The organism is Sediminicola luteus, assembly GCF_002514735.1.
GTDB lineage: Bacteria > Bacteroidota > Bacteroidia > Flavobacteriales > Flavobacteriaceae > HQA918.
In genome coordinates, this window is record NZ_NBWU01000005.1 from 403,699 (window position 1) to 461,369 (window position 57,671).

Annotated in this window: 55 protein-coding genes and 1 pseudogene (1 of these 56 running past the window's edge); 16 read left to right on the plus strand and 40 right to left on the minus strand. The window is 44.3% G+C overall.

The features are described from left to right. Window positions 1-85, minus strand: the beginning of a protein-coding gene (locus B7P33_RS16950) for a hypothetical protein (protein ID WP_097443408.1). The gene continues 614 nt to the left of window position 1, outside the view; 85 of the gene's 699 nt are visible here — the first part of the coding sequence; the start codon lies at window positions 83-85; its stop codon lies beyond the left edge, outside the window. Between the two features lie 86 nt (window positions 86-171). Between B7P33_RS16950 and B7P33_RS16955 the strand changes: the two genes are divergently transcribed. Continuing rightward, window positions 172-714: a ClpP family protease gene (locus tag B7P33_RS16955; RefSeq protein ID WP_172435984.1), complete on the plus strand. Its 543-nt coding sequence runs from the start codon at window positions 172-174 to the stop codon at window positions 712-714. Between the two features lie 75 nt (window positions 715-789). Continuing rightward, window positions 790-2,130: an FAD-dependent oxidoreductase gene (locus tag B7P33_RS16960; RefSeq protein WP_097443410.1), complete on the plus strand. Its 1,341-nt coding sequence runs from the start codon at window positions 790-792 to the stop codon at window positions 2,128-2,130. A 112-nt stretch (window positions 2,131-2,242) separates the two neighbouring features. Here the strand turns inward: B7P33_RS16960 and B7P33_RS16965 are convergent, their stop codons facing one another. Next, window positions 2,243-3,028, minus strand: coding sequence for a zinc ribbon domain-containing protein (locus B7P33_RS16965; protein WP_097443411.1), 786 nt, complete (start codon window positions 3,026-3,028; stop codon window positions 2,243-2,245). Window positions 3,029-3,030: 2 nt separating this feature from the next. Beyond that, window positions 3,031-4,125, minus strand: a complete 1,095-nt coding sequence (locus B7P33_RS16970) for a Nif3-like dinuclear metal center hexameric protein (protein WP_097443412.1) — start codon at window positions 4,123-4,125, stop codon at window positions 3,031-3,033. A 232-nt stretch (window positions 4,126-4,357) separates the two neighbouring features. Here B7P33_RS16970 and lpxK point away from each other — a divergent pair, with 232 nt between their 5' ends. Next, window positions 4,358-5,359, plus strand: a complete 1,002-nt coding sequence (lpxK, locus tag B7P33_RS16975; protein WP_097443413.1) for a tetraacyldisaccharide 4'-kinase — start codon at window positions 4,358-4,360, stop codon at window positions 5,357-5,359. Here the strand turns inward: lpxK and B7P33_RS16980 are convergent. The 9 genes from B7P33_RS16980 to B7P33_RS17020 form a co-directional block, all read right to left on the minus strand. Beyond that, complete coding sequence (locus B7P33_RS16980) at window positions 5,356-7,467, minus strand: tetratricopeptide repeat-containing hybrid sensor histidine kinase/response regulator (RefSeq protein WP_245871821.1); 2,112 nt, start codon at window positions 7,465-7,467, stop codon at window positions 5,356-5,358. The genes lpxK and B7P33_RS16980 overlap by 4 nt on opposite strands. 107 nt (window positions 7,468-7,574) lie before the next feature. Beyond that, complete coding sequence (gene gap, locus B7P33_RS16985; RefSeq protein WP_097443414.1) at window positions 7,575-8,585, minus strand: type I glyceraldehyde-3-phosphate dehydrogenase; 1,011 nt, start codon at window positions 8,583-8,585, stop codon at window positions 7,575-7,577. 11 nt (window positions 8,586-8,596) lie between these two features. After that, the gene (gene lipA, locus B7P33_RS16990; protein ID WP_172435985.1) at window positions 8,597-9,463 is read right to left on the minus strand and encodes a lipoyl synthase; all 867 of its coding nucleotides are present in this window, start codon (window positions 9,461-9,463) and stop codon (window positions 8,597-8,599) included. A 68-nt stretch (window positions 9,464-9,531) separates the two neighbouring features. Continuing rightward, on the minus strand, window positions 9,532-10,101 hold the full coding sequence (locus B7P33_RS16995; protein ID WP_097443415.1) for an RNA polymerase sigma factor: 570 nt from the start codon (window positions 10,099-10,101) through the stop codon (window positions 9,532-9,534). A 13-nt stretch (window positions 10,102-10,114) separates the two neighbouring features. Further along, the gene (locus tag B7P33_RS17000; protein WP_097443416.1) at window positions 10,115-10,318 is read right to left on the minus strand and encodes a membrane or secreted protein; all 204 of its coding nucleotides are present in this window, start codon (window positions 10,316-10,318) and stop codon (window positions 10,115-10,117) included. A gap of 148 nt (window positions 10,319-10,466) precedes the next feature. Further along, window positions 10,467-11,225 carry an anti-sigma factor gene (locus tag B7P33_RS17005; RefSeq protein ID WP_097443417.1) on the minus strand — a complete coding sequence of 253 codons (759 nt, stop codon included), beginning with the start codon at window positions 11,223-11,225 and terminating at the stop codon, window positions 10,467-10,469. 17 nt (window positions 11,226-11,242) lie between these two features. Beyond that, a complete protein-coding gene (locus B7P33_RS17010) occupies window positions 11,243-11,776 on the minus strand; it encodes an RNA polymerase sigma factor (RefSeq protein WP_097443418.1) in 534 nt (177 codons plus the stop codon). Window positions 11,777-11,986: 210 nt separating this feature from the next. Continuing rightward, window positions 11,987-13,003: a UDP-N-acetylmuramate dehydrogenase gene (gene murB / locus B7P33_RS17015; protein ID WP_097443419.1), complete on the minus strand. Its 1,017-nt coding sequence runs from the start codon at window positions 13,001-13,003 to the stop codon at window positions 11,987-11,989. Window positions 13,004-13,007: 4 nt separating this feature from the next. Next, entirely contained in the window at window positions 13,008-14,201 is a 1,194-nt protein-coding gene (locus B7P33_RS17020) for a pyridoxal phosphate-dependent aminotransferase (protein ID WP_097443420.1), read from the minus strand. Between the two features lie 168 nt (window positions 14,202-14,369). Between B7P33_RS17020 and B7P33_RS17025 the strand changes: the two genes are divergently transcribed. Continuing rightward, window positions 14,370-15,701: an aspartyl protease family protein gene (locus tag B7P33_RS17025; RefSeq protein ID WP_097443421.1), complete on the plus strand. Its 1,332-nt coding sequence runs from the start codon at window positions 14,370-14,372 to the stop codon at window positions 15,699-15,701. Between the two features lie 73 nt (window positions 15,702-15,774). On the opposite strand, the gene B7P33_RS17030 is transcribed toward B7P33_RS17025, so the two are convergent. Beyond that, window positions 15,775-16,161 (minus strand): DUF1573 domain-containing protein, encoded by a 387-nt coding sequence (locus B7P33_RS17030; protein WP_097443422.1) that lies wholly within the window; start codon window positions 16,159-16,161, stop codon window positions 15,775-15,777. A 176-nt stretch (window positions 16,162-16,337) separates the two neighbouring features. On the opposite strand from B7P33_RS17030, the gene B7P33_RS17035 reads away from it, so the two are divergent. Next, window positions 16,338-18,968 carry a valine--tRNA ligase gene (locus B7P33_RS17035; protein ID WP_097443564.1) on the plus strand — a complete coding sequence of 877 codons (2,631 nt, stop codon included), beginning with the start codon at window positions 16,338-16,340 and terminating at the stop codon, window positions 18,966-18,968. A 72-nt stretch (window positions 18,969-19,040) separates the two neighbouring features. Then, window positions 19,041-20,312, plus strand: a complete 1,272-nt coding sequence (locus tag B7P33_RS17040; RefSeq protein WP_097443423.1) for a sterol desaturase family protein — start codon at window positions 19,041-19,043, stop codon at window positions 20,310-20,312. A gap of 60 nt (window positions 20,313-20,372) precedes the next feature. Here B7P33_RS17040 and B7P33_RS17045 read toward each other — a convergent pair whose 3' ends face one another. From B7P33_RS17045 to rsfS, 6 genes are all read right to left on the minus strand, one after another. Then, entirely contained in the window at window positions 20,373-20,645 is a 273-nt protein-coding gene (locus tag B7P33_RS17045) for an acyl-CoA-binding protein (RefSeq protein ID WP_097443424.1), read from the minus strand. After that, complete coding sequence (locus tag B7P33_RS17050) at window positions 20,642-21,301, minus strand: phosphatidylserine decarboxylase family protein (protein ID WP_097443425.1); 660 nt, start codon at window positions 21,299-21,301, stop codon at window positions 20,642-20,644. Before B7P33_RS17050 ends, B7P33_RS17045 begins: the two co-directional genes overlap by 4 nt. After that, complete coding sequence (locus B7P33_RS17055) at window positions 21,291-22,112, minus strand: phosphatidate cytidylyltransferase (protein ID WP_097443426.1); 822 nt, start codon at window positions 22,110-22,112, stop codon at window positions 21,291-21,293. Before B7P33_RS17055 ends, B7P33_RS17050 begins: the two co-directional genes overlap by 11 nt. A 120-nt stretch (window positions 22,113-22,232) precedes the next feature. Continuing rightward, window positions 22,233-22,841 (minus strand): LUD domain-containing protein, encoded by a 609-nt coding sequence (locus tag B7P33_RS17060; protein ID WP_097443427.1) that lies wholly within the window; start codon window positions 22,839-22,841, stop codon window positions 22,233-22,235. A gap of 57 nt (window positions 22,842-22,898) precedes the next feature. Next, a complete protein-coding gene (gene ftsH / locus B7P33_RS17065; protein WP_097443428.1) occupies window positions 22,899-24,872 on the minus strand; it encodes an ATP-dependent zinc metalloprotease FtsH in 1,974 nt (657 codons plus the stop codon). A gap of 9 nt (window positions 24,873-24,881) precedes the next feature. Next, window positions 24,882-25,259, minus strand: a complete 378-nt coding sequence (rsfS, locus tag B7P33_RS17070; RefSeq protein ID WP_097443429.1) for a ribosome silencing factor — start codon at window positions 25,257-25,259, stop codon at window positions 24,882-24,884. A 98-nt stretch (window positions 25,260-25,357) separates the two neighbouring features. Here rsfS and B7P33_RS17075 point away from each other — a divergent pair, with 98 nt between their 5' ends. Beyond that, complete coding sequence (locus B7P33_RS17075) at window positions 25,358-26,086, plus strand: biotin--[acetyl-CoA-carboxylase] ligase (RefSeq protein ID WP_097443430.1); 729 nt, start codon at window positions 25,358-25,360, stop codon at window positions 26,084-26,086. Between the two features lies 1 nt (window position 26,087). Here B7P33_RS17075 and B7P33_RS17080 read toward each other — a convergent pair whose 3' ends face one another. Both B7P33_RS17080 and pyrE read right to left on the minus strand, forming a co-directional pair. After that, window positions 26,088-26,480 carry an orotate phosphoribosyltransferase gene (locus tag B7P33_RS17080; RefSeq protein WP_097443431.1) on the minus strand — a complete coding sequence of 131 codons (393 nt, stop codon included), beginning with the start codon at window positions 26,478-26,480 and terminating at the stop codon, window positions 26,088-26,090. A 3-nt stretch (window positions 26,481-26,483) separates the two neighbouring features. After that, window positions 26,484-27,125, minus strand: coding sequence for an orotate phosphoribosyltransferase (pyrE, locus tag B7P33_RS17085; RefSeq protein ID WP_097443432.1), 642 nt, complete (start codon window positions 27,123-27,125; stop codon window positions 26,484-26,486). 22 nt (window positions 27,126-27,147) lie between these two features. Here pyrE and B7P33_RS17090 point away from each other — a divergent pair, with 22 nt between their 5' ends. Then, complete coding sequence (locus B7P33_RS17090) at window positions 27,148-27,729, plus strand: NUDIX hydrolase (RefSeq protein WP_317042832.1); 582 nt, start codon at window positions 27,148-27,150, stop codon at window positions 27,727-27,729. 56 nt (window positions 27,730-27,785) lie between these two features. Here B7P33_RS17090 and B7P33_RS17095 read toward each other — a convergent pair whose 3' ends face one another. The 6 genes from B7P33_RS17095 to B7P33_RS17120 form a co-directional block, all read right to left on the minus strand. Next, entirely contained in the window at window positions 27,786-28,277 is a 492-nt protein-coding gene (locus B7P33_RS17095) for a hypothetical protein (RefSeq protein WP_097443433.1), read from the minus strand. Window positions 28,278-28,328: 51 nt separating this feature from the next. After that, entirely contained in the window at window positions 28,329-30,074 is a 1,746-nt protein-coding gene (locus B7P33_RS17100) for a M14 family metallopeptidase (RefSeq protein ID WP_097443434.1), read from the minus strand. 78 nt (window positions 30,075-30,152) lie between these two features. Continuing rightward, complete coding sequence (locus B7P33_RS17105) at window positions 30,153-30,557, minus strand: response regulator (RefSeq protein WP_097443435.1); 405 nt, start codon at window positions 30,555-30,557, stop codon at window positions 30,153-30,155. Continuing rightward, entirely contained in the window at window positions 30,544-32,007 is a 1,464-nt protein-coding gene (locus B7P33_RS17110; protein WP_097443436.1) for a sensor histidine kinase, read from the minus strand. Before B7P33_RS17110 ends, B7P33_RS17105 begins: the two co-directional genes overlap by 14 nt. A gap of 179 nt (window positions 32,008-32,186) precedes the next feature. Then, a complete protein-coding gene (gene coaD, locus B7P33_RS17115; RefSeq protein ID WP_097443437.1) occupies window positions 32,187-32,645 on the minus strand; it encodes a pantetheine-phosphate adenylyltransferase in 459 nt (152 codons plus the stop codon). A 37-nt stretch (window positions 32,646-32,682) separates the two neighbouring features. Continuing rightward, window positions 32,683-33,660: a D-alanine--D-alanine ligase gene (locus tag B7P33_RS17120; RefSeq protein ID WP_097443438.1), complete on the minus strand. Its 978-nt coding sequence runs from the start codon at window positions 33,658-33,660 to the stop codon at window positions 32,683-32,685. Between the two features lie 154 nt (window positions 33,661-33,814). Between B7P33_RS17120 and B7P33_RS17125 the strand changes: the two genes are divergently transcribed. The 7 genes from B7P33_RS17125 to B7P33_RS17155 all read left to right on the plus strand — a co-directional run bounded on the left by B7P33_RS17125 (window position 33,815) and on the right by B7P33_RS17155 (window position 43,218). Next, window positions 33,815-34,402: a PASTA domain-containing protein gene (locus B7P33_RS17125; protein ID WP_097443439.1), complete on the plus strand. Its 588-nt coding sequence runs from the start codon at window positions 33,815-33,817 to the stop codon at window positions 34,400-34,402. A 2-nt stretch (window positions 34,403-34,404) separates the two neighbouring features. Next, window positions 34,405-35,430: an RluA family pseudouridine synthase gene (locus tag B7P33_RS17130; RefSeq protein WP_097443440.1), complete on the plus strand. Its 1,026-nt coding sequence runs from the start codon at window positions 34,405-34,407 to the stop codon at window positions 35,428-35,430. Window positions 35,431-35,520: 90 nt separating this feature from the next. Further along, window positions 35,521-36,282, plus strand: coding sequence for a peroxide stress protein YaaA (yaaA, locus tag B7P33_RS17135; RefSeq protein ID WP_097443441.1), 762 nt, complete (start codon window positions 35,521-35,523; stop codon window positions 36,280-36,282). A gap of 345 nt (window positions 36,283-36,627) precedes the next feature. Continuing rightward, window positions 36,628-39,183 carry a phosphoenolpyruvate carboxylase gene (locus B7P33_RS17140; RefSeq protein ID WP_097443442.1) on the plus strand — a complete coding sequence of 852 codons (2,556 nt, stop codon included), beginning with the start codon at window positions 36,628-36,630 and terminating at the stop codon, window positions 39,181-39,183. Window positions 39,184-39,314: 131 nt separating this feature from the next. Next, a complete protein-coding gene (locus tag B7P33_RS17145; protein WP_097443443.1) occupies window positions 39,315-40,034 on the plus strand; it encodes a hypothetical protein in 720 nt (239 codons plus the stop codon). Between the two features lie 173 nt (window positions 40,035-40,207). After that, the gene (locus B7P33_RS17150) at window positions 40,208-42,499 is read left to right on the plus strand and encodes an FdhF/YdeP family oxidoreductase (protein WP_097443444.1); all 2,292 of its coding nucleotides are present in this window, start codon (window positions 40,208-40,210) and stop codon (window positions 42,497-42,499) included. A 110-nt stretch (window positions 42,500-42,609) separates the two neighbouring features. Next, on the plus strand, window positions 42,610-43,218 hold the full coding sequence (locus B7P33_RS17155; protein WP_245871822.1) for a uracil-DNA glycosylase family protein: 609 nt from the start codon (window positions 42,610-42,612) through the stop codon (window positions 43,216-43,218). A 65-nt stretch (window positions 43,219-43,283) separates the two neighbouring features. Here B7P33_RS17155 and B7P33_RS17160 read toward each other — a convergent pair whose 3' ends face one another. The 4 genes from B7P33_RS17160 to B7P33_RS17175 form a co-directional block, all read right to left on the minus strand. Beyond that, a complete protein-coding gene (locus B7P33_RS17160; RefSeq protein WP_097443446.1) occupies window positions 43,284-44,450 on the minus strand; it encodes a heparan-alpha-glucosaminide N-acetyltransferase domain-containing protein in 1,167 nt (388 codons plus the stop codon). 2 nt (window positions 44,451-44,452) lie between these two features. Then, complete coding sequence (locus B7P33_RS17165; protein WP_097443566.1) at window positions 44,453-46,954, minus strand: glycoside hydrolase family 9 protein; 2,502 nt, start codon at window positions 46,952-46,954, stop codon at window positions 44,453-44,455. A gap of 134 nt (window positions 46,955-47,088) precedes the next feature. Further along, complete coding sequence (locus B7P33_RS17170; protein ID WP_097443447.1) at window positions 47,089-48,576, minus strand: M20/M25/M40 family metallo-hydrolase; 1,488 nt, start codon at window positions 48,574-48,576, stop codon at window positions 47,089-47,091. Between the two features lie 35 nt (window positions 48,577-48,611). Further along, the gene (locus B7P33_RS17175; protein WP_097443448.1) at window positions 48,612-48,839 is read right to left on the minus strand and encodes a hypothetical protein; all 228 of its coding nucleotides are present in this window, start codon (window positions 48,837-48,839) and stop codon (window positions 48,612-48,614) included. 267 nt (window positions 48,840-49,106) lie between these two features. On the opposite strand from B7P33_RS17175, the gene tnpA reads away from it, so the two are divergent. Next, complete coding sequence (gene tnpA, locus B7P33_RS17180) at window positions 49,107-49,565, plus strand: IS200/IS605 family transposase (RefSeq protein WP_097443449.1); 459 nt, start codon at window positions 49,107-49,109, stop codon at window positions 49,563-49,565. 198 nt (window positions 49,566-49,763) lie between these two features. Here tnpA and trpA read toward each other — a convergent pair whose 3' ends face one another. The 9 genes and pseudogenes from trpA to B7P33_RS17220 all read right to left on the minus strand — a co-directional run bounded on the left by trpA (window position 49,764) and on the right by B7P33_RS17220 (window position 57,639). Beyond that, the gene (trpA, locus tag B7P33_RS17185; RefSeq protein WP_097443567.1) at window positions 49,764-50,528 is read right to left on the minus strand and encodes a tryptophan synthase subunit alpha; all 765 of its coding nucleotides are present in this window, start codon (window positions 50,526-50,528) and stop codon (window positions 49,764-49,766) included. A 41-nt stretch (window positions 50,529-50,569) separates the two neighbouring features. Beyond that, window positions 50,570-51,754, minus strand: coding sequence for a tryptophan synthase subunit beta (gene trpB / locus B7P33_RS19690; protein ID WP_245871831.1), 1,185 nt, complete (start codon window positions 51,752-51,754; stop codon window positions 50,570-50,572). A gap of 33 nt (window positions 51,755-51,787) precedes the next feature. Next, window positions 51,788-52,456, minus strand: a pseudogene (locus B7P33_RS19695) (phosphoribosylanthranilate isomerase); the annotation flags it as partial. After that, the gene (gene trpC / locus B7P33_RS17195) at window positions 52,446-53,237 is read right to left on the minus strand and encodes an indole-3-glycerol phosphate synthase TrpC (RefSeq protein ID WP_097443451.1); all 792 of its coding nucleotides are present in this window, start codon (window positions 53,235-53,237) and stop codon (window positions 52,446-52,448) included. The pseudogene B7P33_RS19695 and the gene trpC, both read right to left, overlap by 11 nt. 44 nt (window positions 53,238-53,281) lie before the next feature. Then, a complete protein-coding gene (gene trpD / locus B7P33_RS17200) occupies window positions 53,282-54,274 on the minus strand; it encodes an anthranilate phosphoribosyltransferase (RefSeq protein ID WP_097443452.1) in 993 nt (330 codons plus the stop codon). 4 nt (window positions 54,275-54,278) lie between these two features. Next, on the minus strand, window positions 54,279-54,848 hold the full coding sequence (locus tag B7P33_RS17205; RefSeq protein WP_097443453.1) for an anthranilate synthase component II: 570 nt from the start codon (window positions 54,846-54,848) through the stop codon (window positions 54,279-54,281). A 10-nt stretch (window positions 54,849-54,858) separates the two neighbouring features. Further along, the gene (locus B7P33_RS17210) at window positions 54,859-56,274 is read right to left on the minus strand and encodes an anthranilate synthase component I family protein (RefSeq protein WP_097443454.1); all 1,416 of its coding nucleotides are present in this window, start codon (window positions 56,272-56,274) and stop codon (window positions 54,859-54,861) included. A gap of 316 nt (window positions 56,275-56,590) precedes the next feature. Continuing rightward, the gene (locus B7P33_RS17215; RefSeq protein WP_097443455.1) at window positions 56,591-57,166 is read right to left on the minus strand and encodes a YceI family protein; all 576 of its coding nucleotides are present in this window, start codon (window positions 57,164-57,166) and stop codon (window positions 56,591-56,593) included. A 26-nt stretch (window positions 57,167-57,192) separates the two neighbouring features. Further along, complete coding sequence (locus tag B7P33_RS17220) at window positions 57,193-57,639, minus strand: MarR family winged helix-turn-helix transcriptional regulator (protein ID WP_097443456.1); 447 nt, start codon at window positions 57,637-57,639, stop codon at window positions 57,193-57,195. Window positions 57,640-57,671: the final 32 nt, after the last annotated feature.

Genomic DNA, 57,671 nt, shown 5'->3' on the forward strand with positions numbered 1-57,671 from the left:
CTGAGGATGTAGTTGACTTAGCCTCTTTTTTTTCTTGGCAGCCTATAAAAAGTGTTATACTTAAAATAAAAAGGATTCGTTTCATTATTACGGTTTTCGTAAAGGGTTCGTAGCCCTTAAAAATAGGGCGAAAATCATTACATTTGATTTCATAAACCTAAAATTTCAATTTTGGAAAAAGGAAAGATCCAACATAAAATAGATGAGCGCTTACTCGAAGAACGAAAAGTATTCCTATGGGGTATGGTAGACGACGATTCGGCCAAGCATGTGATCGATAGGTTGCTTTATCTCGATCTTCAGAATAACGAAGAGATTCAACTTATCATAAACAGTCCGGGAGGTTATGTTACCTCTGGTTTTGCCATTTACGATACCATTAAGGCGCTTAAAAGTCCGGTATCTACCGTATGTTCCGGTTTAGCCGCTTCCATGGGGTCGCTTTTGTTATCGGTGGGTGCTAAAGGCCGTCGTTTTATACAGCCGCATGCCCAAGTAATGATACACCAGCCTAGTGGTGGTGCGCAGGGTCAGGCCTCTAATATAGAGATTCAAGCTCGGGAAATTCTTAAGACCCGCGAGCTGAGTGCCCGTATCTTGGCCGATAATTGTGGTCAGGATTATGATAAGGTGCGAAAAGATTTCGATCGCGATTATTGGATGAACGCCCAAGAATCTTTGGATTACGGTATCGTTGACGGTATTTTGGAGTAAACATCGGTAATGAACGAAACAACTTTAGGGGCATACGTAGAGTAATGCCCTTTTTTGTTCCCCAAAAACACAGATATGCCAGCTACAAAAAATATTGCCATTATTGGGTCCGGACTCGTGGGTTCGCTTTTGGCCATATACCTTCGAAAACGAAACCATAAGGTAACCGTCTTTGATCGCCGCCCCGATATTCGCACGATTAAGTTCTCGGGTCGTTCTATAAACCTGGCCTTAAGTAATAGGGGGTGGAGTGCTTTGGAAAAGGTGGGAATAGCCGATGCTATTAGAGAGATCGGTATTCCTTTACATCAACGCGCCCTGCATGTTGTTGGTAAACCCGAATATTATCAAAAATATGGTGTGGAAGGTGAGGCCATTTGGTCTATTTCGCGTGGGGTGCTCAATAAAAAGATGATCGATCTGGCAGAAGCGGCCGGGGCCGAATTCCGTTTTAATGAAAAGGTGTGGGACGTAGATCTGCCCGAGGCTACCATCTATACCGGGGAATCGGAAAAGGGGGAGTGGAAAGCTTACGGTTTTGACCATGTTTTTGGTTGCGATGGAGCCTTTTCAAGGGTACGCCATAAAATGCAACGACGCTCCCGTTTCAATTATTCCCAACATTTTGTAGATGTAGGCTATAAAGAGTTGACCATACCGGCCAATGCCGATGGCAGCCATAAATTGGATAAGAATTCGTTTCATATTTGGCCTAGGGGCAAGTTTATGCTCATTGCCATGGCCAATTTAGATGGTAGTTTTACCTGTACTTTGTTCTTGCCCTTTGAAGGGGAGGTTTCATTCGAGAAAATTAAAACCGAACAAGATGCCAAGGATTTCTTTACGGCCTATTTTCCGAATGTCATGGACGATATCGAAAACCTGACTCAGGATTTCTTTTCGAATCCGACCTCGGCCTTGGTGACCATGAAGTGTTTTCCTTGGACCTATTGGGATAAGGTGGCCTTGGTGGGCGATGCGGCCCATGCTATCGTACCTTTTTATGGCCAGGGTATGAATGCCGGTTTTGAAGACATTTCGGTTTTGGATAATCTAATGGAGGAATTTGGTGCCGATTGGGACGGGCTTTTTAGGGCTTATGAAACTAGTCGTAAACCCAATGCCGATGCCATTGCCGAACTCAGTTACCGCAATTTTATGGAGATGAGCCAAAAAACGGCGGATCCCCTTTTTCTGTTGCAAAAGAAAATAGAACGCAAGTTTGCCGATACCTATCCCGAAAAATGGGTGCCCGTATACAGTCGGGTAACCTTTTCGGATAGGCCCTATGCCGAGGCCTTGGCCATTGGCGATGCCCAAGAGGCGATTATGCAGGGTATTATGCAGCGCCCCGATATTACCGAAAACTGGGATAGTCCCGAAATAATGCAAGCCATTTATGAGGCTTTGGGGTAATCTAACCATAGGTTTGTTTTTAGGGCTCTGAAAAATAAGGTCAACACATATCGCATAAAAAAAAAGCCACGATTTTATCGTGGCTTCTCTTTTTTATTGGGAATGGAATTTTCTATTTGCTGTACTTAGCAAATAATTTTTCCATTTTTTCGATTTCTTCCTCAGCAAGGGTAGGATCTACCAAGATACGACCACTGTGCTCGTCGGTAACGATCTTTTTTCTACTGGCGATTTCAACCTGTACCTGCGGTGGAATGGTAAAGAAAGATCCACCGGAAGCACCTCTTTCAATTGGTACTACGGCCAAACCGTTCTTTACATTGGTACGGATACGGTCGTAAGCCTTTACCAAACGCTCTTCGATATTGCCTTTGAACTCCGCAGATTTTTCGATCAAAACCTCTTCTTCTTTCTCGGTCTCGGCCAAAATATCGTTCAACTCGCCTTTTTTGTGCTTTAAGTGGCTCTCCCTTTCAGAAAGATGTTCTTTAGTTTGGGAAATCACTTGTTTTTTCTGCTCGATCTGGGCTTTGAACTCTTTTATGTTCTTTTCGGCCAATTGAATCTCCAGTTCTTGGTATTCTACCTCTTTAGATAAAGAGTTGAATTCACGGCTGTTTCGAACGTTCTTTTGCTGCTCGGCATATTTCTTGATCAAGGCCTTGGCCTCTTCGATCAAATTCTTTTTGGCACCGATCTCGTAGTTGATGGTCTCAACATCGGTCTTCAATTTATCCATACGGGTCTTAAGACCTAGTACTTCATCCTCAAGGTCTTGAACCTCCAAAGGCAACTCACCACGAACATTCCTAATCTGGTCGATACGCGAATCGATCAGTTGTAAATCATATAATGCCCTAAGCTTGTCCTCTATGGTCGCTTCCTTTTTCTTTGCCATACTTATGAATAATTGATGGGATTCGTTTTACTTTGCGATAAACAGACTGCAAAATTAGGAATTTTTTTCGTAAGATAATCGACCAATAGGTTTTTTGTAAACTGCTCGGTTTCATAATGTCCGATGTCCATCAAAACCATTTTTCCTTCAGCTTCATAAAATTGATGATACTTTAGGTCGGCCGTAACGAAAACATCGGCTCCAACAGCTTTAGCCGCTCCTATGGCAAAAGAACCACTACCGCCCAATACCGCAATGCGTTTTACGGGCTTACCTAATAGGTCGGAATGCCGTACACAACTTGCGTTCATTTGGTCTTTTAAAAGGTCAATGCATGCTTTTTCTGAAATGGTTTCGGGTAATTCGCCGTACATACCCATACCAATATGTTGGTTGGTGTTCTCCAAGCTTGTAATCTCATAGGCCACTTCTTCATAGGGGTGGGCTTTAAACAAGGCTTGGGTTACTTGCGATTGCACCATTTTTTCAAAAGTGATCTGTAGCTGGGTCTCTCCTTCAAGATGTAGTTGACCAGGTTCACCCAAAGTTGGATTGGCCCCGGCTTCCGCTAAAAAACTTCCGGTGCCAGAATGGGTAAAACTGCAATGGCTATAGTTACCGATATTTCCGGCCCCGGCTTCGAATAGCGCTGTACGCACTTGTTCCAGATGGGCATGGGGCACATAGGTGGTCAGTTTTTTTATGGTTCCTTTTTGGGGAATGAGTACCTTAAGATTTTCCAAGCCCAATCGTTCACATATTTTAGCATTGACGCCCGAAAAACAATTGTCCAAGGCGGTATGCATGCTGTAGATGGCGATATTGTTTTGAATAGCCTTGATTACCACCCGCTCCACATAGGTGCGCCCGGTTAGTTTCTTTAAACCCGAAAACACGATAGGATGAAAGCTAACGATAAGGTTGCAGTTCTTTTCTATGGCCTCGTCCACCACATTTTCCAAAGTGTCCAGGGTCACCAAGACCCCACTTACGGTTTGGTTGGGTGAGCCTACCAGAAGGCCGACATTGTCAAAACCTTCGGCATAGGTTAAAGGGGCCAATTCTTCCAATACGTTGGTAATATCTTGTACCGTCATTTAAGAGCCTGTTTAAGTTTTATCCTTTAGTTTTGTTATGGCTCTTCCCGCCTGCCGGACGGGCAGGTTCTTGCCACTTTTCGTTATAAAAATACTCATTTGGCTCTGCCAATCTCCGTTTTTCAAGCCTCAATTGGCAAAAAAATAGCGAATAACTAATTCTAAAAACAAAATTTAAACAGGCTTTGTATCTTTCTTGGGTAACCAAAGATAAATATTATAATTTCGTTCTATGCCTTGGTACCGAAGAATACTTTTTCCCTTTTCATGGGTTTACGCCATGATCGTTTATATGCGCAACCGCTTTTACGACTGGGGCTGGTTTTCTTCCCAGACCTACGATTTTCCATTGATTGGTATAGGTAATCTAAGTGTAGGGGGTACTGGTAAAACACCTATGGTAGAATATGTGTTGCGCGAATTGGCCCAATTTCGGGTAGCTATGCTGAGTCGTGGTTATGGTAGAAATACCAAAGGCTTCGTTCGTGCCCATGAAGGGACTTCTATTTTAGATATTGGTGATGAGCCGTTTCAGATACATCAAAAGTTTCCCGAGGTAACCGTGGCGGTCGATGGCGACCGAAGACATGGTATTGCCACTTTGCGAAACGATTCCGAACTTGAGGCTTTGGTTTTGGACGATGTATACCAGCACCGCAAAGTAAAACCCGGACTATTGATTCTATTGACCATGTATGGCGATTTGTATGTAGATGATGGGTATTTACCTTCGGGGAACCTTCGCGATCATAAAAAGGAAGCTGGGCGTGCCCATGTGGTTATCGTTACCAAGTGTCCTGAGGATTTGGAGGCACAAGAAAAGGAATTGATTAGACAGAAGTTGGCTTTGCAGCAGAACCAGCGTCTGCTTTTTTCCCATTTACAATATGATGACAGGGTAGTGGGGCCTAATGGCAAAGTTCCACTCGATACCTTGAAAACTCCATTTTGTTTGGTAACCGGAATCGCAAACCCAGAACCTTTGGTGCGATATTTAAAAGAAAAAGGCCACGAATTTGAACATCTGGTCTATGCTGATCATCATTACTTTAGCGATGCGGAAGTGGAACAATTCAATGCAAAAGAGCTGGTGCTAACGACCGAAAAAGATTATGTGCGCTTAAAAGGACGGGTCAAAAACTTATATGCCTTGGGTATACGACATGCTTTTTCAACTGACGATGCCCGGTGGTTTTCGAATACCTTGCAATCGTATGTTAAGGATGGTGCCTAGGAAGCCGCGTTCTTAAGGTTGCGGTCAAAAATATTCTCGCCAATTTTCTGGTAGAACACTTCAGGGTCGAAGGGTTTGGTTACCACATCGTTACAGCCAGCAGCATAAAAGGCTTCCAAACTATCATCTAACGAAATGGCGGTCAAGGCTATTATCGGGGTCTCCTTATCGAATTTACGTATCTCTTTGGTCGCTTCATCACCACTAATGCCCGGCATATGTATGTCCATTAGAACGGCATCGTAGCGGTTGGCCTTGGCATGGTCGATGGCCTCATAACCATTGTTGGCGATATCGCAGGTAATTTCGCGCTTCTTAAGCATTTTTTTGGTAATCACCTGGTTGATTTTGTTATCTTCCACGACCAAAACATGTAATCCGGCCAGTTGGTAATCTTTTTTGGCTACTTCGAACGGGGTGTCGTCTACAACTTCATTCTTGCACTTCATATTCAGGTTGAAGAAGAAAGAAGAGCCTTTGCCCAATTGACTTTTTACCTCAATCTTACTCTCAAACAGGCCTAGCAAACTTTTAACGATGGTCAAACCGAGACCGGTACCGCCATATTTACGGTTGATCTGTACCGAACCTTGCTCAAAACTATCGAAAATGGAATCTATTTTTTCTTCCGAAATACCGATTCCGGAATCTTTTACCTCAAAATAAATGGTGGCTTCTTCATCTTTTTGCTCTACCAATTTGGCGATGATATTCACTTGGCCTTCCTTGGTAAATTTGATGGCATTACCCACGAGGTTCATAAAAACCTGACTCAATTTTATCGGATCGCTCATAAGTCCGGTCGGGATCTTATTGTCGAAATCGAGTATGAGTTGGGTGTTGTTCTGGTTCGCACTTTGGCGTAGTGAATCGATAACCTCGGTCAATACTTTTTTAAGACTGAACTCTATGGATAGGATCTCTAGCTTATCGGCATCGATTTTATTGATCTGTAGGATATCGTTGATAAAGTTCAAGAGGTAATCACCTGAAAACTTTAAGGCGTTAAGGTGTTCAAGCTGTTTACTGGTTGGGTTTTCCTCTAAGAGTAAATGCGTGAGCCCGGTTACCGCATACAAAGGGGTGCGTAATTCGTGGCTAACCGTAGAAAGGAAATTGGTTTTAGCCTCTACGGCCTGTACCGCGGCATCACGGGCCGATTCCAACTCTTTGTTCTTGGTGTGCAAGAGGTCATTGGTCTTCAGCTTTATTTGGTTGTTTCTGTATAGCGAAATGGCCAGAATGGAAATAATGGTCAAGAAAGCCGAGGTTAGGATGGCTGTAATCTCCGAGCGGTTCTGTGACTCACGTAAATCTGAGATTTCAGCTTCTTGCCTCTTTATTTCTTCCTGCATGAATTCGTATTGGATCTTATCTGCGGTTTTGGCCTCGGCCTTTACCTTAGCCGTAGTAAACACCGAATCCTTGATGTTCATGATGTTCCGTTGATGGATAATTGCGGCTTTAAATTCACCTATTTCCTCATTGCTGTAGCTCAACAATTCATTGGCCTGTAAAATCTCTGCTGCAAATTTGTTTTTACGTGCAATGGCCAAGGCTTGTTCACCATGCTTTATACTTTCCTCTAGGTCTCCCATGGCAATGTTAACCCGGGCCAAACCTAAATATCCCCTAGTCTTCAAATAATCTTGTTCGTAGAGGTCGTTGTTAGATAGAAGGAAGTTGAAGTTTTTTATGGCACTGTCAAACTTTTCGATTTTGGCATAGATTTCGGCCTCGGCCAGAACGATATTGTTGGAGAGGTTTCTATCGTTGCTCAGTTTACGTGACTCATTAAATGCGTAAATACCTTGGAAGTTCTTACCTTCTTTGAATAAAAACAAGGCTTCAATATACTTGTGCATCGCCTTACCATATGGGTATGATAAGTTATCTAACAAGACTTTGGCGCGGTCCCAATAGAATTCGGCCGCTCTGTCTTTATTAATCCTTAAGTTCAATATGGCAATTTGATGGTAGGTATCGGCCAAGGCCTTTACATCTTCCATCTCCTCGGCTTTTTCAGTGGCCTTTTTTAAGGTGTCGAAAGCCAAATCTATTCTGTTCTCATTTCGTAGGGTAAGTGCCCTTACAAAATAAGACTGCAAGTTGCCATCCGAAGGTTCCGTAGGTTGGGGCCTAACGTGAAGGAAAAGCAAAAAACAAGCCAGGACAAGCCAAGTCGTCCGGTGTTGGTTGGGTCGTTTCTTTTGTTTTATTGAGTCGATGTTCTACCTAAATAATCGATTAAATCCAATAATCTATGGCTATAACCGGCTTCGTTATCGTACCAGCCGACTATTTTGACCATTTTTCCAATGACGGAGGTCATCAGAGAATCAAACGTACAAGAATACGAACTATTGTTTATATCGATAGAAACTATGGGGTCTTCGGTATAAAAAAGGATATTTTTTAGGCTAGACTCCGATTTTTCCTTAAAAACAGCATTGATTTCGGCGATCGTGGTTTCCCGTGCCACATTAAAAGTAATATCCGTCAACGATCCGTTAGGCACGGGTACCCGAATACCACAACCCCCGATTACATCTGATAATTCGGGGAAAATTCGGGTCAAGGCCTTGGCCGCTCCCGTGGTAGTCGGAATAATCGACTGTGAGGCCGCGCGGGCCCTGCGCAGGTCCCGATGGGGCTGATCGTGAAGATTTTGATCTGAGGTATACGAATGAATGGTAGTAATATAGGCTTGTTCAATACCACAAAGATCTTGAATTACTTGAATCATGGGGGCGGCATTGTTTGTAGTACATGAGGCATTGGATACAATGCGGTCCTCAGGGCCTAATATATGTTCGTTAACCCCTAAAACCACCATTTTAATATCGTCTTGTACCGGGGGTACCGATAAGATGACCTTTTTTACCCCCGGTTTTAAATGGGGTTCCAGTTCAGGTTTGGTCTTGAATTTTCCGGTACATTCAACCACCATGTCCACATTCCATTCGTGCCATAGAATATCGGCAGGGTCTTGATGGTTACCAAGCGGGGTTAGCTTACCGTTTACTTCTATTCCGTTTTCCCCGCCTTTGATATTGGCATTAAAAGGGCCGTGGATACTATCGTATTTTAGTAAATGGGCTAGGGTAGAGGCATCGGCCAAATCGTTAATGGCTACCACCTCTATTCTGGGGTGGTCATGGGCCAATTTAAAGAATGTACGGCCTATTCGGCCAAATCCGTTGATGCCGATTCGAATGCGGTTCATGTGTAGAAGTACTAAAGTATGTGTTTGTGGGCCTTGTACGAAGAGCGGACCAAGGCACCGCTTTCTACATGTCTAAAGCCCATTTTAAGTCCGGTTTCCTCATATTTCCGGAACTGTTGCGGGGTTATGAACTCCTTCACGGGCAGGTGTTTTTTCGATGGTTGTAGGTATTGTCCAATGGTAACTACATCTACATTTGCTTTGCGCAGGTCTTCCATGGTTTCCAAAACCTCTTCTTCCAACTCTCCCAAACCTAGCATAATACCCGATTTGGTACGGTGGGCACCGTTCTCCTTTAAATAGGCCAATGCTTCTAGGCTGCGGTCGTATTTCGCTTGTATACGTACTTCACGGGTTAGGCGACGTACGGTTTCCATATTGTGCGAGATTACCTCTGGGGCGACTGAAAGTATACGGTCTAAATGGGTAGGAATGCCTTGAAAATCGGGAATAAGGGTCTCTAGGGTAGTCTCGGGGTTCATCCTACGGATGGCCTTTACCGTTTCGGCCCAGATAATAGATCCCATATCCTTTAAGTCGTCACGGTCAACCGAGGTTAATACCGCATGCTTAATATTCATGATCTTTATAGATCGGGCTACCTTTTCTGGTTCGGCCCAGTCTACACTTTCTGGCCTACCGGTCTTAACCCCACAAAAACCGCAGGAGCGCGTACAGATATTCCCCAAGATCATAAATGTGGCCGTGCCTTCGCCCCAACATTCACCCATATTGGGGCAGCTTCCCGAGGTACAGATGGTGTGTAGGTCGTACTTGTCGACCAAACCTCTAAGCTGGGTGTATTTTTTTCCGGTGGGTAATTTTACCCTAAGCCATTTTGGTTTTCCCTTGGTGGGTTTTGCGCTTACGGTTTCCATAGGCAAAAATTTATGCAAATATACGAAAGTAAATAGGGGCCGTACCTAGTAGGTTGTGCCTAGATATCCTACTTTTTATTCCGGATTATCTCGGCCAATAACTTTTTGGCCCGTAACAGCTTTACTTTAATGTTGTTGAGGGGTTCGTCCAATTCCTTGGCCATTTCGGCATAACTTAGCTCGTTGAAATAGCGCAGGTTGATTACCTTTTGGTAATGGGGTTTCAGTTTTTTGATATACCCCAAAAGCTTCGCTAGGTTTTGTTCGGTAATCAGCTGGTCTTCGGCTGTTGGGGCATCGTCCAATACCCGAACGATATCGGCACTGCCTTCGCTTTCCGATTGGTCCAATACATTGCTTTTGCGCTTACGTACCAAATCGATATGTACGTTTTTGGATATAGAGATCAGCCAAGTACCAAAATTGTAGTCGCTATTATAGGTGTCTATCTTATCAAAAGCTTTGGAAAAGGTCTGAATACTAATGTCCTCGGCATCGTTTTCATTGCGTATGCGCGACAATTGATACCCGTAAACATCGTTCCAGTAGCTGTCGAGCAGCTGGCTAAAAGCGATTTGGTTGCCTTGTTTTGCTTTGGCTATAATGGCCAGTACTTCGGCTTTGGACAAGTCTGCCATTTACAAATAGATCTTATTGGGCCGTAGCCTGGTCTCCTTTACATTGTTCGTCGGGCAAGCGACCACAGTAGCCACAGGCTTCGCCTTCTTTGTTCAAAAACGGATTCTGACTGGCACAGGTACCCGCGAACTTACCGTCTTTTTTCCCCCAGATTTTTATGGCGATTCCCGCGAAAGCCAATGCGAGTAATCCTATCGTAAGTAAGGCTAATTTCATCTGTTGATTTTTACTTCATGAATCCTAATCACCCATACGGGTTAACAAGAATTATTCGACCTATCCTAATGGTTAGGAAATTCCGGCCAAAGATACGAAATAAAAAACCCCGCTTCTGCGGGGCTTTTCAATCTTTTAACGGTCTACATCAGTATTTCATTTTGGCGACGATTTGATCTAGGGTAGGGGTTTGGTTGCCCCCGTTGGGTTCTATAGTAATATAGCCAACGGCATTATCGCCATACGGTAAGGCGAACATTTTATCTTTATCCTTGATCTCGCGCATTACCCCAAGGCTTACCAATTCGCCATTGACCTCGGCCCACATCTGGTAACATTGGTCTTCCGGTAGGTTCGGTAGGTTTCGTACGTTAATGTACGATAGCTTTTTAATAGGGTTCACGTAAGCCACGGCCTTTAATTCTTTGGCGCGTTTGTTGCCGCTTACGTAATATTTTTTGGTACGCGGATTGTTCAAGACGATAAATTGGTTGCGCACATCTTCCAATTGTTCTTTCATATCGGTCTCCAAATCCTTGATCTTGTTGGTAACCATGGTGTTTTCCTCGATAAGGTTCTGGTTTTGGTTCCAGAAGAAATAGGAAACACCAGCGAACATGCAGGCTACAAAGCTCGCGGCAATGGCATAACGGAAGAACTTGCTTTTGTTGCGTCGTTCCGTTTTAATACGATGTTGGATCTTGGCCTTAAGCCCTTCAGGGGTTTTTACCGAATGCAATTGGGCAAAGGCCTCCAAACCCTCTTGAAGGTCTTTATAGGCTTTACGTACCTCAGGGTAAAGGGCGATGTATCGTTCGGCTTTTTGCGATTCTAACGTATCGGCCGTGTCCAAGAGGTATTTCTCCAGTACATCGCTATCCAAAAAATCTTTTACTTTTTCTTTCATGGTCTTGGTATTAAACGTCAACCGGCACCGTATATTTTCTTCATCTCCCGTAACCCGATCTTTAAGCGCGACTTTATCGTGCCCAAGGGAATGTCGAGGGCTTCACTGGCTTCTTGTTGGGTCATACCTTGGAAAAACAAAGCTTCTAGCACGATTTGGTACTTAGGGTCCAAGGTGCCTAAATGCTTTTTAAGATCCAGGGCATCGGGGCTGATCGATTCGACGCCAAGATTATATACGTCAGATACGTCGATTTGGATTTCTTTTTCCTGTTTATTCCCTAAACTGCGCAATTTATCGATGGCCGTATTCCTCGTAATCCGAAATAGCCAGGTAAACAACTTGGCCTTGCTGGCATCGTATGAATCACTTTTGTTCCAGATCTTTACAAAGCTCTCCTGAAGTACATCTTGGGCCAACTCTTCATCTTTAACCACCTTTAAGGCTACCCCGTATAAGGTGTCGCTATAGTGCTCGTAGAGTAATGAAATCGCTTTTTCATCGCGCTCCTGCAATAATTCTACAATATGTTTTTCTAAAAGTTGACTCATTTATGTAAGGATGTCCAAATTTTATGGACTAACAGAATCCAAATGCTTATATTTATACGTAAATATATGGAGCACAAAGTTATTAAATTGTAAGTAACGCCTTTTTTAAAGGAAAAAATATTGAACTTTTAAATGTGTGATTGGTTATTGCACATTTAGTTTTTGGTTAGTTTGGTTTGGTATGGCCCCTGTGAGGACAGGGGTCATTTTTTATGGAATAATGTTAACTTCCGGTACGAGTTTGATGCCGAACTTTTCAATTACCGTATGCTGCACATACTGGGCCATCTCCCAAATATCGTTTCCTGTGGCGCCACCATAGTTTACCAAAACCAGGGCTTGGTTTTTATGTACACCGGCCTTGCCTTTCGTAAAGCCTTTTAAGCCACTGGCTTCAATGAGCCAACCGGCAGGTATTTTATAATTACCATCGTCCAGGGCATAAAAAGGTGCGGCTGTATGCTGTTTTGAAAATTGTTCGAATTCTGTTTTGGATAGTATCGGGTTTTTAAAAAAACTGCCGCTGTTGCCTATTTCCTTAGGGTCGGGTAACTTTTGACGCCGAATACCAATTACGGCTTCTGCTACATCTTGAATCGAGGGATTATCGATATTACGGGCTCGTAATGCGGCCGAAATGGCCCCATATGTCGTATGTTTTCGATGGTTTTTCTGGGTCAATTCCAGACAAACCGATAATATGATGTATTGGTCTTTGGCCTCTTTTTTAAATAGGGAATCGCGATACCCGAATTGGCAATCCGATTTAGTTAGCGTACGTATTTCGCCCGTAGCCCGATCCATTACCGTACAACTCACGAAAACATCTTTCAGCTCTACTCCATAGGCACCAATATTTTGAATGGGTGCGGTACCGATATTACCCGGAATCAAAGATAGGTTTTCAATGCCGCCGTAATCTTGTGCTAAGGCCCATTGGGTAAAATCGTGCCAATTTTCGCCGGCCATAGCGGTAATCCATACTTTATCGTTCCCTTTTTCTTGAACGGAAATACCTTTCAGGTTCAGATGTACCACTAATCGCTCAAGATCTTGGGTCAAAAGCATATTGCTGCCGCCACCTAATAAAAAGAGTTCCGGATAGCCTTTAAGGTCTAATACCTTTTTCACTTCTTCCGGCTTGCTTACCGATATAAAGTAACGGGCGGTAACATCGATTCCGAAGGTGTTGTAGTCTTTTAAAGAAACGTTTTCCTGTATCTGCATAGTCCTATTTTCCCGTATAGGCGGTGAGTCCCTCGGCCAAAATGCGAACCGCTTTCAACAACTGTTTTTCCTCTAAAACATAGGCGATCCTAATTTGGTTCTTCCCAAGGCCCGGAGAGGCATAGAATCCGGCCGCTGGGGCTACCATTACCGTTTCGCCATCTACTTCGAAGCTTTCCAACAACCATTGGGCAAAATGATCGGCATCGGCTATGGGTAGTTCGGCGATGCAATAAAAGGCACCGCTGGGCTTGCCTACTTTTATACCATCGATTTTTTCTAACTCGCTAATCAATAGTTTTCGGCGTTGGTCGTACTCTTCAATGACGTCGGTAAAATAAGACTCCGGCGTGTCTAAGGCCGCTTCAGAGGCGATTTGGGCATAGGTGGGTGGTGATAATCTAGCCTGTGCGAATTTCAGGGCAGTAGCGATGAGCTCTTTATTTTTAGAGACCAAGCAACCAATACGGGCCCCACACATACTATAACGCTTCGATACCGAGTCTACTACAATGGCGTTGTCGGCAATGGAATCGTGGGTTAAAATGGACTGGTGGGTACGGCCTTCATAGGTAAACTCGCGATAGACTTCATCGGCGACCAAGAAAAGATCATGCTTTTTCACCAACTCGGCCAATTTGGCAATTTCTTCGGCACTATATAGGTATCCGGTCGGGTTGCCGGGGTTACAGATCAATATCGCTTTGGTTTTCTCCGAGATCAGTTTCTCGAAATCCGCGATAGGGGGTAGGGCGAAATTTTCTTCTATTTTAGAAACTACCGGTACTACGGTTACACCGTTCGCCGTGGCGAAGCCATTGTAGTTGGCGTAAAAGGGTTCGGGTATAATTACCTCGTCTCCCGCATCGGCAATACTGCCCATAACAAACGATAGGGCCTCCGAACCACCAGTGGTAACGATAATGTCCGAGGCGTCTACCTCGATTTGGTGTTTGGCATAATATTGGGCAATTTTATCACGATAGGTTTCCGAGCCCTCCGTACGACTATAGGCCAAGACCGACACGGTATTGTTCTTTACCGCATCCAGCGCTATTTGTGGCGTTTTTATATCGGGCTGTCCAATGTTTAGATGGATAACCTGGGTTCCTCTTTTTTTGGCGGCTTCGGCAAACGGTACCAGCTTACGGATAGGACTTTGGGGCATATTTCCCCCTTTATTTGAGATGGAAGGCATATGATATCGGTAATTTTAAACAAAAATGGGAATTGCGTACGGGCCTAGCAACATTTCCGGCACATTTTGTTTGAATTTAAAATAACAGAATCGTTATCGGTTTCTTAAAATTCGAGGAGATTTCATGTGTTTTTCGTATCTTGAAGGGATGATTGTTGCGTTACGGTTATGAAAAGAGCAGGATTCGTACTTATATTGATGTTGTTTTTGCCCCTTTTTTTAATTGGGCAACGTTATTATTTACCCGCAGGAAAACCATCTGTTAAAGTAAAGTTCGAGCTAGTCAATAATTTGATTATCGTTCCTATTGAGGTTAACGGGGCCGAACTTTCGTTCATTCTCGATTCTGGGGTGGGGACCCCTATACTTTTTAACCTTTCCGATCAAGACTCCATTCAGATCAATCAAGTTTCGGAGGTAACCATAAAAGGCTTGGGCCAAGGGGAAGATGCCAAAGCCCTACGTTCTAGGGGTAACCACTTTAAAATTGGTGGGGTGCAGAACCAAAACCAGCAATTGTACGTGGTCATGGATAAATCCTTGAATTTTTCACCAAGTTTGGGGGTTCCGGTACATGGTATCATCGGTTATGACCTATTCCAAAATTTTGCCGTAGAGATCAGTTATACGGGTAATTTTATAAAATTCCACGACCCCGATAAATACAAACATAAGAAGGGTAAAAAGTTCCGGACCTTTCCATTGCAGCTCGATCATAAAAAGGCCTATGTCAAGGGGGCTGTTGTACTAGAAGATAAAGAAGAGATACCGGTCAAGTTATTGGTCGATACCGGAAGTAGTGATGCCGTATGGTTATTTACCGATGCTGAGAAGGGGTTGGAGTTACCCGAGAAAAATTATCGCGATTTTTTAGGCCAAGGCTTAAGCGGTGCCATATACGGCCATCGAACCAAGGTAAACAGTTTTAAGATCGGTGATTTTGAATTGCGTGATGCCAAAGCCGCGTTTCCGGATATGGAAACTTTTTCCGCCTTGAAGAACCTGGGGGATCGCAATGGTAGTGTCGGTAGCGAAATACTGAAACGTTTCAATATGGTTTTCGACTATCCGAACCGAAAGGTAACCATGCGAAAGAACAGTAAGTTCGGTGATGCTTTTCATTACAATATGAGCGGCATAGATCTGAAGCATAACGGTATGCGCTATATAGTGGAGCGTATCGCAGACACTAACGGAATCGTAGTGCAAGAAGATGGGGCTAATTTCGGGAATGTGCAGATATTGCTCGAAAACAAATCAAAATTGAGTTTGGTGCCCGAGATTATCGTGTCAGGCATACGGGCAGGTAGCCCTTCCGATTTGGCCGGACTCCAGGAAGGAGATCTTATTTTGGCCGTAAACGGAAAACGGGTGCATCAATATAAAATCCAGGAGATTTTTAAAATGCTGAACGAAAAAGACGGAAAGCATATTAAAGTATTGGTAGAAAGGGCCAATCAAGATGTTTTGGTCAGCTTTGTTTTGAAAAAGATTTTTTAGTTGGGGTTATAAAATAAGGCAAAAAAAAACCGCCACTTGGGCGGTTTTGTATTTTCTATAAAGGCGAACCTTATTATTTGGTTCCTTGGGTTTTAACCGTGCCTTTGATCTTTAAGACTTTAGTCGGTGTATCGGCATTGGAAATTACGGTAATCGCCTTGCGGATAGGTCCGGGACGATTGGTGTCGTACTTCACTTCTATTTTTCCGGTCTTACCCGGTAAAATGGGAGCTTCCGGTTTTTTAGGTATGGTACAACCACAGCTAGAGCTTACTTTGCTAATGATCAAAGGGCTCTTTCCGGTATTGGTAAACTCAAAAACGCGAACACCGTCGCTGCCTTTTTCAATTTCACCATAATCAATGGTCTCTGTCTTGAATTCTATTTTGGCCGCGGACTCTTGGGCAGATACGCCTAAACTAAGCAGTCCTACGAACAACAGTAATACGATTTTTTTCATTTCTATTCTTTTTTTGGTAATGGTAAATGTACTGGAAACCCGTTCAGGCTCCAAAATTCTTTTGTTATCTTATAACGTTACTTATTTTTGTTTCGTATTTGATGGGGTAATTATATCCCATTTTCTTTCTTGTAAGAATTATATTCGCCTAAATGAAACAAAAACCGTTCCAAAACATGGAAATTCCCTCAAAGTACGATTCGCAGAGAGTAGAGACGCAGTGGTATAAGTACTGGATGGATCATAAATATTTTGCATCTACCCCCGACGAAAGGGAGCCCTACACCATAGTGATTCCGCCACCCAATGTAACCGGGGTGTTGCATATGGGACATATGCTTAACAATACCATTCAAGATGTCTTGATCCGCCGTGCTCGGTTAAAGGGATATAATGCGTGTTGGGTACCGGGTACCGATCATGCTTCCATTGCTACCGAGGCCAAAGTAGTGGCCAAACTAAAAGCGGAAGGTATCGACAAGGCGGATCTTAGTCGCGAGGAGTTTTTAAAACATGCCTGGGATTGGACACACCAATACGGTGGTGTGATTTTGGAGCAATTGAAAAAGTTGGGCTGTTCCTGTGATTGGGACCGTACAGCCTTTACCCTCGATGATACTATGTATGCCTCGGTAATCAAGGTTTTTGTCGATTTATACGAAAAAGGATTGATCTACAGGGGGTATCGTATGGTAAACTGGGACCCGGAAGCCCAAACCACCTTGTCGGATGAGGAAGTTATCTATGAAGAACGTCAAGGACTATTGTATCATGTATCTTATAAAATCGCCGGCACTGAAGATACGTTGACCGTAGCGACCACGCGCCCGGAAACCATATTGGGCGATACGGCTATCTGTATCAATCCAGATGACCCTAGATATACCCATTTAAAGGGTAAAAAAGCTATCGTGCCAATCTGTAACCGGGAAATACCAATTATTGAAGATACTTATGTAGACGTAGAGTTCGGAACCGGATGTTTAAAGGTAACCCCGGCCCACGATCCCAACGATAAAACCTTGGGCGATAAACATAAACTGGAGGTTATAGATACCTTTAATGCCGATGGTACCCTAAACGCACATGGCCTACATTATGAGGGCATGGATCGTTTTGAAGTTCGTAAGGCCATTGCCAAAGAATTGAAAGAAATCGGGTCGTTGGTAAAGACCGAGAACTATACCAATAAGGTGGGGACATCGGAACGTACCAAAGCCGTTATAGAATCGCGCCTTTCGGATCAATGGTTCTTGAAAATGGAAGACTTGGTAAAACCTGCCATTAAAGCGGTGCTTGAAGATGAAGAGGTAAAGTTGTTCCCGAAAAAGTTCGAGAATACCTACCGCCACTGGATGGAGAACATACGCGATTGGAATATTTCGCGCCAATTGTGGTGGGGACAGCGTATACCGGCCTATTATTATGGTATAGGCAAGGAAGATTTCGTAGTGGCCGAAACGGCGGAAGCCGCCTTGGAAAAGGCCAAACAAAAAACGGCCAATAATGAACTTACCCTGGCCGATCTTCGTCAAGATGAAGATGCTTTGGATACTTGGTTCTCTTCTTGGCTATGGCCCATGAGTGTTTTTAATGGCATTTTGGAGCCTGAAAACGAAGAGATCAATTACTATTACCCTACCTCCGATTTGGTAACAGGGCCAGATATCCTATTCTTCTGGGTAGCCCGTATGATCATTGCGGGTTATGAGTTCAAAGATGCCAAGCCCTTTAAAAATGTGTATTTGACCGGTCTGGTACGCGACAAGCAAAGGCGTAAAATGTCGAAACAACTCGGCAATTCGCCCGATGCCCTGAAACTGATCGAGGAGTTCGGTGCCGATGGGGTTCGTGTAGGCTTGTTGTTGAGTTCCGCAGCCGGAAACGATTTGTTGTTCGATGAAGCCCTTTGCCAGCAAGGAAAGAACTTCTCCAATAAGGTTTGGAATGCTTTCCGATTGGTAAAAGGTTGGGAAACGGCCGATATACCACAACCCGAGGCGGCCCGTTTGGGCTTGGACTGGTACCGAGCCAAGTTCAATGCCACTTTGGTCGAAATCGAAGATCATTTCGATAAGTATCGTATTTCCGATGCCTTGATGGCTATCTATAAGTTGGTTTGGGACGATTTCTGTTCGTGGTTGTTGGAAATCGTAAAACCGGCCTATCAACAGCCTATCGATGCCAAAACCCAGCAAGAGGTAATCGCCTTGTTCGAAGAAAACCTAAAATTACTGCATCCGTTTATGCCTTTCCTTTCCGAAGAGATATGGCAGCATATGGAGGCACGTTCGCCTGAAGAGGCCTTGATCGTAGCTTCTTGGCCTAAAGTACAAGCCGTTGATGAAACCTTGATTTCCGGATTCCAAATGGCTTCGGAAGTAATTTCGGGCATTCGTACCATTCGTAAAGAAAAGAATATACCCAACAAAGAAACCTTGGAACTTTCGGTGCTCAATACCGAAGGGGTGGCCCCAAGCTGGGATGCCGTTATCAAAAAGATGGGTAATGTTTCCGAGTTGACTTATGTTGACCAAGCTTTAGATGGCGCGTTGTCTTTCCGGGTTAAGAGTAATGAATACTTTATTCCTGTAGGTGGCGCCATAGATGTAGCGGCCGAAATCGCCAAATTGGAAGAAGAGCTTAGCTATACCCAAGGCTTTTTGAAATCGGTACAGAAGAAACTTTCGAACGAGCGCTTTGTCAATAATGCCCCCGAGAAAGTGGTTGCTATCGAAAAACAAAAAGAGGCCGATGCCATGGCCAAGATCGAGACTATAGAAAAGAGTTTGGCCGGTCTAAAATAAGGCAAGTGACCGGGGGATTGCATAATTGCAGGTGATGCCTTATATTCGGGGGTCACCCAAAAAGACGTTGCCATGCAAACCTATGCCTCCGTATTGTTATATGCCATTCCGTTGTTCGTGATTATGGTGCTGATCGAAATAGCCTATGGTTACTTCGTAAAAAACCAAATGCACAATGTTATGGATACGGTGTCTAGTTTGAGTTCGGGTATCACCAATATCATAAAAGATACCTTGGGCCTAGGTATTGGATTGATAGGCTATACCTATTTGGTAGAACATTTGGCCATAGTTGAGGTAAAAAGCACTTGGCTAACCTACGTTATCGGGTTTATCGCGCTGGATTTTGCCGGTTATGTAAACCACTGGTTGGCGCATAAGGTCAATTATTTCTGGAACGAACATGTGGTGCACCATAGTAGTGAAGAGTTCAATTTGGCCTGCGCCCTGCGGCAGTCCATTTCGACCTTTTTTAAGTATGGGGCCATTCTTTTGATTCCGGCCGCAATTTTGGGGGTACCCCAAAAAGTGGTGGCCGTATTAGGTCCCTTACATCTATTTGGGCAGTTTTGGTACCATACCCGCCATATCGGTAAATTGGGCTTTCTCGAATACTTGATCATAACTCCATCGCAGCACCGTGTACATCATGCGATTAACCCGGAGTATATTGATAAAAACCTAGGTCAGATTTTTCCTTGGTGGGACTTTATGTTCGGTACCTATCAAGAAGAATTGGACGATGTGCCTCCGCAATATGGTGTTTTGAAGCCTGCCGCCACCTGGAACCCAATTTTAATTAATTTTCAACATCTATGGCGTTTGATCAAAGATGCCTGGCGTACCAATAGCTTTTGGGATAAATTGCGTATATGGTTTATGCCAACGGGTTGGCGCCCTGCCGATGTGGCCCAAAAATACCCGGTTGCCATAATCGAAGATGTCTACAATTTTAAAAAATATATGCCACCGGCTTCCACGGCCTTGCAGTGGTATTCCATTTTCCAAGTACTGGCCAATACCGCATTGATGATGTTCATGTTCTATAATTTCGATAATCTTAGTAGAAATGAACTCTTGCTTTATGGCGCCTTTGTTTTTGTCGGGGTGTACGGTTATACCTCACTAATGGATCGTAAATACTCGGGTATGTGGATCGAGGCGGTCAAAAGCTTGGGGGGTATCGCATTAATTTGGAGCCAGGGAAGTTGGTTCGGCATCGAAAATTACCTGTCTTGGGGCAATGCCCTCATTGTCTTTTTTATGCTGATATCGTTAGTGGGGGGTGTGTACTTTACCCTAAAGGATCGAAAAGGTGCCGGTTATCGGGCGGCCTTGGCTTAATCCATAATGGGTTTAGGCAGTTTGCGGTACCGGTGGGATATAAGGAAGCATTTAGGATACCTAATAGGTGCCGTTACGAACGGTATCGGTGACTTCGATATACATTTCCATGGCCTGGTCTTCCGTGATTTCCTGGGCTTGGATCAGGGCATTCATCTTAAAGGCGTTGATCAAGGGTTTACGACTGCCCGGGTGATCGAAATTGTTGTTCGCGATTTTGTAGTAGGCGTAAATTTTCAAAAGCAGATCGGCAGGTAAAGGGTGGGTGTAACTGTTCATAAAGGCCACGGCCTCTTCGAAACGTTCCCGCAATGTTGATCCTGCTTTGCTCATTTTTCCTTAATGGCGGCGATACAAGTTTTGGCTCCGGTTACTTTCTGGTCCAATTTTACGGTTACAATACAGTCAAGTGGCAAGTAAAGGTCTACCCGCGATCCGAATTTTATAAAGCCGGCATCTTCCCCTTGATGCACGCTATCGCCTTCCTCGGCATAATTTACGATTCTTTTCGCTAAGGCCCCGGCTACCTGCCTGTAAAGGATGTCGCCGAATTTAGGGGTGTTGATCACTACGGTGGTACGCTCATTTTCTTCACTGGCCTTGGGGTGCCAGGCTACTAGGTATTTACCGGGGTGGTATTTTGAATATTTAATGACCCCGCTGGCCGCATAACGGGTCACATGCACATTAAAGGGTGACATAAAGATGGAGACCATGCGACGTTTACCTTTGAAATATTCAGGCTCTTCCACTTCTTCGATAACAACTACCTTACCGTCTACTGGGGCCAAGATCTCGTCGAAGCTTTTGGTTACCTTGCGTTTTGGGTTCCTAAAAAACTGTAGGATCAATACCAAAAAGACCAAGACAAGAATTTGGACGCTCATGCGTAACCAAGGTATGCTTATAAAGTACTCCGAGGCCAACACGGCGGCAACTACAATAAAGAAAGTAATCAGGATGATCTTTTGTCCTTCCTTATGGAACATAATCGAACAGATTTAAGGTGAAATATGCAAATGGTGCCGCAAATATAAGACTATCCAACCGGTCTAACATACCTCCGTGGCCCGGAAGTATGGCCCCGCTATCCTTAACACCGGCATCGCGTTTAAACTTAGATTCTACCAAATCGCCCAAACTACCGCTGATTACCACGACCACGGTTAATATAAGCCATTGGCTGGTAGAGAGGGGGGTGTAATAACCAGCCAAAAAATATCCGGCAATTAATGAAAACACTAGTCCGCCCAAAGAACCTTCTATGGTTTTTTTAGGCGATACGGAAGGGAATAATTTGGTGCGTCCTATGCTTTTTCCTACTAAATAGGCAAAGGAGTCGTTAACCCAAATGAGTATAAAAATGCCCATAATAAGAAAAGAAGCGAATTCGCCACCAGGTCTATACGGAATCATGGTCAAAAAGATACAGCCCCCACCAATATAGAATACCCCAATCAAAAACTGGGTAAGGCGATTGAATACCTTTTTCTTTTTAGAGAACAAATAATACAATAGGGCCAAATCGGTAGCCAAGGTGGTGAACAATAGAGCTCCAATCCACCAAGGGTAACCCGAAAGCGCCGGTGTGATTAAATAGATATAGGCCCACCAAAGGATCAAATAGGCCAAAAAGATATGGTACCCACTCACTTTGAGCATACGCTTGTATTCGTAGATACAGGCGAGGCCGAAAATCATAAAAAGAAAATCGAAGGCGTCGGAACTTAAAAAGACAGTAGATAACAGCAGGGCCACGTATACGGCACCAGTAAGTAATCGCCTTAGTAATTCTTTCATTTGTTGAGGTTTATGGGTGTCTCTGGGGTAGATGAAAGGATTTTCAAGGGAGTCCTGCGTCCATCTGTGATAAATGTCGGAAAATTTTGGGCAAAAACAAGAGTCGTCATGGCTCTTCTGCTAAAAATCCTCTAAAAGTAATAGGTAAAGGTTTTTTGAGGTACTGCCATAAGAAAGGAAGTCTTCTTCTTTTGCGCTTTTTTCCTTAAAGTGCTTTATGGTAGTAATGTTGGCAGGGATACCGTTACCGCTATTCTTTTTTATGCTTTTAAGGCCGTCGCCAATGCTCTCGACCAATTGGCTGGTTGTAGCGAACACGATAAAATTATCGGGTAGTTCCTGAAGCTTTTTGCCATGCAGTTGGTTCGACGAGACCAATATAGAGCCATTATGGGCGATAAGGTGTTCGCAGGTGGTAAAGAAGACAGAGGTGCCCTCCATACGGTTGGTGAACATAAAATTCTCGGAGATAAAACGTTTGGCCAGTTCCGTATCCAAAGAAAAGAAGGGCTGGTCTTGCCATTGGTTTTCTATAATGATACGGTCGAGTACGTCGGTTATTTCCGAAAAAGAATCGCAATAGAGGAACTTGCCCCCATTGCGTTTGAAATTTATGGTGAACTTCTCATCTACCGGAATATCGAGATCGGGCATATGGGCACCACGGGTCTCTACCGTATCACTATCGGTTTTTTTTCCGCCTCCGAACAATTTTCCGAACAATCCCATATGGTTCCCGTATTCCGTAATTATTATGACCCCTCGACTGCCAAGGGGTCACTATTGCTATTCTTTTTCGCTATTGGTTTCTTTTTCAGTGGCTTGGGTTTCTTCTTCGGTTTTGGCCTCAACTTCAAAGGGGCGTTTTCCGAAAATCTTCTCCAAATCGTCTTTAAATATAACTTCTTTTTCCAATAATCGCTCGGCCAAGGCGGTAAGTTTGTCCTTGTTTTCGCTGAGCAATTCTATGGCCCTTTGGTATTGGGCTTCTATAATCTTCGAAATTTCCTTGTCAATGGCCTGGGCGGTTTCCTCACTGTAAGGTTTGGAGAACATGGCATCACTTTGGCCCGAAGAATCGTAGTAGGTAATATTACCCAATTTATCGTTAAGCCCATAAATGGTTACCATGGCTCGGGCTTGTTTGGTTACCTTTTCCAAATCGCTTAGGGCGCCGGTAGAAATTTCGTCGAAAATCACTTTTTCGGCTGCCCTACCTCCCAAGGTAGCACACATTTCGTCGAGCATTTGTTCGGTACGTACGATCAATCGTTCTTCTGGCAGGTACCAGGCGGCACCTAAAGATTGACCGCGAGGTACAATGGTTACTTTTACCAAAGGTGCGGCATGTTCCAGCATCCAGCTTACTGTAGCATGGCCAGCCTCGTGGAAGGCAATGGTTTTCTTTTCACGGGCGGTAATGATCTTGTTCTTCTTTTCCAACCCACCAACAATACGGTCTACGGCATCTAAGAAGTCTTGTTTGGTAACGGCCTTACGTTCTTTACGGGCGGCTATTAAAGCGGCTTCGTTACAAACGTTGGCAATATCTGCACCAGAGAAACCAGGGGTTTGTTTGGCCAAGAAATCGACGTCTAGGGTCTCAGCGGTTTTGATCGGTTTTAAGTGAACCTCGAAAATCTCTTTTCGTTCCCTTACATCGGGTAGGTCTACGTAAATCTGGCGATCGAACCTTCCGGCACGCATCAGGGCCTTGTCCAGTACATCGGCACGGTTGGTTGCGGCCAATACGATTACATTGGTATTGGTGCCAAAACCATCCATCTCGGTCAATAACTGGTTCAGGGTATTTTCACGCTCATCGTTAGAACCGGTAAAGTTGTTCTTGCCTCTGGCCCTACCAATGGCATCGATCTCATCGATAAAAATAATGGAAGGCGATTTGTCTTTGGCTTGTTTAAAAAGATCACGCACCCTAGAAGCACCGACCCCAACGAACATTTCTACGAAATCGGAGCCCGATAGTGAAAAGAAAGGTACTTTGGCTTCCCCGGCAACGGCCTTGGCCAAAAGGGTTTTACCGGTTCCGGGAGGGCCTACCAATAAGGCGCCTTTCGGAATTTTACCTCCTAAAGAGGTGTATTTGTCTGGGTTTTTCAGAAAGGATACGATTTCTTCTACTTCCTCCTTGGCACCTTCCAATCCGGCTACATCTTTAAATGAGGTACGGGTATCAGTCTTTTCGTCGAAAAGTTTAGCCTTTGATTTGCCGATATTGAAAATCTGTCCTCCGGCACCTCCTCCGGCACCGCCAGACATACGACGCATAATGTATATCCAGATACCAATAATCAAGATAAACGGTAGAAAGGAGATCAATACATCCATCAACACATTAGACTCGATATCGTAATCGATAACCGTATCTAGGTTATTGGTGGTCTTAATGGTTTTGATCTCGTTTTCAAAGTTCTGAAGATCGCCATAGGAGAAAATGTATTGCGGGGTCAACCCAGGTGTAAGCCCAAACGGTTTTTCCGAAACATCTTTATGTACTTGCTTTTTTAGGGCATCTTCGGTAAGGTAGATTTTTGCCTGTCCGGTATTCTTTATGATAAGGATCTTGTCGATATCCCCATTTCTAAGATAGGTAAGTACCTCGGATTGGGTGGTTTTGTTGTTGGTCATCGAATCGCCCCTAAAGAACTGGAAGCCGATGATAAGCATTAAGATAAACCCATATATCCACCAAGAGCTGAACCTTGGTTTATTAGAACCTGTTTTATTTTCTTTGGCCATTACTGTTTTTTACTGATTAAAGCTACTTTCAACTTCCGTTACCTTGGCATCGCCCCATAGGCTTTCGATGTCGTAGAATTCACGGATATGTTTCTGAAATACGTGTACCACTACGTTTACATAGTCTATTAGTACCCATTCAGAATTCTCCATGCCCTCAACGTTCCAAGGTTTATCGCCGATAGATTCCCCAACGGTTTTCTGGATTGAGTTGACAATTGCGTTTACATGTGTATTGGAGGTACCGTTGCATATAATGAAATAGTCGCAAACGGTGTTTTCTATATCTCTAAGATCCAGCAAGCTAATGTCGTTTCCTTTGACTTCTTCGATTCCCGATAAAATGGACGTAATCAGTCCATCTGCGCTGGCATATGTTTCTTGCATTAAATATCTTTAGTTTTTACAAATTTATGTTTTTTTTGTATTCTTCGCTATTGGAATTAACATAAGATTGTCAGTGTTAACAACCTACCTTGTCCATTATGGAAATAATCAAAATCGATGCCATTGGTTCTACCAATTCTTACCTGAAGGATTTATTGTTGAAAGAATCCTTGGACAAACCCTTGGTGGTGCAGACCCAAGACCAGTTCGGGGGTAGGGGGCAACGCGGGAATACCTGGGTGTCTGAACCGGGTAAAAACCTGACATTTAGTGTGCTGTGGCCTTTTGAGGGGTTGCCTGCCCAGGATCAGTTTCAGGTGAATATGGCTGTTTCCCTTGCCCTTTTCAAAGTGTTGAATGATTATGAATTGCCCGATGTAAAAGTGAAATGGCCTAACGACATTTTGTCAGGCAACACCAAAATTTGTGGAATCTTAATCGAAAACCTGCTGCGTGGGCCCTACCTGGCACATAGTATCATTGGAATCGGACTTAATGTAAACCAAAGGTCTTTTATTGGACTGCCAAAGGCTAATTCCATGGCAGGGGTAATGCGGCATAGCTATGACCTGGATACGGTTTTAATGGCTTTGCTTATGGCCTTGGAAGATAATCTGAAAGATATTCAGCTTCATGGCAAGGCTTTAAAACAGACCTACGAACACCATTTGTTCCGAAAAGGAGAGCCGGTTGTTTTTGACTTGTCTTCGGGAGAAACCCTTGAAGGTACGATAATGGGTGTGACCGATTTGGGCCAACTTCGGGTATTGCCCACTAATGGCTTCGAAAGGCGCTTTGGCTTTCAGGAAATAAAACTACGGTATTAGTTTAAAGTTTTCCCAGATTTTCGGATAGTGTTCCGATAAAGTTGGTGATCGGGCCCTTGATCATCATGGCCATCATGGCGTTGAATTCTCCTTCGAAACTTAAAGTAACCTCACTTTCTTGTTCGGCCACGGCATTAATATCGGCAGATAAGGTAAAGGGTAGTTTGTCGCTGGCAGCACCCAAAACTACTTTATCATTTGGGTTTTGCTCTTTGCGTTGCAGAACGATTTCTGGCATACCTTTAAGGGCAAATACAAAACGGTCGTCGTTGATCATCTCGAATTTACTGATGTTATCGGGCATCAATTTTTCGAAGTTTTTAAAATCGATCAAAAACTCGTAAATCTCTTTATCGCTTTTGGCTACCGTTTTTTTAGGACTTTCTATATGCATATCTTAAGCTTTCCATTGAGATGGGTCTTTACGCCAATCCCTTAGGGTTTCTAATTGTTCTTTTTTTACGTAGTCGGTCGCAGCGGCCAGTTCCAACAAGTGGGTGTAATCGCTTAAGGTGTTCAATTGTACCCCGGCTTCCTCAAAGTTAGTGGTGGCCACGGGAAACCCGTATGTGAATATCGCGATCATACCCAAAACCTTGGCCCCGCTGCTTTTAAGGGCATCTACGGCCTTTAGGCTACTGCCCCCGGTGCTGATCAAATCCTCAACGACCACAACACTACTGTTTTCGGGCAAGTAGCCCTCGATCTGGTTTTGGCGACCATGTGCCTTGGGTTTAGGGCGCACATATACGAAAGGTAGCTCCAAAGCATCGGCGACCAGCATACCAATACCAATGGCGCCTGTGGCCACACCGGCAATGGCATCGATATTTTTATATTGTTCCCGAATCTGTTCGGCCATGCGTTGGGCCACGAACCTACGTACCTCAGGATAAGAGAGTATCGTACGATTATCGCAGTAAATGGGCGATTTCCAACCGGAGGCCCAAGTGAAAGGGCTTTCCGGATTCAACTTAATTGCATTAATTTGCAGCAATTGGGCTGCCGTTTTTTGGGCAGTTTCCTTGTCTAAAACCATGCTGCAAATGTATAAAGTTTTTATGAATGATAGGCCGATGTATGTGACGAACAATGCAGAAGGTTTTACCGATATCCCCAGCTTTCCTTTAGATAAAAACGGGGTGGCCGAACTGATACAGAAACTCGAGGAAGCCTCCTTGGATCATGGGGTATTGGTCCGGGAAGGTCATGATAATGTGATTACGCTACTCAAGGGTATTTTACCCTTAGAGATTGCCGCTGGGGGTGTCGTAAGAAACCCAAAAGGAAAAATACTGTTCATAAAACGCAATGGCCGTTGGGACCTGCCCAAAGGCAAGGTCGATAAGGGTGAAAGTTGGCAAGCGGCCGCAGTTCGTGAGGTAGAGGAAGAGACCGGGGTGGCCGATATTGAATTGTTACATTTTATACAGACCACCTACCATATTTTGGAACGTAAGGGTGTTAAGAAACTCAAGGAGGTACATTGGTATCATATGCAAACCAACTTTAGCGGTGATTTGGTGCCTCAGTTAGATGAAGGCATTACCAAGGTAAAGTGGAAAGGCCCCAAAAAGACCCGAAAGGCCTTACGAAATACCTATGCCAATATTAAACTGTTGTTTCCAGAAGTGGGGAATTAGTTGAAAAAGGAAATACCTAAATAGCCCAGACTGGCACTAACGTGATTAATGGATTTTTATTGGTGTAGCTTTTCTCGAATAAGATTTGCCGTTTTCAATTCACCATTATGAGGTAAATACACAAAATCTGGTGCCAAAACATTACCAATTGCTAAAACCCCGTATTCCGAATTAAATAAAATTGGACCTGTTCCATCTATAATCGGTTCAGTCAAATCGTATTTCTTAAATGGTAATCCGGAAATTTCTTCAATCATAATTTCAGATCCTTTGACGGCCTTATATTCATCAAATCCGAATTTTAAAGTTTCCGAATTCGAATTGTACTCAAATAGCATGTTCAATTTGGGATTCTCAGAAAATTCATAACTAAATTTCCGCTTTTCGCTTCGTATTTCGAGAACCATCAAATATTCTCTTTCTTTAGGCGCATCGTTGAAAAAGATATAAAGATTGCGATTTCCATAAGTTGTTTTAACAACATCTCCGCAACTAAATGAAATTGCCAAAGACAAGGCAAATAATGCTATTCGAATCTTTTTATTCAAATGATTTTTAATTTTTTACAAAGTATGGAGTGATGAGTTGAATTTCCTAAGCTATTGTTTCGGAACCCGATAAATAGGATACTGCAAATGTGCCTTTTCATAATGTTTAGATCGCTTGTGCAGCCAATCGAGTTGGCTATAGGGGTTGTCTATTAACCTAGGGTCGGCGGTTCGAATGGAATCGAATTCCTTTTTTAACAAACTATCGTTTTCTAGCATGTTGAGGGCCGTGTCTTCAAAAACATAGGGAGAGAAATGCTCTTTTTGCTGAAGGATAATGTCAAAATAATTCCAGTTGAAAAAAGAATCGGGAGCTTGAGGTTCCAAGGTTTCCAATAGATAGCGTATTCCGGCCTGTTGGGTAGGTACCCAAAGATCTCCAGTCTTAAAGGCCATATTTTTTGTAGTGGCCTTAACCTGGGTATTGTAGTGTATATAATGGCCTTCAAACGGACTTTTTGCCGTTCCGAAGTCGGCGATTCGGTACGATTCTACCTCTAAAACCGTGTCTTTTTCCAAGGCGATATATTCAATTTGGTTTTGATCGAGTCGGGCTATTACTTCGCGCCATTGTTTTGGAATCAAATAGCCCTCCGGAATAGCAATACTATCAACGGGTTTATAGTGATCGTAGTAGGTGACAGGTTTTTCGAAAGGTTTTGAGCGGTCGTAGCGTAGTCGGTTTAAGCCTGTGGCCGCACTGGTGGTCCACTCGCCTTCAAATCCTTTGAAATCAAGGCTTCTGGTCTGGGTGCTGTCAAGGGTCCACTGAAGGGGGTAGTGTTTTTTCTCCAGCATTTGCCTATGGGCTTCCGCTACCACGTTTTTTACATTATCAGATTCAGGATCTACGATACCTAGCATTTTCTCCATTAGGGTATAGGTGCCTTTAACCCTTTGGTCATAGGGTTTTAGCATATGGGTTTCTACCATCATGCCGAGGGTGTTCCAGAGGGTGGTGTAGCCCGAACTATATCTCGAGTAATCCATGAATTGCGAAAAGCCTGCATCGGGCGTACGACCAAAAACATTTACATAGGGCGTTATGGGCCAACCATCTTTTTCTAGGGCGTTTTCCAGTTGAGGTCTTAGTTCTTTTTCCAAATAGTTGCCAGCGGCACCGCCCAAACGGTTGTGTTGGGTAAATAAATGGGTCAGGGTGTATTGATAATCGGCCCCATTGCTCACATGGTTGTCAATAAACACATGGGGTTTAACCAAATGAAAGATCTGGCTAAAGGTTTGGGCATTCTTGGTGTCCGATTTTATAAAATCGCGATTTAGGTCAAAATTACGGGCATTGCCCCTAAATCCATAGGATTTTGGTCCGTTCTGGTTGGTTCGCGAATAACTGTTACGGTTTAACGCACCGCCGACATTGTAAATCGGAATGGCTGTAATAACGGTGTTTAAAGGTTGCTTTAGTTTGCCACTGGCCAAATCCCGAAAGAGCATCATGGTGGCATCTATACCGTCGCTTTCCCCGGGGTGTATGCCGTTGTTGACTAAGATTATGGCTTTTTCTTCCCGAATACTGTTAAAATCGAACTCGCCCTCCGGATTATATGTTACCAAATGTAAGGGTAAGCCGCTATCGGTTTCACCTATGTTTTGAAAGTTGATTTCTGGGTATTCTTTGGCAAGCGCCATATAGAAATCTAGGGTCTCTTGGTATGTGGCCGTTTCACTACCCTTGCTAGTTTCGAATACGGTGGTGAATTCAGGTTCTTCGTTCTGTGTTACCGTTTCGCATCCTATCAAGGCCAAAAAGAGGCCACAGAAGTATAGATTTTTCATGGTTCCTTGAAATAGAGGTTGGTGTACTTTTGGTCTTATCAGTACAGGCAATGGCTAAAGGTAATAAAAACCTTTGGCCTAGGCTACCTCCATAATTTCTTGGATTTCTTTTTTCTTAATGGGTTTGTTGTTGTAGGAAATGGGGTGGTCGGTCTGGCTTTGGAAACGGGCGGCTTTGTACCGGTCGGCTGGATCTATGGACGAGGTTACGATGTTTACGCGAATGGTCTTGTCCATAGGAATATTGATGAAAGCTTCCAAAAATTGCCAACCATCCATTACTGGCATATTGATGTCAAGAAATATGACGTCGGGCATCCGTTTTTTTTGGGTAAGGCTACGTTCAATATCGTCCAAGGCGGTTTTTCCGTTACAGAAAGGGGTTACCCCACCTGAAAAGCCTATTTGGCTCAGTAATTTCCGCAGTCCGAAAACAATAATCGGATCATCGTCGATAATGTAGACCGATTTAGCGAATGTCATGAAAATACACTTTAAAGACCGTACCAATACCTGGTTCACTGTTGCATTTTATCCTTCCGCCAATGGCTTCGATCTCGTTTTTGGTTCTGAATAGTCCGAGCCCCCTACTTTCTGGGGTTTCGTGAAAGGTCTTGTACATGCCGAATAATTTTTCCCCATCTTTTTCCAGATCAATACCAATGCCGTTGTCTTCGATCCTTAGAAAAATGGATCCTGGGGTTTGGGTGGCACAGATTTGAATAAAGGGGTTGCGTTCGGGATGTTTGAATTTTATGGCGTTGCTGATCAGGTTTCGGAATAGGTTTTCTATATAGCTTGGAAATCCTTTAACGGTTAATCCATCAGGGATTTCTTGGTGGATCAGGGCATTGTTTTTTTCGATCAGTTGCTCCATTTCCATGCGAACTCTGGCCAAACTTTCACCAAGGTTCACATCGACCAATTCATAGTCGCGGCTTTTGTTAATGGTTACTACATCGTTCAAATTGTCAATGGTATCCAATAAGTGATCGGAGGCGTCGGTTAACATGCCAATAATCTTGTCTTGCTCTTTTTCGTCCCCTTCTTCATTTAAAAATGATAACAGCATAGAGAAGTTTGCCGATTGCGAACGGATGTTATGGGAGACGATATGGGCAAAATCGATGAGTTTTTTGTTCTGTTCGGCAGAAAGATTGATCAATTTATGCAGCTCTTCCTCTTTTTTCTTTCGATTGCTGATGTCGTGACTAAACCCGACCAGTCCGATTACATTGCCGTTTTCGGAACGTAACGGAATTTTTGAGGAAAGTACCGTCATGGCGGGTTTACCTTTTCTATGGATGGTGGTTTCCCTGTCTATTATCGGTCGCATGGAGGTCATCACCTCTATATCTTCCATACGGCTTTCTTGGGCATCTTCTTTTTCGAAAATGTCGTAATCGTCCTTGCCAATGACTTCGTCTTCAAAGTGGTAACCGCAAAAAGCTACCTCCGCTTGGTTGGCCAAAATACGTTTCGAGTTTTTGTCCTTAATATATACGTTTAGGGGAAGGTGGTCTATTAAGGTACGTAAGGTCTCGGCCTCTTCCATAATGGCGTTGTCCTGAACCACGGTAGTCGTAATGTCTTCTACCTCAAGAATGAGACCTATGATGTTTTCATGGTCGTCGTACCAAGGTACGAGTACCCATTCGATCCATTGCGCCCCATTTTTGGTCTGTACAAGTTCGCGACCTCGATTTTTGGCCTTACCGCGAAGCGCGGCATGCATTTGTTTAAGCCATTTGTCGGAAATATTATCGAATAGAGCATGTACGCTCTCACCTTTTAAATCGCGCTTACCATATCCGAAGCATTCGACCATACGGTCCGAGGCTAAGGAAACATGTAAGGTGGTGTCTACAAAAGCTACCGCCCTGGGCAATTGCCTTATGTAGTAGGCTTGGGTATGTTGTTGTGTCTTACGCAATTTAAAATCAGTAATTTCCTACTAATATAAATATGCATGTAGGTAAAAACCTACAATTGTTGTAAATATGTAAATTGCTGTGGTGTAGGTGTAAAAACCAAATATTTGATCGTTGAAATACCTAAACGTTTTAGAATAAAAGCAAAGGGTTCGTTTTTGAGGGAATTTGCCGCAATACCTTAATGGCTTTTAACTGCCTTCGGTACCAAACCACTATAGTCGCCCCCATAGCGCATTACTTCCCTAACGATAGAAGAGCTGATAAACGATTTACCCGAGGAGGTTAATAAGAAAACGGTCTCGATTTCCGATAATTTGCGATTGGTGTGGGCAATGGCTTTTTCAAATTCAAAATCGGCCGGGTTTCGCAGGCCCCTCAAAATAAATTGGGCATCGATTTCTTTGCAAAAGTCTACGGTAAGTCCTTCGTAGGTCATTACGGTAATGTTGGGGATTTGTGCAAAGGTTTCTTCTACAAAGGCTTTGCGTTGTTCTTGTTCGAACATGTATTTTTTTTGCACGTTTATCCCGATGGCGATAACCAATTCATCGAAAAGGGTTACCCCACGTTGAATAATGTCTACATGCCCCAAGGTAATAGGGTCGAAAGATCCGGGAAATATCGCTTTTCGTTTCATAACTCATTTTTTGGGAACAGGCCTTTGGTCTAAGGTACTACTTTTTAAGGGCTTCGGTTAGGGCATTGTCGAATAATTCGGCCAAGGGTATTCCGGCTTCTGCCGCTTGTTGGGGCAATAAACTCTGTTCGGTAAGCCCAGGCGTGGTATTCATTTCAAGCATAAACGGGTTGCCGTCGACTATGATGAATTCTGATCGCGAAAAACCTTTCATGCCCAAAACCTCATAGGCCTTCTGGGCCAAGGCCGAAATCTTGTCGGTCATTTCCTGTGGAATGCGTGCCGGGGTGTATTCGGTAGACCCGCCCTCGTATTTGGCCTTATAATCGAACCAATCGCCATGGGGTACGATCTCGGTTATAGGTAATACCTTGGTCTTGCCTTTATAGGTAATAACCCCGACCGATACTTCGGTGCCATCCAGAAAAGCCTCAATCAAAACCTGATCGTCTTCGGCAAATGCGTTGGCCAGTGCCTGATCCAGTTCTTCTTTTTTATAAATCTTGCTTGTTCCCATACTGCTGCCAGCCCTATTGGCTTTTACAAAGCAGGGTAGGCCTACCTTGGCTAGAATAGCATCGGCATCTATGGGGTCGCCCTCATTCAAATAAACCGATTCGGCCGATCGTATGCCATAGGCCTTCAACACACTTAACAGGTCCCTTTTGTTAAAGGTTAGCGCGGCCTGATAAAAATCACAAGCGGTTTGGGGTATGCCCAACATTTCTAAATAGGCCTGCATATAGCCATCTTCCCCAGGGGTGCCGTGTATGGCGTTGAAAACCACTTCGAATTTGATTTTCTCCCCATGGATGAATGCCGAAAAATCACCTTTGTCGATTTCGACCTTTTGACCATTGTCCAAAAGCACGTACCAGGCTTCCTTGGCGATAATAACCTTATACGGATTATAGCTGTTCCGATCTAGGTACTGGTACACCACAGATCCACTCTTAATAGAGATATCATATTCGGTGGAATACCCACCCATTATTATGGCAACGTTTTTCTTCATCTTCAAAAGTTTGTTCGGTCCTTCACAAATATCCAGTATTTACCCCAAAAGATGAAGCGGTAGTCTCAAATTATTATCGGCAAATATCCATTTGACGAAAAGGTGGGCCACCCTCTGGTATGGGTTTTATATATTTGCCATCAAAGTAGCTAGCATGCGGAATTTTTTCAATTTCTTAAAAAGTCGGTCGTTTTTGATCCAGTTGGGTTTGGCTTTTGCCGTAACCGTGGCCATCGTTTATGGGGGATTACAATGGTTGAAGAGCTCTACCCATCATGGCGAGTTTATAACCGTGCCCGATCTTTCGCGACTGTCGGTTATGGAAATGCGTGCGGCCATTGAAGAGGCCGATCTGCGTTACGAAGTGGTCGATTCGGCCAACTATAACCCAAAGTATCCGCGTTTTTCCATTATCGATCAAGACCCAAGGGCAGGCGATAAGGTGAAAAAGAACCGTACGATTTATGTAAACGTAAACCCATCGGGCTATAAAAAGGTAAGTGTACCCAAGATTATACAGGTAACCCGTCGTAATGCTACCGCCAAGTTAAGGGCCGTTGGCTTAGATGTGGGGCAGGTGACCTATATACCCGAGCTGGGGAAAGACATGGTGTACCGCATCAAATACAAGGGTAAGGATATTTCGCCGGGCTATAAGTTGCCCAAGACCTCGAAGATTGAGCTGGTCTGTGGTAATGGCAGTATTACCGAAAAGGCCAAAGTACAAGCCGATTCGGAATAAGTATGGAAAATACCGATACTTGGGAGGCCACCGATGGGCTTCACGAACATCATCATTTTGTGGCCGGCAAGGGGCAGTCGCCCTTACGCATCGATAAGTTTTTATTGGATCGTTTAGAGAATACCACCAGATCTAAAATAAAGCAAGCGGCCAAAGATGGCCATGTATGGGTGAACGGTAGCCCGGTGAAACAAAATTATAAGGTAAAGCCAGATGATGCCATAAAGGTTTTATTCGCCCATCCGCCCTACGAAAACCTGTTGACCCCAGAAGATATTCCGCTCGATGTGGTCTATGAAGACGATGCCGTGCTTGTGGTAAACAAACCTGCCGGGATGGTGGTACATCCGGGGCATGGGAATTATTCGGGTACTTTGGTCAATGCGCTTATCCATCATATAGAAAACCTGCCTAATAATGCCGACCAACGCCCGGGCTTGGTGCATAGGATCGATAAAGATACTACCGGATTATTGGTCGTGGCCAAAACCGAGCATGCCATGACGCATTTGGCCCAGCAGTTTTTTGAAAAGAGTACCCAGCGCGAATATATCGCTTTGGTCTGGGGGCATATAGCCGCCGATAAGGGGACCGTGGAAGGGCATATTGGGCGTAACCCCAAAAATAGGTTGCAAATGCAGGTGTTCCCAGAAGGCGAACAGGGCAAAGAAGCCGTTACCCATTTCGAGGTGCTCGAGCGTTTAGGCTATGTCACTCTAGTGAAATGCTGGTTGGAGACCGGTCGTACCCACCAAATCCGTGTCCATATGAAGCATATTGGACATACATTGTTCAACGATGAACGCTACGGAGGCGAGAAAATATTGAAGGGCACCACCTTTACCAAATACAAGCAGTTCGTAGAAAATGCTTTTAAGGTATTGCCGCGGCAGGCGCTGCATGCCAAGACCTTAGGCTTTATACATCCGGTGACCGGGGAGAAAATGTCCTTTGATTCCGAGATTCCTGAAGATATGGTGGCCTGTATCGAAAAATGGCGCAATTATGCCAAGCACAGCCAAGCATAGGTGTTCCCTATACTTTTATTGAAAAACAATTAGATGGCTGGGCCCGTTTTTTCTAAATAGGTCTTACTTTTATACTATAATCATAACGCCATGAAAATAGTAGTAAGTCCTGCCAAATCCCTTGATTTCGAAACTACCGTACCTACGGATCGCCATAGCCAGCTTTTATTTGAAAAAGAAGCTACCACCCTTAGTGAGGTGTTGAAGAAAAAGCGTCCGGTGACCTTGTCGAAGCTTATGGGAATATCGCCCAAATTGGCCGAGCTGAACTGGCAACGTAATCAAGATTTCGCTTTTCCGTTCACTACCGAAAATGCCCGTCAGGCGGTATTTGCCTTTAGTGGCGATGTGTACCAAGGTTTGGATGCCTATTCGTTGACTGATGATAAACACGATGCCTTGCAAGATACCTTGCGTATCCTGTCTGGTCAGTATGGCTTGTTAAAACCTTTCGATCTTATGCAACCGTATCGTTTGGAAATGGGAACGAAAATGACCGTGAACCGGAAGCCCAATCTGTACAAGTTTTGGGGCGATAAAATTACCGATGCCCTCAATGATGAATTGGAAGAAGGGGAGTTGTTCCTTAACTTGGCCAGTAACGAATATTTTGGGGCTGTGAATACCAAAAAGTTGAAGGTACCCGTGGTAACGCCTATTTTCAAGGACTGGAAAGGCGATAAGCTAAAAGTGATCAGCTTCTTTGCCAAAAAAGCGCGGGGGGCCATGGTACGATATATTCTCGATAACCAGGTTCAAGATTTGGATGGTGTTACATCTTTCGATGTCGATGGGTATGGCTTTAGTGAACAGTATACCACAAATGCCATGGAGCCGGTTTTTGTAAGATAACATCCTGAAAATACAAAATAGACAAAGGAAGCTTTAGGGCTTCCTTTTTTGTTTCTACAAGGTATGTGTTGTTTAAATAGAAAAGCATTACAACGTTTTCGATTCAAAATGGAAATGGAGAAACAATAAATATATCTTAAATGAAACGTTTATGACGTTTATTGTTTCTAATCGTAAGTGTAATCTAAATATATATTCGGTACTTTTGATTGGCAATGGCAGGGGTATGTTATAGTGTTAACGGGCCTACATCTTTTAAGAAATTGTTACACCCGTAAAATCAAGGCTAGCATGCCAAAATGAATACAGACCTTTGCCAAGGAACCATTACAAAAAGAACCACCGATGCGAAAATTACAGCAGGTACGAAGACTGGACGAATTCAAGAAATCCGTTATAAACAAATTCAATATTTATAACAGTTTGTTTTTGAATTTGCCTTACACCGACGATGAGAACCTAGGGGCCATGATTCCTATTTTGCTCGATCAGTGTGAAAAAGGATTGGTCGCCGGAAAAGAGCCCCAGGCCATTCTTGAAGCCTTTTTTACCCAGTTTGCCGAATTGGAAGATGAACGGGATCGTCTCGATTTTATGTTCAAGATCGTGCAATATGTTGAGCGCCAAGTGGTGTTGTACGATAGTGTAGAAGATGCCGCTTTTCCGAAACTACAAAAGTTTACCAATTCACTGTCAATCAAAGATTATTTTGAACTGGTAGATCAAAACAAGAACTGGGATAAAATTGCCGAAAAACTCGCTACCTTCAGTGCCCGTATCGTATTAACGGCCCACCCGACCCAATTCTATAGTCCGGCCATCTTGGATATAATGTCCAAGCTACGCGATTTGATCGACCATAACGAAATAGACCAAATAGACCAGACCCTACAACAGTTGGGATTGACCTCTTTGATCAATTCGAAAAAGCCAACGCCGCTCGAAGAGGCCAAGAATATCATCCATATTCTAAGGCATACCTATTACGACGCGGTGGGGGAATTGTTCCAATATGTAAAAAACAACATCCGCAAAGAGCATTTCGATAACTACAACATTATTAAATTGGGATTTTGGCCCGGGGGCGACCGTGACGGTAACCCTTTTGTAACCGCTGCCGTTACCAAACAAGTGGCCGACGAACTTCGTATCAATTTAATGAAGTGTTATTATAACGAACTGAAATCGCTGCGTAAGAATTTGACTTTTAAAGGGGTGCAGCCGGCCTTGGAGGTTTTGAACCAAAAGCTGTACAAAGCTATGTTCGATCCCGGCTATAAAGTTTCATATGCTACTATTATCGCCCATTTGGAGGAGATCAAGGTGCAATTGCGCGATCACTACCATAGCTTGTACCAAAAAGAGGTGCAGCAGCTGATCGATAAGGTGCATATTTTTAAGACCCACTTTGCCTCACTGGATATACGCCAAGATCATAGTAAGCATTACGAAACCGTACAGGAAGTGCTTAAAAGCCAAGGAGCCATAATGGAAAGTTTGGAAGAACTGGACGATGCTACCTTAAAACATTGGTTGCTGGAAAAGGAAATTACCCTGAATCCAGATGATTTTGAAACGCCCATAGTAGCCGATACCCTTACCAATATCATGCAATTGGCCGAAATCCAAAAATCGAACGGGGAAGCGGGTTGTCATCGCTATATCATCAGTAATTCAGAAGATATTTACTCGGTGCTTTTTGTTTTTGGCCTTTTCCGCTGGTGTGGCTGGCAAGTAGAAGATATCAGTTTCGATATCGCCCCACTTTTCGAGACCATGAAGGGCATGGAAGCCTCTGAACAGGTAATGCAAGATCTTTTTGATCTGCCCATCTATCGCGAGCACCTGAAACGACGTCAAGAGACCCATACCATAATGCTCGGTTTTTCCGATGGTACCAAAGATGGGGGCTACCTCAAGGCCAACTGGTCCATCTTAAAGACCAAAGAGACCTTGAGCAAAGTCTGTAAAGAAAACGGAATTAAAGCCCTTTTCTTTGATGGTAGGGGCGGACCACCGGCACGTGGTGGTGGTAAAACCCACCGTTTCTATGCGGCCCAAACCAGAGATGTGGCCAACCACGAGATCCAAATGACGGTGCAAGGCCAGACCATTACCAGTACTTTCGGTACCAAAGAGCAGTTTAGACATAATGCCGAGCAATTGTTAACGGCCGGATTGAGCAATAATATCTTTGGGAAAGAAAATGTGATTTCCCAAGAACAACGTGCCCTTATCGAAGAATTGTCCGAGTCTAGTTTTGCCAAATACGATGCGCTAAAACAGCATCCTAGTTTTATTCCGTACCTCGAAAATCGCTCCACCTTGAAATACTATACCAAGGCCAATATTGGTAGTAGGCCGGGTAAAAGGGGCAATAAAAAACAATTGACCCTTTCCGATCTACGTGCTATTTCGTTCGTGGGATCTTGGAGTCAGTTAAAACAGAACGTACCGGGATATTTTGGTCTGGGAACGGCCCTACAGCAGTTTAAGGATGATGGAAGGCTGGAAACGGTAAAAGAGCTTTTCCGAGATGTACCATTCTTTAGGGCTTTGATGATGAACAGTATGATGTCTTTGGCCAAGACCAATTTTGAACTGACCAGTTATATGGCCAACGATACCGAATTTGGGGACTTCTGGCGTATTTTGAAAACCGAGTACGAATTATCCAAAGCACTCTTGCTGGAAATCTCGGGCCATGAAATACTGATGGAAGACGAAACCATTTCCCGTGAGTCGGTGCAGATTCGGGAACAAATCGTATTGCCCTTATTGGTTATACAGCAAAATGCCTTGTTCCAGATTGCCAAAGGCTCCGAATATGCCGAACTCTATTCCAAGATCGTTACCCGATCACTCTATGGCAATATCAACGCCAGTAGAAACTCGGCCTAAACCCGATTTTTGATATAATCCGGTGGTACATACCGGTTAAATGGCCCGAAAGGTATACCCTATACTTTTCGGGCTTTTTGTTGAATTACCTTATATTGTATGAACCAAAGCGCCTAAATCTTGAACACTGTATGCATTACTATCTGATTATCGCACTGCAAGGGTATTGTATCTACCATTGCATTACCCATAGAAATGAGTATTATTGGTATTTCGTGATTTTGTTCCTTCCCGTGATCGGTTCTTTGATATACCTTTTTGCCAATGTGTTTAAGAAACGGCAGCTGGACAAGGTACAAGACAATCTGACCCATATCATCAATCCGACCAAAAAAATAACGGATTTGGAAAAACAACTTCAGTTTTCCAAATCTTTTGCGAACCAATCTGCATTGGCCGATGCTTATTTGGAGGCGGGAATGTTCGAAAAGGCCATTCTAAATTATGAGGCCTGTCTCGATGGTATGTTCAAAAACGATTTTTATGTAATCTCGAAATTATGCGAGGCGTATTATGGGAATGCAGATTACGAACAGGTGGTGCAAACGGCCAAAAGAATAGAGAAAGATGCCAAATACCGGAAATCGCGTGCGTTTATGTGCGTTGCCCTTTCCAAAGAACGATTAGGGGAAGTAACCACCGCTGAAGAAATGTTGTTGACCTTCGATGCCCCTTTTTCGAATTACGAAGAACGCCTGACCCTATTACGTTTTCTAAAAAGGCATGGAAAATTGGATGAGGCCCAAAACTTGTTGGACGAATTGAAGGTGGAAATTTCACGTATGTCGAAAATGAGCTATAAGCAAAATAAAGAAGCCGTTCGGGCCATTACATTAGAGGGGAAACAATAGGGCATGATTCTGTGCTAGAACACAGCTTATTGGCCAAGTGTTAGCAGTAAGCTGTACATTTACCCCTATAGTAAGCCAGTGGTTTTGGTGGATGCCCACTGACTTTTTTCCGTATTTTAGGGCCGAGTAAACAGAGGGGAAACCCAAACTGTAGACTTAAAACAAAAGAAAAAATGGCATTATCCGCTAAAGAAAAAGCAGCCACTCCAGAGGGCTTCGAAAATATAAAAAGCAAAACCCCACCGACGAATAGTGTAGGTTGGGGGGCTTTAAAATCGGTATTCGGGCAAGTAAGCCAATATATGGATACCGGCGCCGCCCTGAAGATTATGGGCAAAATGAACCAAAAGAAAGGTTTTGATTGTCCGGGTTGTGCTTGGCCCGATCCAGACGACGAACGTTCGGCTCTGGGGGAGTTTTGTGAAAATGGTCTTAAGGCCATGGCCGAAGAGGCCCAGAACAAAACCATTGGTGCCGAATTCTTTTCCCGTTACTCCGTAGATCAATTGTCGACTTGGTCCGATTTTGAGATAGGTAAATCAGGGCGGTTGGCCGAGCCGATGTACTTGGCTCCAGGTGCCGTCCATTACAGCCCTATTTCTTGGGAAGCCGCCTTTGCCAAGGTAGGCGAGCATTTGAATGCCTTGGATTCACCAGATGAAGCGGTGTTCTATACCTCGGGGCGAACTACGAACGAAGCGGCCTTTTTGTACCAGCTTTTCGTACGGGAATTCGGTACGGCCAATTTACCCGATTGCTCTAATATGTGTCACGAAGCCAGTGGTAAGGCCCTCTCGGAGACCTTGGGTATCGGTAAAGGCTCGGTAACCTTAAACGATCTGCATAAGTCCGAATTGGTATTGGTGGTGGGGCAGAACCCGGGTACCAACCATCCACGCATGCTTACGGCCTTGGAAAAATGCAAAAAGAATGGGGGCACCATAGTTACCATAAACCCTTTGCCCGAAGTAGGATTAATGCGTTTTACCGACCCCCAAAGTCCGCTTAAAATGCTTACCGGAGGTACGGCTTTAACCGATTTGTTCTTACCCGTTACCATTAATGGCGATGTGGCTTTGATCAAGGCGGTGTTGCTAAAACTGTTGGCCGCCCAAGACGCTGGGGAACAGGTTTTCGATACCGACTTCATTGAAAACAGTACTACGGGTTATAGCGAGTTCATTGCCGATCTGCGCAAATACGATTTTGACGAATGTGTGCGCCTTTCCGGAGTTTCCGAGGCGTCTGTTTTGGAGTTGGTAGACTTGGTAAAATCCAAGGATAAGATCATTATTTGTTGGGCTATGGGGCTTACCCAACACGAAAATGCCGTGGATAACATTCGGGAATTGGTCAATTTGCTTTTACTGAAAGGAAGTATCGGTAAAGAAGGTGCCGGTACCTGCCCGGTACGCGGGCATTCGAACGTACAGGGCGATCGTACCGTGGGTATTTGGGAAGCCGCACCTCAGGCTTTTTTAGATAAAATAGAGGCCAAATATGGCTTTAAGCCAACCACCAAACATGGGTATTCGGTTATTGAGGCCATTCAGGGGATGTATGAAAAGGAGGCCAAGGTTTTCTTTGGTCTTGGCGGCAACTTTATATCGGCCACACCCGATACTGATTATACGGCCCAGGCCTTGGCCCATTGTAACCTTACAGTACATGTAAGTACCAAATTGAACCGTTCACATTTGGTAACCGGTAAAGAAGCCCTGATCTTGCCTTGTTTGGGGCGTAGTGAAAAAGATTATCAGAAATCGGGGGAACAGATACAGAGTGTAGAAAACTCCATGGGCGTGGTTTCGTCTACCCAAGGTATTTTGGAGCCTTGCTCCGATAAATTGATCAGTGAAGTGGCCGTGGTCTGTGGTATTGCCCATGCTACCTTAAAAGACCGATCAAAAATCGATTGGTTGGGGTATGTAGACGATTATGCGCTAGTGCGAAACGATATTGCCGAAGTGGTCGATGGGTTTACCGATTACAACAAAAAACTCCAAAATCCGTCTGGCTTTTACCTACCCAATGGCGCTAGGATTGGTAATTTTAAGACGAAGAGCGGCAAGGCCCAATTTTCGATGAATAAATTGCCCGAATGGTCATTACAAGACGATGAGTTGATTATGATGACCATCCGTTCACACGATCAATTCAATACGACTATTTACGGTTTGGATGACCGCTATCGTGGTATTTTCAACGAACGCCGTATTATTATGATGAATGGGGCCGATATGGAGGCCCGTGGACTAAAAAAGCACGATGTGGTCCATATTCGTTCCGAATTCAATGGTGTTAGACGTGAAGCCCGGAATTTTAAGGTGGTGCCCTATACGATTCCTCCGAAATGTGTGGCCACCTATTTTCCGGAAGCTAACGTTTTGGTGCCCTTGGACAGTTATGCCCATACGGCCAAGACCCCGGCATCGAAGAGTGTTGTAGTGAAGCTAGTGAAATAGTTGATTGGTGTACCAGTGCTTTTTTTAATTAAAAGCGCTTTTTTCAAATCTAAATTCTGAATCACTTGTTTGAACATCGGCATCCTTATCCGCCCTTTTTGTTTCCCGGGATGGAAAAATTAATCGTGGGTACCTTACCACCTCCACGATTCAGTACGGGTGCGCTTAAAGCAGGCGATGTGCATTTCTGTTATGGTAGTAAAGATGGTCTTTTATGGCCTATTTTAGACCGGATTTTCGATTTGGGGCTGGTCTATGAAGATTCGCAATACGCCATCACCCAAAGGGAACACTTTCTTAAAAGCCGTAAAATTGGGGTATGTGATATCGTGAGCAAGGCGTATAGAACTAAAATCGATGCCTCTGACCTTGGGATGCAAAAAGCCGAACTGCGCGATGTACTTGGCGTGCTTCGTGAATATCAAAGTATTAAACGCATTCTGTTTACTGGCGGGAATAGTAAAAACGGACCCGAATATTTTTTTAGGAAACAACTTAAACTAGCAGGGAATAACCTAGAAGTGGTTTCCAACGATATTCCGAGAATACATCGTTTTACGCTTGATGACCGGGTCGTTGAAACCGTTTCCCTGACCGCCCCTTCCGGCTCGGCGAATAGGGCTATTGGAAGTATGGCGGCCTACAAAAAGGCCAAAGCACTAGATTCGAATTTCAATACCCTAGATTTCAGGGTGGATCAGTATCGACCTTATTTTTGAATGTATACGGAAATCAGGCCGGTACAGCCCAGATCAAAGTAGTTTAATCGTATGGGAACTACAACCTACACCTTTAAACTATAGCCTTTGCCGTGTAACCACTCCACCGATTTTACTACCAGAAAAGCAAAGACCATTGATTTTAAAAGACCGAGCCATCCGGCAGATAGTATTTCTGGCAAGGCCAAGGTAGTCAGTGCTACCAAGGGATACACAAAATAGGGGATAAGGTAACAGGCCAATGTCGCCGTTCCGGCCGCTTTAATGGGTTTGGCCCAGTTTACCGCACCCCATGTTTCCGTTAGATAAATTAAGATGGCCAAGCAGACCAAGCCTATGCCTATACAAAGTAGGGTCCAAGATGGGGTGGCCCATATTTTTGATAGGATATAGAATTTCCGCAATATGAAGCCATAGCTGATACCTACCAAACCTATCGCTCCTAAGATGCCACTGATTTGGGTGGGTTTCCATTTCTTTCGGAGCCGCTGCATAAAAAGGGTAGCACAGGCCCCGGCCATGACCAAACTGTAGTTCGAGGCACTGATTACGATTTTAAACGCAGGCATATGGGCCGAATCGGTATGTTCCCATATATTCAACCCGTGAAAAATCAAGAATACCATACAGGCTTTCCAAAGGCTACCCTGAATTAAAAGATAGCCCAGGCTTACCACTAAATAACTCCAACCTATAAGACCTAATATGCCCCACCAATGGGGTTTTAGGGCGACTACGCCGGTATCAGGACCATTGGTGTAGTTAAGGGCGAGCATGAGTAATATAAAAATACCAATCCCTTTGAAAAGGCGCGATCTTTGGTCGGTGTTCCCGGGCATTCTCTTATGGTTGAGCCAAAGGAGACTAAGTCCCAGGGCCATGCCGATTTCCCATAGGTAAGCCCAGTTGGTTTTGGGCATGGATTCAAAATTAACCATAAAGAATCCCATGCAAATCAAGGCGATAGCCCTGCTCAGAATATGTTTCACCATGTCAACGGTAGATTCCCCCTTGCCTTTTCGGGTTTGCAGGGCCAGAGGTATAGAAAGGCCTACAATAAAAAGGAACAAAGGAAAAATGACATCTGAAAAACCCATGCCGTCTTCATTGGCCTTGGTGTGTAACAACCATGTGGGGATATTGGTAAGCGACCAAAGGTCATTTACGAATAACATAAAAAACATGGTAAGGGCCCTTAAGATGTCAATGGCTATGATACGATTTCCTTTCATGGTCAACGGTGTAGCTTTCCTAAATTCTTGTTCAAGGATACCAGGTCGTACCCTTTTTGTTTTAAATATTGGATCAAACGGTCTAGTTGGTCATAGAACTTATCCGTTCGGTCGGAATGTGTGCCTATATGGCTGAGCAGAAGATAACCGTTAAGGCCATTGGCTTTTTCTTCTTTGATTATAGATTGGTAAATGGTCTCACTACTTCTATAATTATCCATGTTCGGGGTAGTATAATCGGCATGGGATAGGGTTCCTTTGGTGTAATTTATTAAACGCAGATCCATTTGGTAGGCCCATTGGGTAATGTGGTCGTCGTGCCATTCGTAGGGAGGTAAAAAATATGGGGCATCCGATTTTAAGATGCCGAAACTTTCCATTTTTTGATAATTGGCCTTTAGGTCCTTGGTAAAGCTGGTATGGTCTACCAGGCGCTTTTTGCCTTTCGACCAATCGTTGTATAACAAATGCTGGTCGGAATGTGCTCCTAAATAATGGCCATCGGCTTTTAGGGTTTGTATGAGATCTTTAAAAGCAGGCTGGGCGTAAAAGTTTCCGGTCAGGAAAAACGAGGCTTTTACTTGGTGTTTGCGCAATACCTTTACAATAGTTTGGGCACCATCGGCATAGCTATCTCCTGTAAATACCAAACTCAATTGTTTTTTGTGCGGGTTGCCCCGTACCAAGGCACCATCGGCATCGTATTCGCCCATTACTTTCTGGGTCCCTTTTTGACGGGCTTGGTTTTCCAAAGAGGCCAGATAATAGATCAAACTAGCGGTTCCATCCATGGTAGGTTCGTTGGTGGAATAATCGCCCACATCGTCGTGATACACCCCAAAATCGGATTGAAAGGGAGCGTAGCTATCGGGCTCCAGAAGTTGGATACCGATAAGCGAGTTGTAGATACTACCGTAAACAGGGCCATCTACCAAACCGCCATAGGTTTGGTAATCTGCCAAATGGTATAGGGAAGAATGAGGTTTGGTAGGGGCGTCGCCATGGTAGGGAAGACGAACGATCATAGTGGTTCCCCAAGGGTTGCAACCGAAAAGCCAATCGCGTAGGGCCGCTTCCATTTCATGAAATTTCTGGTCTCCGCTCAATTTTCGGTACAGTTGGGCTTGGGTAACAGCAGCGGCCACAAAGTTGTTGGAACACCAAACCAATGGGGTACCGATCATAAAGGGGTTTTTAATGCCCCGCTCTTGAATCTTGGTCAACCCTTTTTCATAATACCCCAGGGTCTGTGTCCGATCTTTTTGGTTTTGGGTGCTGGCCAAGGCATAGTGACCTGCATTTAAAAAGGGGTAATATTGGTAGTGGTTAACCGAATCTTTCCCAATCCATGGACTTAAGGGTTCCTTGTACGCGTACTCTTTAGCGGCTTTTTGGTATTTCAGTTCTTGGTTAAGTTGATATAAGGTGGCCCCAGCCAATTCCATATCGTCTACCCAATTGTCTTCTTCATAAAAATAAGGGCCTTTACAAGGTGCGGTCTGGCTTACCCCCGGATGGGCGGTGCCATGGGCAAAGGCCTTAGTGGCCCTATGTTTTAAATCTTGGGTGTAGTTTGGGTAGAATTCCGGGAGTACCAGTGCACCCATAGCAAAGGCAGATGCGAATTTGCCGGCCGTATTGGCTGCCCCGGTTGAACGGTTTTTGTATTTTAACAACCCTTGCTTTTCGGCCGAGGCTAAATACACCGGTCTACCCAATTGGGTGGAATCGTAAACGACACTGTCTTGGGTTGGTAAGCGGTATCCGGCATGATCCCGATCATCGGCAATTTGGTTATAGTACTCCTGATCGGAAGGGTTCATTTTTTTTAGCCAGTCCATTCCAAATTTGGCTTCGTCAATAACATCGGGTATGCCATTGGGGCCGGGGAGACCATTGGCCTTATGGGTATCGATAAAAACCTTTGGGTATTCTTTGAAGGCGAATAAAAGTTGATAGACCGCATTGGCCGATGTGGCCGTATATTGTAAATAATCGGTGGCATCGTGCCAACCTCCGGTTACATCTAAACGTTGACCTGTTTTGGTAGGGTGATATACGATGAATCCGTCGTTCACATGGCAAGAATCCGCAAAGAAAGGATTGTACCCACAACGCTGCTGGCGCATATACTTCAATAAGAAGTCGGCCGTATGGTCGTACACGTCCCAGTCAATGGAAAATTCAGGCGACTCAATCCCATGGGCCTTTAGTTTAAACGTACCTATACTGTTAAACTGACTAAAATTCAATCGGGCACTATAGGCAAAAGGGCCAAAATCCCTGTATTCCGAAGTTATATTGCCTTTAAAAACTGTTTTACGAGTTCGAACATCTACAATCTCAAATTCAGATAGGGGTTGGTTTTCCTTGCTGACAAAAACAGCCACCTTGGTGCTTTCAGGCAAATAGCCCAGATTATTGATACGGATCCACGATTGGAGCTGTTGCGCCTGTAAAAAGGGTAAGGACAACAGGAAAATGCCTACTAGTAACTTTTTCACGGGTTTGGGTTTGGTAGTTGGATAACCCAATAAAGATAAGCGATATTCAGGTATGAACCATGCCAAACCAGTGAATCGTGCTATCTACCCGAAAGCAATTTTCTAGTATGCTTATGTTCTTAATGCCAATGGACTTACTTACTCAAAATCCCATAAAACACCCGAATGCCATAATCGAGCTGACCGATCCTGAGGTTTTCATTTGGTGCGTGTTGGTTGTTGTCGTGGTTAACCAAAGGTACTATGAAAGCCGGTATGCCCAATTGCTTAATGAATGGGGCCATAGGCACGGTACCGCCCATCATTCTAATATTCACAACTTCCGCTTCCGATAATTGGGCCAGTTTGTCTCGAAGGAATTGCCCGTTGGGGTTTTCCATATCGGTACGGAAAGCATTGGAAATGCTACCATTGGTCAGTTTGACTATCCTTTCGTTTTGGGTACGTTCGTCAGTACTAGGCTCGTGGTCCAAAACCGTATATCCCTGATTTGATATGTGTTTTTGTATCAGGTTTTGTAATCGGGCCCCGTCGGTTTCCGGCACCAAACGAATTCCGATTTCGGCCGTAGCCTTGTCAGGAACGATTGTTCGGGTTTGGTCGCCTACCCAGGCGGATTGCATTCCTCGAATATTCAAAGAAGGGTATTGTAGTGCCTCTTGATACGATTGGCCCACCAGATCTACCCGACCTAATTGCTGGCTGGCTTTTATGGCTTCAACATCGTCGGGTACCGCCTCTAGAAGTGCTTTAGTGTCGGCGTCTATTTTTATACCATCATAATAGCCCTTAATGGTTATCCTGCCTTCGGCATCTTTCATACTGGCCAAAAGTTGACTCAGTTCCATGGCCGGATTTGGGGTGTAGTTCCCGTAATGACCACTATGCTGTGGCTTTATGGGGCCATAGGTGGTAAGACTGATTCCTGTTATGCCCCTACAGCCATAAACTATCGTGGGCTGGCCACTGGCATGCATAGGGCCATCGTTGATTACCAGAAAATCGGCTTGGAGTAGCTCTTTATACTCCGCCACCGCTTTGGGTAAGGGTTTGCTTCCTTTTTCTTCTTCCGAATCTAATATTACCTTGATGTTATAGGCCAATTCCACCCCATTTTCCTGCAACAGGTCTATGGCATTTAAAAACATGACAATTGGGCCTTTGTCATCGGCGGTAGAACGCCCGAATAGTCGCCAATCGTAGTTGAGGTCACTATTTAAATCGGATTTTTCTTTGACAACCAAAGAATCGCCTTGCTGGGCCTTGATAATCATTTGGTAGGGGTCGTTTTGATCCCATTTGGAGGCATCAACGCCTTGACCATCTAAATGCATATAGAACAGAATGGTGGGTTTGCTGTCTTCCATGGGTAAGGCAGCAAAAAATAGGGGTGCCCCGCTCGTGGGTAATACCGAAGAGTTAAAACCCCTTTGGTTGAAGGCCTCGGTAAGCCAAGTGATGTTTCGATTGATATCGGCAATATCCAAAGCATCGTTGGGAATGGATACAAAACCGCCGAGCATATCGATACTCTTACGGACTTTCGATTTTACTTGGGCAGAATCTTGGGCTTGCCCCATACAAAAAATCAGCAGGGCAAGTAGGGTGGTAGGGAATCTCATTAATTGGGTGTTAGCAATGCCTAAAAGTAGCAAAACTACGCCTTAAACCGTCCCATTGTTTTCAAAATTAACAGTCGGATCAATAGCAGCCACGGAAAACCATGAAATACCAGGTCGAACCAATCCATGGGTTGCATGCCAACCGCCCCGCCGGCTACCCATTTGAGTTTACCCCATAAATGCGGTTCGGGCTGAAAGGGGGCCAAGCCCAAGGTAAGGCATAAAAGGGCAATTGTTTTCCAGTCGTTTATAAAGGATTTCATTTGGAGCAGAATTTTCTCAAAAGTAAGGTGCCACAATGGATTGTTTTGTAAACGGGGTTACAAAGGAAGGAATGTTGGCAGTTACGAATAGGAATAATACCAAGCCATTTCTTTCCTTATCGATTATTAGGACTTTTGGACTTACATTTTATGCCATCTTTTGATTAGAAATTATTTTAATAGGGTGAGGCAGCTCCATAGGAGCGTCATCCATTTAGATTTTAAAACGAGCTCCATAGGAGCGGTATCCCCAAAGGCTTCAATGTTATGGCCAATACATATACCCAATTATATTTTCATGTTGTTTTTGCGGTCAAAGGTCGCGCCAACCATATTTCGCCTCAATGGAAGGAGGAATTGTATAAATATATTTCAGGGGTAGTACGGAATAAGAACCAAAAATTGATGATTATCAATGGTATGTCGGATCATGTACATATTTTACTAGGAACCAAACCGAATTGTAATTTATCTGATTTGGTCCGTGACATTAAAGCGAATTCGTCTAAATGGATCAATGAAAGAAGGTTGGTTTCAGGGGAGTTTCGTTGGCAAACCGGATTTGGGGCATTCACCGTTGGACAACGTGGTCTAAAAAAGGTTATTGCCTATATCGAGAATCAAGAAGAGCATCATAAAAGAAAAAAATTCCGGAAGGAATATGAGGAATTCTTGAAAACCTATGGGGTAGATTATGATTCCGATTATTTATTCGAACCGGATTGATATTCCGCCCCTACGGGGCTAGGGATATGTCACACCTCTGGTGCTAAGGGGATGACACTCCTCCGGAGTTTTTTTGGGTGACGCCCCGCTGGGGCTAGGGATATGCTGCTCCTACGGAGCTATTTGGATGTCGCTCCTATGGATCTCAATGGGGTTGAGGTATTTTACCCTCTGGCCTTAAACCAGAGGGTAAATATTTTAAGGCCTTACACTTTTTACGAACGTATCAATCCCTTGCGGACCATTTTCAGTTAGATGTTTAATACAGGCCGATCCTATAATGGCGCCTTGGGTATATTCCGTAGCCGTGTCAAAAGTTTCCTGGTCTTTGATGCCGAAACCGACGATCAATGGGTTTTTTAGGCCCATGTCAGATACTCTTTTGAAATAGGTGGTTTGCTCGGGCCCAAAACCACTTTTGCTACCCGTAACGCTGGCCGTACTTACCATATAGATAAAAGCATTGGATGCGGCATCGATCTGTCGGATACGGGCATCGGAGGTTTGTGGTGTAATCAAAAAAATGTTGGCCAAACCGTATTTTTCAAAAATAGGTTGGTAGTGTTCTTGGTATTCTTCCAAGGGTAGGTCGGGCAAAATGAGACCATCTATACCTATTTGGGCACATTGGGCACAAAAGGCATCTACCCCGTATTGCAGTACCGGATTAAAATAGCCCATGATGATTAAAGGCATATTAATATGTTCACGTACCCCGGCCAACTGTTCGAACAGTTTTTGGGTGGTCATGCCATTGTTCAAGGCCTGTGTTGAGCTGTTTTGAATGGTAGGCCCATCGGCCAAAGGGTCGCTAAAAGGGAGTCCGATCTCAACCAAATCTACGTCGGCGGCTTCCATTTGTTTAAGCGTTGGCAAGGTATCGGCCAAATTCGGATAACCAGCAGTAAAGTATAGGGAAAGGATTTTTTTATTCTCTTTTAGTTTTGAGACGATTCGGTTCATAAACATTATTGTTTTTCATTTCCGCGAGGGAGGAAATGTAATTAAAGTTTAAAATAGTCGATATATGTATTCAAGTCCTTATCGCCTCGACCGCTGAGGTTTATGACCACCACATCGTCCGGTTTGAATTGTTTTTTCTCCAATACGGCAAAGGCATGTGAGCTTTCAATGGCCGGGATAATGCCCTCGAGTTCGCATAGTTCGAGTCCCGCCTTCATGGCGTCGGCATCGGTTATGCTGATGAACTCGCCCCGCCCTGACTGGAATAAATGCGCATGCATGGGACCCACACCCGGGTAATCGAGTCCGGCCGAGATTGAGTAGGGTTCTGTAATTTGTCCATCTGGGGTCTGCATCAACAGGGTTTTACTACCATGTATAATACCCACCTTGCCCAAGGCCGATGTGGCGGCACTTTCACCGGAATCTACCCCTTTACCTGCAGCTTCTACGGCAATGATACCTACTTCGGGCCTATCGAGATATTGATAAAAGGCCCCTGCGGCATTAGAGCCCCCGCCGACACAGGCGATTACATAATCAGGGTTTTTACGGCCTTCTTTTTCCAGTAACTGCCATTCGATTTCCTCAGAAATAACGGCTTGGAACCGGGCTACCATATCGGGGTAGGGGTGTGGACCTACTACCGATCCTATGATGTAGTGCGTATCTATCGGATTGTTGATCCAATCGCGAATGGCTTCGTTGGTGGCGTCTTTTAGGGTTCTACTACCCGAAAGTGCCGGTACCACAGTCGCACCCAACATTTTCATTCGGGCCACATTGGGGGCTTGGCGGGCGATATCTATTTCGCCCATATACACGATACATTCCATACCCATTAAGGCACACACTGTGGCGGTAGCCACTCCGTGTTGCCCCGCCCCGGTTTCGGCGATAATGCGCTTTTTGCCCAAGCGTTTGGCCATTAAGATCTGACCGATGGTGTTATTGACCTTATGGGCACCGGTATGGTTTAGGTCTTCTCGTTTGAGATAGATTTTGGTGTTGTAGCGTTCCGACAGTCGTTTGGCAAAATATAACGGGCTAGGTCGCCCAACATAATCTTTGAGCAGTTGTTGGAACTCTTCCTGGAACGAAGGCTCGGCCATAATCTCTAGGTATTTGGCTTTGAGCTCCGCCACATTCGGGTAGAGCATTTCAGGAATATAGGCACCCCCGAATTCTCCGTAATAGCCGTTTTCGTCGGCATGATAAGTTTGCATATTGGGTGTTCTTATGATCGTTATAAAGGCTTCCAAGGCCTGGGTATCCTTGAGGCCGGGAGCTGTTTCAAATTTACTGTTGAGGTCTAAGGCATGGCAATGGGCTGCGGCCGGACTCGCTAAAAACTCCTGTATGTTGGTGAGGTTCTCCGGCCCAATGCCCCCACTTAAAAAAAATGGTGTGGTGCTAGGGTAGTCTTGTAACAAGGTCCAATCAAAGGCGGCACCATTACCTCCTGGTAATTTACCTTTGGTGTCGAAAAGAAAGTAATCGGTATGGGCTTCAAAGGCCTTCAAAATCGAAAAATCGAAGGTACTGCCTACGGCAAAGGCTTTGATGATGACTGGGGCTTCGACTGCCTGCCTGTCGGCAGACACGGCGCTCAGCCTAACATCGCTTTCCACTTTTTTGGGTTGGGTTAACTCTTGACGTAAGCTAGCACAATATTCTGGGCTTTCGGAACCGTGTAACTGCACGCCGTCCAAATCAAACTCGGTTGTTTTTTGTAGTACTTCCTTAATGGATGCATCCACAAAAACCCCGATTTTTTTAGTATTAGGCGCTAATACGGGCATTTTTCCTTGAAAGGCCCGTTTGGAGGGCTCCCAAAAGATGAAGCCGAGATAATCAGCTGCCAAGGCATCAACTTCAGCCGTATTGCGGTTCATACCGCAAACTTTTATTTTGGGATTACTTGTCATGTGTCAAACTTTCAATAAAGGTTTTGGCAGCTGTGCCTGGGCACTCTGTTTTCATAAAATTCTCACCGATCAAAAAACCTTTATAACCATAGGGCTGCAATTCTTGTATGGCCGATACCGAACTAATGCCGCTTTCAGAGACCTTTACGAATTCGTCGGGTATTTGTGCTGCCAAGGTTTTACTAGTGTCCAAACTAACCGCAAAGGTTTTTAGGTCGCGGTTGTTTACCCCCAGCATATCTAAACTGGGCATTATGGATTTTTCGAGTTCTTCTTGGTTGTGTACTTCCAATAATACCTCCAAACCTAAACTTTGTGCGGTTTCGGATAGTGTTTTTATTTCTTGGTGGGTGAGTACCGCGGCAATTAATAAAATAACATCGGCCCCATGGGCCTTGGCTTCCAGTAATTGGTATTCGTCTACAATGAATTCTTTGCGGAGCAAGGGCATAGCTACACTGGCCCGGGCCAAAAGCAAGTCTTCCAATGAACCGCCAAAATACTTGATGTCGGTGAGCACACTCATTCCGCAGGCCCCGGCACTTTCGTAGCCTTTTGCTACCTGGCCCACATTGGTGTTTTGGTTGATGGTTTGTTTGGAGGGTGAACGCCTTTTGTGTTCGGCAATAATACCCGAAGCACTCTGGCGAAGTGCATTCGAAAGCGATTTTCCCTTTCGGTCGAACAGTACCGAAGTTTCGTATTGACTAACCGGAATCAAGGCTTTTTTAAGCGCTACCTCTTTATGTTTGTCGGCTACAATCTTATCTAGAATATTCATTTTTGCGGGTTGTTCTAGGGTTTTGGTCTCTTGCTTGGGATACCTTATTTACTTAATTCTTGCAATTTCCGAAGCGCTTGTAAACCTTTGCCGCCCAACAACGATTCTTGGGCCGTTTCAAAGCCTTCCTTCGGACTCTTGCCGGTTACCGTGGCAATGGCCATGCCTGCATTGGCACAGACTACATGGTTCTGGGCTTGACTGCCTTTACCTTCCAGGATGTTGATGAAGATCTTGGCGGAATCTTCCACGGTATCCCCGCCTACGATTTCAGATTGTCTTACTGCGCTTACCCCAAAATCCTCAGGTCGGATCATGCTTTCTACTCGGTTCGAGATGGTTTTGGTATCCCCGGTAAGGGAAATTTCGTCATAACCATCCAGGGCGTGAAGTACGGTAAAGTTCTTGTCAGTGTTCTGATAGAGATAGCCATACATTCGGGCCAGCTCTAAGTTGAATACCCCCACCATTTGGTTTTTCGGAAATGCCGGGTTTACCATGGGGCCCAACATATTGAAAAAGGTTTTAACGGCCAGTTCTTTTCGGATGGGGCCTACATTTTTCATGGCCGGGTGAAACAATGGGGCATGTAGCACACATATACCCGCTTGGTCTATACTGCGTTCTAAAAAGTCGGCATCGTTTTTAAAGGCAATGCCCAAATGTTCCATAACGTTACTGCTTCCACATTTAGAAGATACCCCATAATTACCGTGTTTGGTAACCTTGATGCCTGCACCGGCCGTCACGAACGACGCCAAGGTCGATATATTAAAAGTATCCTTACCGTCGCCCCCGGTACCACAAAGGTCTACCGGATTGTAATCGGCCAGGTCGATGGCAATACAGAGTTCCAGTAGGGCGTCGCGAAAGCCTTCCAGTTCATGTAGACTGATGCTACGCATCATATACACGGTTAAAAATGCCGCGATCTGACTTTGGTTGTATTGGCCTTGGGCAATATTAACCAGTACCTCACGGGCCTCGGCCTTGCTGAGTACTTCGTGGTTTATGAGTTTATTTAGGATTTTTTTCATTCCGCTATTTTTTATCTACCCAATTTTTGATCATTTGTTTCCCTTCGGGGGTCAACACCGATTCGGGGTGGAATTGCACCGCCCTAACATCGTATTCGGTATGGCGTAACGACATGATCTGTCCGTTCGCATCTACCGAGGTCACTTCTAAACAATCGGGCAGGCCTTTTTGGTCTACTACCCAAGAGTGGTACCGGCCCACTTCCAAATTTTGTGGTAATCCCTCAAACAGTATATCGGACTGGGTGACCTCAATAGTGGTGGCCACACCATGGTACACTTGGTCTAAGTTTACCAAACGGGCCCCGAATACTTCCCCGATGGCTTGTTGGCCCAAGCATACCCCCAAAATGGATTTACTGGCCGCATAACGCTCTATTATGGGTTTTAAGAGTCCGGCTTCATCGGGTATTCCCGGTCCGGGCGACAATACGATTTTAGTATAGGCGTCAACCTCTTCCAAGGTCAGTTGATCGTTGCGTTTTACGATTACCTCACAACCTAGGTCTTCTAGGTAATGCACCAAATTAAAGGTGAAGCTATCGTAATTATCTATCATGAGTATGGGTTCCATATCGTCTGTCTTAAAGAATGTTTTCGGCCATGTTCAAGGCCTTGTTCAAAGCACCGAGTTTGTTGTAGGTTTCCTGTAATTCACTTTCTGGGTCACTATCGGCCACCAAGCCGGCCCCGGCCTGAAAATGTAGGCTGTGGTCTTTGCTCAAAAAGGTACGGATCATAATAGCGTGGTTAAAATTCCCTGAAAAATCCATAAAACCTATGGCACCCCCATAATAACCCCTGCTGGTGGGTTCATACTTTTCTATGAGCTGTAAGGCCATATGCTTGGGCGCCCCGCTTAGCGTACCGGCCGGAAAGGTGTCGGCCACCAATTGGGTGGTAGGTATGGCTTCTTTTTTACGCCCGATAACTTTAGAAACCAAATGGATCACATGTGAAAAAAATTGTACTTCTTTGTAGGTGTCCACCTGTACGGTATTACAGCTGCGGCTCAGGTCGTTTCGGGCCAGATCTACCAACATCACATGCTCGCTGTTTTCCTTATTATCCTTACTCAGTTTTTGGGCCAGATCGGCATCTTGTACGTCGTTACCCGTACGTTTAAAAGTGCCGGCTATGGGGTGGATCTCGGCGGAGCCATCGGCCACTACCAATTGGGCTTCGGGCGAACTACCGAAAATCTTAAAGTTTCCGTAGTCGAAATAGAATAGGTAAGGTGAGGGGTTTACCGAACGTAGGGCCCGGTATACATTAAATTCATCGCCTTTAAAGGCTTGTGAAAACCGGCGTGACAATACCAGTTGGAAAACATCGCCACGTCCACAATGCTTTTTGGCCTGTACCACCAGTTCTTTGTAGGCATCATCGGAGATATTGGTGCGGGCTTCCCCTGTTTTTTCAAACGGATAGGCCGCAAAATTCTTGACATTCAATATTTGCTCGATCTCGGCAATATTGTCGCTGCTTTCGTAACAATTAGAGAATATATAGGCCTCGTTTTTAAAGTGGTCGATGGCGATGATATTCTGGTATACCGAATAGTGAAGGTCTGGAATATCGGGGGAGTCCGATTTTTTGGTTACGGCTATATCTTCAAAATAACGAACGGCGTCGTAGGCCATATAACCGAAAATGCCGTTTTGTATGAATTTGTAATCCGGATGGGTATTGCTGCTGAATCGTTGTGCAAATGCCTCAAGACCTCTTGTCACCTGTTGGCGCTCGGTTATGGCTGTTTTAACCTCTTGTCCGTCTGGGTAGGTTTCGGTTATGGTTTCTTGGGCTACCGTAAAATGGGCCAACGGATTGCAACAGATATATGAAAAGCTGTTGTCGTTGGCGTGGTAGTCGCTACTTTCCAGCAAAATACTGTTCGGAAAGCGATCGCGAATCTTAAGGTAAACACTTACCGGGGTAAAGGTGTCGGCCAGTATTTTTTTACTGTGCGAGACCAATGGGTATTTCTCTTTTAGTTCCATCTGTCTATAATCTGGTTCTATATGGGGTTGCCATTATTCTTATTGCGTAATGCGCCTATTCGAAATCACGGATTATTGTAATGAAAAAGGCCTGTCGTGATCGACAGGCCTTTGGTATCATTGTACACTATAGGGGAGTCTGCTCACGACGTCTGACGTAAGTTGCTCCACCACCAAGTATTTGTTCTTTCTCTAAACACGAAGCCAAATGTAGCAAAGAAATCGTGAAATGCAAATCTTTGTTGGCTGAAAAACAAAAAGGCCCCAAATTGTGGGGCCTTGGTAACGATAATCTTCTTTTTCTATGTGTATTTTGTTAAAACTGTAAAGCCACGTTCAGGTCGAACTCGTCGTAAATGGCCTTGTCTCCTAAAGCGCTAAAAATACTGGCAGATTTGTATTCTATTCCGTATTTGGTGCGATCTACCTTTAATTCGGCCATAGCTTTGTTCCCGTTTACCGTCATTACAAAACTAATAGGATGGGTCTTTCCTTTAATGGTCAGATCACCGGTTATCTCATAAGTATCAGCGCCAGTAGCCGCAACTTGTTTCATTGTAAAACTAGCCGTAGGGTGGTTGGCCGTACCAAAGAAATCATCCGATTTCAAATGGCCCTCTAACTTGCCTTTGTATTCCCCCTCTAGATCGGTACAGGCAATACTGGCCATGTCTACCGTGAATGAACCACCAGTTAGCTTACCGTTTGCCATTTCCAAATGACCCGATTTTAGATTGATGGTGCCCTCGTGGGAACCGGTTACCTTATGCCCTTTCCATACCACGGTACTTTCAGATACTTTAATATCCTTCTTGTCTCCCTTAATGGGTTCCGTAGCTTGGGCGTTGGCGAATACCAAGGCGATTACAAGGCTAAAAATGCTCTTTTTCATGGGTGTTGTTTTTAGTTTATAAGTGTTTAAAATTTATCTAATAGTTGGTTCAATTGAACCAGATCTTCCTTTTCGAAATTCTTAAAAATGGCCTGCTCCGTTTGGTGTACGATGACACTCATTTGTTCCAAGTCGCGAAGGCCTTTATCGGTTATACGTATTTCTACTTCCCTGCGGTTGTTGGGGCATAGCGTACGTTCTACCTGGCCTTTTTTCATCAACTTGTCTACGATCCTACTGGTATTGCTCATTTTGGTTACCATACGGGAGTTGATTCCTGACAGGTTAATGGGGCTTCCTTTTTGGCCCCGAAGTATACGGAGGACGTTAAAATGTTGCAGGGTTGTATCCATGGACTCCATGGCCAAGTTCATACGCTCCTTTACGGATTGGCAAACTAGACTCAAATGGATGGCCGTACGGCTTGGCAGCGGCATATTGACCTTGGTCTGTATGATTTTTTCAACTTCCATGTAGGTACAACTATTTACTATGCAAATATAAA

Bases quoted from the DNA above. Each gene is read 5' to 3' on its own strand.
- B7P33_RS16960 (WP_097443410.1), top strand. From the start codon at position 790: ATGCCAGCTACAAAAAATATTGCCATTATTGGGTCCGGACTCGTGGGT.
- B7P33_RS16965 (WP_097443411.1), bottom strand. From the start codon at position 3,028: ATGGCAAAGAAAAAGGAAGCGACCATAGAGGACAAGCTTAGGGCATTA.
- B7P33_RS16970 (WP_097443412.1), bottom strand. From the start codon at position 4,125: ATGACGGTACAAGATATTACCAACGTATTGGAAGAATTGGCCCCTTTA.
- lpxK (WP_097443413.1), top strand. From the start codon at position 4,358: ATGCCTTGGTACCGAAGAATACTTTTTCCCTTTTCATGGGTTTACGCC.
- gap (WP_097443414.1), bottom strand. From the start codon at position 8,585: ATGAACCGCATTCGAATCGGCATCAACGGATTTGGCCGAATAGGCCGT.
- lipA (WP_172435985.1), bottom strand. From the start codon at position 9,463: ATGGAAACCGTAAGCGCAAAACCCACCAAGGGAAAACCAAAATGGCTT.
- B7P33_RS16995 (WP_097443415.1), bottom strand. From the start codon at position 10,101: ATGGCAGACTTGTCCAAAGCCGAAGTACTGGCCATTATAGCCAAAGCA.
- B7P33_RS17000 (WP_097443416.1), bottom strand. From the start codon at position 10,318: ATGAAATTAGCCTTACTTACGATAGGATTACTCGCATTGGCTTTCGCG.
- B7P33_RS17005 (WP_097443417.1), bottom strand. From the start codon at position 11,225: ATGAAAGAAAAAGTAAAAGATTTTTTGGATAGCGATGTACTGGAGAAA.
- B7P33_RS17010 (WP_097443418.1), bottom strand. From the start codon at position 11,776: ATGAGTCAACTTTTAGAAAAACATATTGTAGAATTATTGCAGGAGCGC.
- murB (WP_097443419.1), bottom strand. From the start codon at position 13,003: ATGCAGATACAGGAAAACGTTTCTTTAAAAGACTACAACACCTTCGGA.
- B7P33_RS17020 (WP_097443420.1), bottom strand. From the start codon at position 14,201: ATGCCTTCCATCTCAAATAAAGGGGGAAATATGCCCCAAAGTCCTATC.
- B7P33_RS17025 (WP_097443421.1), top strand. From the start codon at position 14,370: ATGAAAAGAGCAGGATTCGTACTTATATTGATGTTGTTTTTGCCCCTT.
- B7P33_RS17030 (WP_097443422.1), bottom strand. From the start codon at position 16,161: ATGAAAAAAATCGTATTACTGTTGTTCGTAGGACTGCTTAGTTTAGGC.
- B7P33_RS17035 (WP_097443564.1), top strand. From the start codon at position 16,338: ATGGAAATTCCCTCAAAGTACGATTCGCAGAGAGTAGAGACGCAGTGG.
- B7P33_RS17040 (WP_097443423.1), top strand. From the start codon at position 19,041: ATGCAAACCTATGCCTCCGTATTGTTATATGCCATTCCGTTGTTCGTG.
- B7P33_RS17045 (WP_097443424.1), bottom strand. From the start codon at position 20,645: ATGAGCAAAGCAGGATCAACATTGCGGGAACGTTTCGAAGAGGCCGTG.
- B7P33_RS17050 (WP_097443425.1), bottom strand. From the start codon at position 21,301: ATGTTCCATAAGGAAGGACAAAAGATCATCCTGATTACTTTCTTTATT.
- B7P33_RS17055 (WP_097443426.1), bottom strand. From the start codon at position 22,112: ATGAAAGAATTACTAAGGCGATTACTTACTGGTGCCGTATACGTGGCC.
- B7P33_RS17060 (WP_097443427.1), bottom strand. From the start codon at position 22,841: ATGGGATTGTTCGGAAAATTGTTCGGAGGCGGAAAAAAAACCGATAGT.
- ftsH (WP_097443428.1), bottom strand. From the start codon at position 24,872: ATGGCCAAAGAAAATAAAACAGGTTCTAATAAACCAAGGTTCAGCTCT.
- rsfS (WP_097443429.1), bottom strand. From the start codon at position 25,259: ATGCAAGAAACATATGCCAGCGCAGATGGACTGATTACGTCCATTTTA.
- B7P33_RS17075 (WP_097443430.1), top strand. From the start codon at position 25,358: ATGGAAATAATCAAAATCGATGCCATTGGTTCTACCAATTCTTACCTG.
- B7P33_RS17080 (WP_097443431.1), bottom strand. From the start codon at position 26,480: ATGCATATAGAAAGTCCTAAAAAAACGGTAGCCAAAAGCGATAAAGAG.
- pyrE (WP_097443432.1), bottom strand. From the start codon at position 27,125: ATGGTTTTAGACAAGGAAACTGCCCAAAAAACGGCAGCCCAATTGCTG.
- B7P33_RS17090 (WP_317042832.1), top strand. From the start codon at position 27,148: ATGAATGATAGGCCGATGTATGTGACGAACAATGCAGAAGGTTTTACC.
- B7P33_RS17100 (WP_097443434.1), bottom strand. From the start codon at position 30,074: ATGAAAAATCTATACTTCTGTGGCCTCTTTTTGGCCTTGATAGGATGC.
- B7P33_RS17105 (WP_097443435.1), bottom strand. From the start codon at position 30,557: ATGACATTCGCTAAATCGGTCTACATTATCGACGATGATCCGATTATT.
- coaD (WP_097443437.1), bottom strand. From the start codon at position 32,645: ATGAAACGAAAAGCGATATTTCCCGGATCTTTCGACCCTATTACCTTG.
- B7P33_RS17120 (WP_097443438.1), bottom strand. From the start codon at position 33,660: ATGAAGAAAAACGTTGCCATAATAATGGGTGGGTATTCCACCGAATAT.
- B7P33_RS17125 (WP_097443439.1), top strand. From the start codon at position 33,815: ATGCGGAATTTTTTCAATTTCTTAAAAAGTCGGTCGTTTTTGATCCAG.
- B7P33_RS17130 (WP_097443440.1), top strand. From the start codon at position 34,405: ATGGAAAATACCGATACTTGGGAGGCCACCGATGGGCTTCACGAACAT.
- yaaA (WP_097443441.1), top strand. From the start codon at position 35,521: ATGAAAATAGTAGTAAGTCCTGCCAAATCCCTTGATTTCGAAACTACC.
- B7P33_RS17140 (WP_097443442.1), top strand. From the start codon at position 36,628: ATGCGAAAATTACAGCAGGTACGAAGACTGGACGAATTCAAGAAATCC.
- B7P33_RS17145 (WP_097443443.1), top strand. From the start codon at position 39,315: ATGCATTACTATCTGATTATCGCACTGCAAGGGTATTGTATCTACCAT.
- B7P33_RS17150 (WP_097443444.1), top strand. From the start codon at position 40,208: ATGGCATTATCCGCTAAAGAAAAAGCAGCCACTCCAGAGGGCTTCGAA.
- B7P33_RS17155 (WP_245871822.1), top strand. From the start codon at position 42,610: ATGGAAAAATTAATCGTGGGTACCTTACCACCTCCACGATTCAGTACG.
- B7P33_RS17160 (WP_097443446.1), bottom strand. From the start codon at position 44,450: ATGAAAGGAAATCGTATCATAGCCATTGACATCTTAAGGGCCCTTACC.
- B7P33_RS17170 (WP_097443447.1), bottom strand. From the start codon at position 48,576: ATGAGATTCCCTACCACCCTACTTGCCCTGCTGATTTTTTGTATGGGG.
- B7P33_RS17175 (WP_097443448.1), bottom strand. From the start codon at position 48,839: ATGAAATCCTTTATAAACGACTGGAAAACAATTGCCCTTTTATGCCTT.
- tnpA (WP_097443449.1), top strand. From the start codon at position 49,107: ATGGCCAATACATATACCCAATTATATTTTCATGTTGTTTTTGCGGTC.
- trpA (WP_097443567.1), bottom strand. From the start codon at position 50,528: ATGAACCGAATCGTCTCAAAACTAAAAGAGAATAAAAAAATCCTTTCC.
- trpB (WP_245871831.1), bottom strand. From the start codon at position 51,754: ATGCAAACTTATCATGCCGACGAAAACGGCTATTACGGAGAATTCGGG.
- trpC (WP_097443451.1), bottom strand. From the start codon at position 53,237: ATGAATATTCTAGATAAGATTGTAGCCGACAAACATAAAGAGGTAGCG.
- trpD (WP_097443452.1), bottom strand. From the start codon at position 54,274: ATGAAAAAAATCCTAAATAAACTCATAAACCACGAAGTACTCAGCAAG.
- B7P33_RS17205 (WP_097443453.1), bottom strand. From the start codon at position 54,848: ATGGAACCCATACTCATGATAGATAATTACGATAGCTTCACCTTTAAT.
- B7P33_RS17210 (WP_097443454.1), bottom strand. From the start codon at position 56,274: ATGGAACTAAAAGAGAAATACCCATTGGTCTCGCACAGTAAAAAAATA.
- B7P33_RS17215 (WP_097443455.1), bottom strand. From the start codon at position 57,166: ATGAAAAAGAGCATTTTTAGCCTTGTAATCGCCTTGGTATTCGCCAAC.
- B7P33_RS17220 (WP_097443456.1), bottom strand. From the start codon at position 57,639: ATGGAAGTTGAAAAAATCATACAGACCAAGGTCAATATGCCGCTGCCA.